We start from the raw sequence: 47,762 nt of genomic DNA, 5'->3' as shown, positions 1-47,762 counted from the left end.
CCCCGCAGGCTTGAGGCTGATGCAGTACCTGGGGAAACAACTGGCTTGCTCAATTTCTAGAATCCAGCGCGATCCCTGTGGGAGCGGGTTTACCCGCGAACACCGGCGGAGCCGGTGCCATGCACCGGGTTGGATGCTTCGCGGGACAAGCCCGCTCCCACAGGTACCCCCGTAGGCTTGAGGCTGATGCAGTACCTGGGGAAACAACTGGCTTGCTCAATTTTTAGAATCTAGTGCAATCCCTGTGGGAGCGGGTAAGACACAAGCGGGTTTACCCACGAAGGCTGCTACGCGGTCGCTGGCATTGCGTCCGTTCAGGAAGCGAGTGCCTGCGAACGCTGGCACGCGGGCATTTCGTAGCGGTGTGGTTGCTGCCAGGCCAGCCGTGCCTGCACATCTACCACCGCGTCCTTCACCTTCTGCGCCCAGTGCTCATCCTTCGGGCACACCACCACCACGCGGAAACCGTGGTCGACACCTTCCAGGCGCACACCTTCGGAATCATCTACGTGCAGGTCGATATCAAAAGCCGAAGGCAGCTTGGACGGTGAGTTTTCCAGCCCGTTCTGGGCCAGGATCCGCTGGTGCCGATCACTGTTGACCACACCATCGACATGAATGCCGTAAAGCATCAGCCACCGGCGGATGTAAGCCGGGGTGCGCCCCGACGAGGTATAGATCCAGATGCTGCAGCCTTGGCGACGCAGGTCGCGGATCAGTTCGCGGGTGCCGCTGCGCAGCGGCTCGCCCAGCCAGCGATGGACGAAACCCGGCAGCTTGCTCTGCTCCGCGGCGGCGTGCTCGGCCAGGCAGGCCAGCGTGTCGTCGATATCGAACGAGACGCGTACCTGACCGCGATTGAGCTTGCGTTCAATGGCTTGCCGCCCGCGCTCGAACAGGGATGCCTGTTGCATCAGCGGCCCCTCTCGCAGACCGACACCGGGGTGCCGCGCAGGAAGAACGTGTCGGCCGCAGGCGCCTTCGCTTCAAGGAAAGCGGCGTACTTTTTCTTGATCTTGGGTAGTTCGTACAAGGCCTTGACACCGTGTTTGGCGGAGTTGCGTATGACCGAGGACGGGTTGAAGTAACCCTCGGCGTTGTCCAGTGACAGCACAAATGGCGGTAGCCCGGCCCGCATCAGCAAATAGCTGACAATGAGCGAACCCGTGCGGTTGTTGCCTTCGATGAACAGCTGCGGCTTGCTGAGAATCCGTACATACACACCGGCTGCCCGCTTCCAGATCGAATCGCTGCGGTACGAGCAATACCAGTTGTACAAATCCTTGATGCCGCCTTCAACGTTGTTGAAAAAGTGTGCTTCGGTTGCCGCAAGGTGCGGGGCGAATTCCACACGGCGGGCTGGGTCGCTGCCACACAGCACAGTGGCATTGATCTCCAGCATCAGGTTCAGCTGTTGCAGGTCGAACAGGTCGATACCGCGAGCGACATAGTCGTCAATCAGCGCGTAGCCTTCAACCACATTCAGCAACACCTCGTCGGTAAACGGGTCCCGCGGTTCGGTGAAATGCTGGCTGAGTTCGGCAAAACGGCTCTGCACCTCGCGCAGTGCGCGCTCTACCGCTGACAGATCTAGACGACGCGTCGCTCGCATTGGAAATCCCGGGTAACACTTTAACGGAAGGTAACGCGACCGGGTCTTGCAACCTTCCTGGTCGCAACACCCAGCCACCTTGTGCAGGAGTGACTCAGCTGAACTTGCCGCTGATGTAGTCACTGGTCAGTTGCTCGCGCGGGTTTTGGAAGATTTGCGCGGTCGGCCCCATCTCCACCAGGTAGCCGGTGCGGGTACCCTGGGAGATATCGACCGAGAAGAACGCCGTGGTGTCAGCCACACGAATCGCCTGCTGCATGTTGTGGGTCACCAGGGCGATGGTGTAGTCCTTCTTCAGCTCGACCATCAGCTCTTCCACGCGGCGGGTGGCGATCGGGTCGAGTGCCGAGCACGGCTCATCCAGCAGCAGCACTTCCGGCTCGGTGGCAATGGCGCGGGCGATGCACAGGCGCTGCTGCTGCCCGCCGGACAGCGACAGGCCGCTGACCTTGAGCTTGTCCTTCACTTCGTCCCACAGCGCCGCGCCTTGCAGGGCGTGCTTGACGCGGTCGCCCAGGTCACCCTTGTAGCGGTTCAGGCGCAGGCCGAAGGCGACGTTGTCAAAGATGCTCATCGAGAACGGGTTGGGCTGCTGGAACACCATGCCGATGTACCGGCGCACCACCACCGGATCGACGCCCTTGCCGTAAACATCCTGGCCAAGGAAGTGCACGTGGCCTTCGAAACGGAAGCCCTTCACCAGGTCGTTCATGCGGTTCAGGCTGCGCAGCACGGTACTCTTGCCGCAGCCCGACGGGCCGATGAAGCCGGTAATTTCGTTCTTGCGAATTGGCACATGGCTGTCACGCACGGCCATGAAGTTGCCGTAGAAGATCTTGTCCAGCTTGCAGTCCATGACAATGGGGGTGGCTTCGCTGGCCACGGGAGCGGCTCGTTGCACAGTGGATACGTTCAAGTGGATGCTCCCTTTCTCAGTACTTGGGCTTGCCGAATACACGGCTAAGAATGTTGATGACCAGCACGATCATGACCAGCACCAGCGAGGCCGCCCAGGCGAGTTCCAGCTGGTTGTCGAACGGCATGCCGGAGAAGTTGTAGATCAGTACCGCAAGCGAGGCTGTGGGGTTCATCACCGCCAGGTCGCCGTCGTGGTAGATCCAGTAGTTGCTGAACAACGCGGTGAACAGCAGTGGCGCGGTTTCGCCAGCGGCACGAGCCACGGCCAGCATCACCCCGGTAAGGATGGCCGGCAGGCCGGTGGGCAGGACGATCTTCCAAATTACCTGGGCACGGGTGCAGCCCATGCCGTAGGCGGCATCCTTCATGATCTTGGGCACCATCTTCATCGACTCTTCAGCGGTGAGCACCACGATCGGCAGCATCAATACCGCCAGCGCCACGCCGCCTGCCGGTGCCGAGTAGGTACCGGTGGTCATCACCACCAGGGCGTAGGCAAACACCCCGGCCAGGATCGACGGCAGGCCGGTGAGCATCTTGGCAGCAAAGCGCGCGGCATTGGCCAGTTTGCTGTCCGGGCCGAGCTCGGCGAGGAACACCGCGGCCAAAATACCGACCGGCACGGCGATGGCGGCTGCAATGCCGACCATGACGAAGGTACCGGCCATGGCGTTGCCGAAGCCGCCGCCCATTTCGAAACCGGTAGGTGGCAATTCGGTGAACACTTCCAGGTTGAGCCGTGCGCCACCGCGGGTGATCAGCATGTACAGCACGGAAATCAACGGCACGCTGGCCACCAGCGCCGCGAACCAGGCCAGCGTGGTCAGGATCAGGCTGCGCAGGGCACGGCCTTCAAGCTTGCGCTGCAGGCTGGGCAGCGCGGCTACAGGGGTCGTCAGGTCAGTCATTGTTTGTTACCCCGCTGGGCGTAGAGCATGATCATCGAACCGAGCACGTTCACCAGCAGGGTGATGAACATCAGTACCAGTGCTGCATACATCAGCACCTCGACCTCGTTCGGGCCGGCTTCCGGGAAGTTCAGCGCCAGCAGCGCCGCCAGGGTATTGGCCGGGGCGAACAAGGACACGGAAATGGTGTTGGCGTTGCCGACCAGCATGGCCAGCGCCATGGTTTCACCGAGTGCACGGCCCAGGCCCAGCACCAGCGAACCGAAGATGCCGGTGGCGGCGGAAGGCACCATCACCTTGAGGATGGCTTCCCAGTGGGTGGTACCCATGCCGTAGGCCGCCTGCTTGGTTTTCATCGGCACGCTGGTCAGCGCATCCTGGGAAACGGCAGCGATGGTCGGCAGGATCATGATTGCCAGGACCAGTGCCGCAGGCAGCAGGCCAGGCCCGCTGAGGGAGGTGCCGAAAAACGGGATCCAGCCCAGCTCGCTGTTCAACCAGGTAGTCACTGGCCGAATCGCCGGGATGACCACATAGATGCCCCACAGGCCGTAGACCACGCTGGGGATGGCGGCGAGCAGCTCGACGATGGTGCGAAACACCGCGGCAAGCCTGGCCGGAAGGAAATCCTGGGTCAGGAAAATGGCCATGCTGACGCCGAAGAAACCGGCGATCAACAGGGCGATCAAGGCGCTGTACAGCGTACCCCAGATCGCCGGCAGAATACCGTACTTGCCTTGGTTAACGTCCCAGACGCTGCCGAACAACACATCAAAACCGTGCTTTTCAATGCCGGGCAGTGCCTTACGGCCGACTTCGTAAACCAGCGCGAAGACCAGCGCCAGCACCAGCACCACACCAATGCGCGCAAGCGCACGGAAGGTGCGATCGACCAGAAAGTCTTTCGCAGACGGTGGCTGGCACGCGGAATCGGGGTTATCCGGTATGGCAAAGGGTGTGTTCATGGGCAAGTTCCGGGACAAGGGACAAACACCCCCGGCATGGCTTCATGCCAATACCGGGGGCGCCTGGGTATTACTGGATGTTGGCAGAGGCTTTACGCACCTGGTCGACAACCGACGGAGGCAGCGGGATGTAACCCATCGAGTCGGCGATGGTCTGGCCTTTGGTCAGGCTGTACTCGACCATTTCACGCATGGCCTTGGCTTTTTCCGGGTTGCCGTTGTTCTTGCGGAAAATCATCCAGGTATAGGAAGTGATCGGGTAGGACTTGGCACCGTCCGGGTCAGGCAGCCAGGCCACCAGGTTTTCCGGCATGTTCACCGCAGCCAGTGCTTCAGCACCGCTCTCGGCATTCGGCACGACGTATTGGCCAGCCTTGTTCTGCAACATGGCGAAGTCGACCTTGGCCAGCTTGGCGAAACCGTATTCGATGTAGCCGATGGCGCCCGGGGTCTGGCGGACGGTGGCGGTTACGCCGTCGTTCTTCGGCGACTTGATGAACTTGTCGGTGGCCGGCCAGTTGACGGTGTTGCCTTCGCCCAGCCCTTGCTTGAAGTCAGCGTTAATGGCCGACAGGTGCTTGGTGAAGACGGCAGTGGTGCCGCTGGAGTCGGCACGCACGACCACGGTGATCGGGGTGGCAGGCAGCTTCAGGTCAGGGTTGGCCGCAGCGATTTGCGGGTCGTTCCACTGGGTGATCTTGCCGAGGAAGATGTTGGAGTAGACGTCGCGCGGCAGCTTCAGCCCTTTAGGGTTACCCGGCAGGTTGTAAGCCAGGACGATTTCACCGGCGGTCATTGGCAGCAACTGCACGCCTTCGCCAACCTTGGCGATGTCTGCTTCGCTCATGGCCGAGTCGCTGGCGGCGAAGTCGACGGTCTTGTTCAGAAAGTCCTGAACACCCGCCCCGCTCCCTTTGGACTGGTAGTCGACAGTGACGCCAGCAGTGTTCTTGCTGAAGTCCTTGAACCAGGTCAGGTAGATAGGCGCCGGGAAGCTCGCACCGGAACCGGTCAGGCGAACGTTCTCCGCGGCGAAAGCCCCGGAAGTGGCGCAAAGCGAAACGGCAACGGCGAGTGCAGCAGACTTCATCAGGCGAATCATCGAAAAGCGCTCCTTGTGATGGCCGGCACACTTTGCATCAGCTGTGTTACAGCTTTGTGACTATTAAGTGGCAGAGCCTGCGGTAGAGCTTTTCAGCCGTGCCATGACGGCAGGTTGATGTCATGCCTGGGTGAAACGAACGGCTCACGCACAACGCCTGGCAAGCACCTGCGCGCTCCGAACGGGTAGCGGATAACACTCGCGGACTTCTGGCAACTCACGGGCACGTCAGAGCAAGCAAAGCCAGATGATGGGAGCGCGCAGTGAAGGCATCAAAGGACGCTTAAGCATTGCCAAGGCTCAGCGGGCAGCGGCGCTAGGCAGCCACAGTTGAAGAGGCGTGGAGTGCTGCGCGTTCACATCCACTGTCAACCATTCCCGGCGATACCGGCGTCATCGGCACCCCGGCAGCGGTTGCGGCAGGCACATTCGAACTCCGCTTGGGCACGGGTAGGGAAATTCACGCTCAGGCGGACCTTTTCCAACGTGTCGTAGAGGTCATAGCCCTCCCCCAATGCGGCGGGAAAGCCAAGCCGCCGAGGATAAACCTCTTTCTGCAGTGGCACTGCGGGAACCACAACGAAGCGTGTCTGCATGATCATCCCTCTTCGGCAGTGCTTAAGTATTAGTACTGCTATGTGAAAGCATCAAGATGACTCATGCAATATTTTGGGTCAGCAGCACGTCTCGAGGGGTTGTAAGGGCGCAGGGTGCTAACGTGGCGTCATTTGTTTTCGGGCGCCAAAGAAAGGTGCGACCGATAGCGGCCGCTCTGCGCAAGGCGTTTCATCGATTGCAATGATGATTACTATCACGCGGGCGGCCTGTCGAGCTGACAGGCCTGCCCCCTATAATCGCCGGCAAATCTCCCCTCTTGCGCCTGTTTCAGGCGACACCCCTCCTTGGAATTCGACACCATGCCAAGCGCCAGCCAGGCCCCTCGGGGCGTTCCCGAACACAATCAACAAAGCGTCGCCCAGCAGTGGCTGGCGATTCTCTCGGTCGCCGTCGGTGCCTTCGCCCTGGTCACCAGCGAGTTCCTGCCGGTGGGGGTACTGAACGACGTGGCCAGCGACCTCGGCATCAGTGCTGGCCTTGCCGGCCTGATGGTCACCCTGCCCGGCATCATGGCCGCGCTGGCCGCCCCGATCATTTCCGTGGGCGTTGGCGGGCTGGACCGGCGTTACCTGCTGATCGGCCTGACGCTGATCATGATCATCGCCAATGCCATCGTTGCCTACGCGGGTGACTTCAACCTGCTGCTGGTCGGCCGCGTGCTGCTAGGGGTAAGCATCGGCGGCTTCTGGGCCACCGCCATCGCCCTCAGCGGGCGCCTGGCACCTGATGGCATGGGCGTGGCCAAAGCCAACTCGATCATCATGGCCGGGGTTACCCTGGCAACGGTGGTCGGCGTGCCAGTGGGCACCTGGCTGAGTGGCCTGATGGGCTGGCGCATGACCTTCCTGGTTACCGCCCTGGTGGGTGTCCCTGTGTTGCTGGCACAAGTGTTCCTGCTGCCACGCCTGATGCCGGAAAAGGCCATTCGCATCAGCGACCTTCCCGCCCTGTTCATCAACCCGCAAGCGCGAGTCGGCCTGATTGCCGTATTGCTGATCGGCCTGGCGCACTTTGCCGCGTACACCTATGTTGCGCCGTTCTTCAAGCAGAATGCCGGCTTTGATGGGCCTGCCATTGGTTCGTTGTTGCTGCTGTATGGCGTGGCCGGCTTCATGGGTAACATTTTTGCCGGCTTTGCTGCCAACCGCAGCGTGCGGCACACCTTGATGCTGGTCGCACTCATGATCGCCGCCAGTACCGCCCTGTTCCCGTACTTCGCCACCGGCATGACGGGCGCTGCGATGCTGATCGCACTGTGGGGCTTTGCCTTCGGCGCGTTCCCAGCGTGCGCCAATATCTGGATGTTCGTCGTCGCGCCCAAGGATGTCGAGCGCGGCATGCCGCTGTTCGTGGCCTTGTTCCAGGTGATCATTGCCGTGGGCTCGTTCTTCGGTGGGCAAGTGGTCGACCACATGGGCACGGCGGTGCTGCTGAGCCTGGCCACAGCACTGGTGGGCTGTGGGTTTGTCACGGTGCTGGTGCTGGGGCGCAATGTCAGCAACAGCCTGGCGGCGCAGCCGGGCTAAGGTTGCCCAGCAGACTCCGATACCCGGCAAGACTCATCGACCAAGGAAGTCAGTAACCGCACCGGTGAACGCCCGCGGCTGGTCCAGCATGACGAAGTGGAAGCTGCCATCGATACGCGTGAAGCTGATATGCGGCGTTCCCGCATAGGCGTTACGGAAGGTCGCATCAACGCTGGCAGCGGGCATGCCATACAAGGGGTCATAGGCATACACGACCTCGACCGGTACCTGGATACGGCCAAGCTCAGGGCGCAGGTCGGTAGTCATCAGCTCATAGGTGGCATCGGCTACGGTTTGGCGGTCGGAGCGCAGCGCTGCGTCAATCAGCGCAGGCCTGGCCGCCGGAGTCTTCGCCAACCGTTCAATGGCTGTGCGTTGCATCGCTTCGGCCTGTGGCGCCGGGGCGCCCAACTGCGCATCACGTAATCGCGCAGCGTGTGGTGCAGCGGTTGCGGCGGTCGCAGCAGGGTCGATCAGCAGCGTATAGAAGGGCAGCGCATCGACCACCATCAGCCGCCCTACCCGCTCGGGATGGCGTGCGCCAAGCATCAGTGCCACCTCGCCACCCAGCGAATGGCCAATGATGGCTGGCGCCTCAAGCTGTTGGCTATGGATGTACTCTGCGACTGCTTCGGCTACTGGGGCAACTACGCGCCCGTCTACAGGAGGCACGCCAGGGGCACCGGCAAAACCTGCAACCTGCACCCGATGCAGGCGATACTGCTGGCGCAGGTTGCTGGTGAGCCCTGCCCATACTTCGGATGACGAGGCCAGCCCCGGGATCAGGATAACGTCCGGCCCGGCACCTTCGACCGTTACCGAAATGCGTTCCCCCCCCACAGACGTCGGCTGGCTTGGTGCGGCCAAGGCCGCAGTCAGCGACACGCTGGTACCGATTGCCGCAAGCAAAGTGCGGACACGCATGTTTGCCACTCCTTTGACTTCAACCTTCAGTTCACCATCACGTCTTCCAGTGCCTGCTGAAGTGTACTGACCGTGCGCTCGATATTGTGCAGTTTTTCCAGCCCGAACAGGCCGATGCGGAAGGTCTGGAAGTCGGCCGGCTCGTCACATTGCAACGGCACCCCGGCGGCAATCTGCAGGCCGTGGTCGGCAAACTTCCGACCGTTCCTGATATCGGCATCATCGGTGTAACTCACCACTACACCCGGGGCCTGGAAGCCGGTTGCCGCTACGCTCCTGATGCCTTTACCGGTCAACAGGGCGCGCACCCGTTCACCCAGTGTCTGCTGTTCGTTGCGCAGCTTGTCGAAGCCGTAAGCCTGCATCTCGTTCATCACATCGTTGAACCGTGCGAGGGAGTCGCTAGGCATGGTCGCATGGTAGGCATGGCCGCCCTGCTCATAGGCCTGCATGATTTGCAGCCACTTTTTCAGGTCGCAGGCAAAGCTGCTGCTTTGCGTCTGCTCGATGCGTGCGAGCGCCAACGCACTGAACATCACCAAGGCACAGCAAGGAGAAGCGCTCCAACCCTTCTGCGGCGCACTGATCAACACGTCGACCGCGCACGCCTCCATGTCCACCCAAAGCGTGCCGGAGGCGATGCAGTCCAGCACGAACAGGCCCCCCACCGCATGCACGGCGTCACCGACCGCCCGCAGGTAATCGTCGGGCAGGATGATCCCGGATGATGTTTCGACATGGGGGGCGAAGACGATCTGCGGCTTGTGCGCCTCGATGGCTGCCAACACTTCGTCCAGAGGGGGTGGCGCGTATGCTGCCTGGCGACCGGTTTCGACCGGTCGAGCTTTCAGCACCGTGGTAGCCGCCGGGATGTTGCCCATCTCGAGGATCTGGCTCCAGCGGTAACTGAACCATCCGTTGCGGATAACCAGGCAACGCTGGCCGGTGGCAAACTGCCGGGCTACCGCCTCCATGCCGAACGTACCGCTGCCCGGTACTACCGCGACAGCCTGGGCGTGGTAGACCTGCTTCAGGGTGCTGGAAATATTCTTCATCACCCCTTGAAACACCTGCGACATGTGGTTGAGCGAGCGGTCGGTGTACACCACCGAATATTCGATCAGCCCCTCAGGATCAATACCGGGATAGAGCTTTGACATGCGGTGATTCCTTCGGCAGAGGTGTCAGTGGTATCGACCCTGCCTCAAGCGTTGGCAAATGACAAGGTCGATTGGCCAGTTGTAGCCCCTGCTCGAGGTCACCGCCACCCAGCCCGAACGCCTAAGTGGCGGGAAACTGCATGAACATTGAGGCCTGGTCACTGTAGATTTCTTGCAACGCGTATTTCTTTACCAGCGTAGTAGCACATTCACTCGCGGTGCTGTTCGGGTTGCGCTGGGCCCGCAAGCTTTCGAAGGTTGCTTGAACCGCTGCAAAGTAAGCCATGTGTCCGTCCACGACGATGCGAGTGCCAAGGTCCGCCAGGCCGGGGGCATCTCGCAACTCGCTGTTACCGTAGGTGATGAGCATGATCGGCGTGCTGAGCCCATCCGCAATAGCGGCGAGGCTTTCAAAATGCTTCACGCCCACGAGGCAAATGGCATCAGCGCCGGATTGTTCAAATGCCCTGGTTCGTTTGATGACATCCGTCAATGACTGGGCCCCCGCATGCGTGCGGGCGACTATCGCCAGCGACGTATCGGCCCTCGCTTCTTTGGCCGCGCGTAGTTTACCGACCGCCTCATCAAGACCGATAAGTTCGACCGCTCGCCCGCCAAAGCGCGCAGGCAGTAATGTGTCTTCGATGGTGATCGCTGCAACGCCCGCCCGCTCGAGTTCGGTAACGGTACGCATCACGTTCAGCGCGTTGCCATAACCGTGATCAGCATCGGCAATAATGGGCAGACGGGCGACTCTACCAATGCGTGCGGCCTGCTCTGCAAACTCGCTCAGCGTGATTAAAGTCACGTCTGGGGCACCTAATACCTGCAGCGAAGCAACGGACCCACCTAAAATTCCCACTTCGAAACCTAGGTCCGCAGCGATGCGAGCCGACAAAGGGTCGAACACTGAAGCCGTACTGATACAAGTTTGACTTTGGAGTATTCTGCGAAAGTCATTACGCAATTCATGGTGGCAGTGGTTTCGCATGGCGATCTCTTGAAATGATCCAGTCAGCCGTGAAGTGAGGCTGTGCCAGGATCCAGAGGTGTCGTAAGGAAATTGAGAGAGGGGGCAGTTCAGGCCTGTTCGCTGAACTGCCCAGGCTCATCACTTGATGAATCGAACTTGGCTGTTGATCTTCTCGATGACCGCACCTTTGCGTTCGTTGAAGCGTGCCTTGTTCTGCTCGAACAGGTTGTTGCCCTTGGTGTCGATAGAGATGATCAGAGGCCCGAACTCACGCACCCGGTTGACCCAGAGCGTCTCCGGCATGCCCAGATCCTGCCATTCAGCCCGCTCGATTTCCTCGACCTGGGTGGCGGCCAGCACTGCGCACCCACCAGGGAACACGGCGTGCACCGCTTTGTTCTCCAGGCACCCGGTGGTGGTCTCAGGGCCCATGCCGCCCTTGCCTACGATCAGCTTGACACCAGTCTGCTCGATGAACTGCTTTTCGAACTTTTCCATGCGCATGCTGGTGGTCGGGCCGATGGAGACCATCTCGAAGGTGCCATCTTCTTTCTTCTTGACGATGGGGCCAGCGTGGAAAATAGCGCCACCCCGCAGGTCAACCGGCAGCTCCCGGCCCAGCTCGATCAGCCGGCGGTGAGCGACGTCACGGCAGGTCACCAGCTGGCCGGTCAGGTAGACCACATCACCGACGTTCAGGTTAGCCAGGTCTTCATCACTGATCGGGGTATTGATGATTTTTTTCACAGTACTACCCCTTCGTGGGAGAGGATGTCGTAGGTCAGGTCAGCGTTGATGCGGATCTTGCCGCGGCGGTGCGCCCAGCAACCGGTGGACACCGCCACCCCAATGGTCGAGGGGTGGCGCGCCGAAGACTCGATGTTCACGCCCATCACGCTGCTGTTGCCGGTCAGGCCCTGCGGGCCGATGCCGATTTCATTGAGGCCTTCTTCCAGCAGTTTTTCCATCATTGCCGCGCTTTCGTTCGGGTGGCTGGAGTCCACTTCGCGCAGGATGGCCTTCTTCGACAGGCGTGCTGCGGTCTCCACCGAGGTAGAGACACCCACACCTACCAGCAATGGGGGGCAGGCGTTGACACCCCGCGAAGTGATGACATCGAAGACAAATTCTGTCACCCCTTCATAGCCTTGGCCTGGCATCAATACCTTGGCCGAACCCGGCAGCGTGCAACCGCCACCGGCCATGTACACGTCGACGATGGCGTAGTCGGCATCGGGGATAATTTCCCAGTCCAGCCACGGGATCTTCGAGCCGGTGTTGGTGCCCGTGTTCTTCTCGATGAAGGTTTCCACCGCATTGTGGCGCAGCGGCCCGCGGATGGTGGCTTCCTTGGTTGCGTTTTCGAGGATGCCTTCCATTTCACCGAGCAGCGGGAAGCGTGCACCGGCCGAGATGAAGTACTGAATCACCCCGGTGTCCTGGCAGCTGGGCCGGTTGAGCTTGTCGGCGTATTCCTGGTTGTCGGCCATCGAGTCGTACACCGCAATGGCCAGCGGATTGGTTTCTGCGGCACGCAGCTTGGCGGTTTTTTCTTTGACGTCCTTGGGCAGGCGTTTGCCAATGTAGGCAGTAAACTTGGCCAACGTGTCAGTCAATGATGAGACGGCTGCTTCTTTCTCTGTGGTATCCACGGTTATTTCCTCAGTGCATCACAAGGTGTTTTTTTTCAGGGCTGTCGGCGGGTTGTGTCGCCGTAGCCGGTAACTCTGTCTTTTCTTGCTCCCCGAAGGCTTTGCCATCCAGCACCTGGTTCATCCGATCGCTATCGAGTGCACCCACCCATTTCGCAATGGCCATGGTTCCGACCGCGTTGCCGATGGTGTTGGTGATGGCGCGGGCCTCGGACATGAAACGGTCGACGCCGAGCAGCAGCACCATGCCGGCGACCGGAATGTTGTCCATGGTTGCCAGGGTCGCGGCGAGCGTGATGAAGCCTGAGCCAGTTACCCCGGCCGAGCCCTTCGAGGTGAGCAGCAGCACGCCCAGTACGATCAGTTGATCCATGAGGGACAATGGCGTGTTGGTGGCTTGGGCGATGAAGATCGCGGCCATGGTGTAGTAGATGCACTGGCCGTCAGGGTTGAAGGTAAGCCCGGACGGGATAACCAGGCCGACGACGGGTTTGGACACCCCAACCTTTTCCAGCTTGTTCATCAATTGCGGCACTACCGACTCGGATGAACTGGTGCCGAGCACGGTGAACAGCTCTTCGCGCAGGTACTTGAGAAACTTCCACAGGCTGAAGCCCGACATCCGCGCGATGCTGCCCAGGATGATCACCACGAACAGGAAGCACGTGAGGTACATGGTCGCCATCAACTTGCCTAGCGACACGATTGACCCCAAGCCGTACTTGCCTACGGTGAACGCCATTGCCCCACAGGCTGCCAACGGCGCGACGCGCATGACCAGGCCAACGATGTAGAACATGCCGTGGGAGAAGGCTTCCAGCACGTCAACGACCGGCTTGCCGCGTTCGCCCAAATTGGCCAGGGCAATGCCCAGCAACGTGGAAAACAGCAGGATCGGCAGGATCTCATTCTTGGCGAAGGCGTCGACTACGCTGCCTGGAATCAGGTGCAGCATGAAGTCGGTAAAACCGCCCGCGCCCGTGGCTGCGGCTGAGGTGTAAGTGGAGATTGCCTGGGTATCCAAGGTGGCAGGGTCGACGTTCATCCCCTGCCCCGGTTGCACCAGGTTCACAACAATCAGGCCCAGTACGAGCGCAAAGGTTGACAGTACCTCGAAGTAGATCAGGGCTCGCGCACCTACCCGGCCCAGTTCCTTCATGTTTTCCATCTTGGCAATGCCCAGCACCACCGTCGCAAAGATGATGGGCGCGAACACCATCTTGATCAGCTTGATGAATGCATCACCCAACGGCTTCATGTCCGCGCCGACCTGCGGCCAGAACACGCCCAACAGGATGCCGATCGTGACCCCGATCAGAACCTGCACGTACAACTTGCTTACCAATCGCTTGGCCATTGCCGTCTCCGAATTATTGTTGTGAGTCGGATTTATGTGGCGACTGGGCTACACAGCGCGAGGCAAGCTCGCGCACAGGCTGGCAGCTAATAGCCCAGATTTTTTGTGGTTAATCACGCAGGGCTTAAGTTAATGGTTTTTTCAGAATGGTGTAATACAATGAAATTAAACTCATTGTTTACCTGGAGTTAATTATGAACCCCGTGTCTGAGCTTGCTTTCTTCAGTCAGCTCGTCGGGGCAGGTAGCCTGGCGGCCACGGCTCGCGAACTGAACCTCACGCCACCTGCAGTGACGAAGCGTCTTGCGCAATTGGAAAAGCGCCTTGGGGTTCGATTGCTGAACCGGACCACACGCAGCATCAGCCTCACGGCAGAGGGTGAGACCTATCTGGTCAATGCCAAGCGGATCCTGGAGGAAATCGAGGAGATGGAGCGTCAGGTCTCAAGTAGCCGCGCTGAACCAAAGGGATTGCTCCGTGTGAACGCGCCTCTTGGCTTTGGGCGTACCCATGTAGCGCCAGCCATCTCATCCTTCGCCAAGCGTTACCCCGAGGTGGAAGTCCAGCTGCACCTGAGCGACCGTCCGATCAATCTCCCGGATGACGCGATCGACGTGGCTATCCGTTTCGGTGACCTGCCGGACTCGAGACTGATTGCTCGAAAGATTGCCAGCAACCGCCGACGTCTCTGTGCCACACCGGGCTACCTGGACGCCTTCGGAAGACCCGAGTCTCCACGCGATCTGATGAAACATAACTGCATCGTATTGCGGCAGAACGATGCGGCATTCGGAACTTGGCGATTGAGTCGGGGGAAGCAAATCGAGTCGATAAAGGTTCATGGTGGCTTGAGCACCAATGACGGTGAGGTCGCACTGTGCTGGGCTTTGGAAGGGCATGGGATACTCATGCGCGCAGAATGGAACCTGGCTGATCACTTACGATCCGGAAGGCTCGAAGAGGTGCTAGGGGACTACGAAACGCCTCCGGCGGACATCTATGCGGTTTATCTGGAGCGCCTGAATCTTTCTGCGAAGGTGTCATTTTTCATTGAGCACCTCAGGGAATGCTTCAAGAGCAAGGCGGATCAGCAGGCAAACAGCCTTGCGGCCTGGGCGCGTTGACACGGCTTTCCAGCAGATAATCCACCATGAAGACCTCAGTCATCACCTTCACACGCGGCAACATCGGCCACCATGTACTGGTGATGTCGTCGACAAGTGCTATCGCCCTGCTCGCCACGTTTCTCACGGATATCCTTACGCTTACCTATATCGCCCTGCTACACGACGAACCCTTGGTGGCCGCCGTCGGCATCGCCAAGACCCTGGCGTTTTTCAACGCTAGCCTGGTGACCGGCATCATCGTCGCCGCAGGCACCATGATTTCCCGCCGCATAGGCCAAGGAACCTGTGCTGCGCTACCGGCACTGATCAGCCACATGTTGCTCCTGTCGACATTGGCCGCGACCGTGATAGCGCTCATCCAGTGGCGCTATCTGGACTTTTTCGCCGACTTGCTGGGGGCAAATCTTCCGGCCTCCGCCGTTGCCCGCCCGTTCATCGCCATGACCTTGCTGGCCGCGCCACTCATGACCATCACCCAGGCGGCGGCCCAGGCGTTGCGTGCCAGCGGACACAGTGGCCGGGCCTTGGCCGTGGTGCTGACCGCGGCCCTGTGCCTGGCGCTCGTCGACCCGATACTGATTTTCGTGCTCGATCTAAAGCTGTGGGGCGCCGGACTGTCCTGCTTGTTCTCAGGCATCGTCGGGAGCGTTGTCGGCCTGGTTCAACTGCGCCGGCATGTGGGGCTGACCATGAACATACGCTGGCGCCTGGTACGCCTATATGGTGTGCGGATCAATCGAGTCGCCCTGCCCTTTACCCTGGCAAGCCTGGCCATGCCGCTGGCGCTTACCTACGCCATGGCGCAATTGGCCAAGTACGGCGTCTCGGCGATGGCCGGCATGGCGCTTATGGATCGGATATTGCAGATCACATACTGCCTTTATTTCGCCCTGCCGAGCGCGCTGGTACCGATCCTTGCGCAGAACCTGGGCGCCGGTGCCAGCCTGCGGGTACAGGCAACACTGCGCAGCGCCTGCAAGCTGGTGATCGGCCATGGCCTGGCAGTTTGGGCACTGTTGCTGGTAGCGGCGCCGTGGCTGGGGCCGCTGTTCGGGCTGTCCGGGCCTGGGCAACACCTGGTCGAACAGCTGTGCCGCTTCGGCCCCGGGTTGTGGCTGCTCATCGGCCTGGACTTCATTGCACTTTCGCTGTTCATCAGCAGTGGTCGGGTGTGGTGGGTACCCGCCTTTGCCTGGCTGCGCGCCACCGTGGGCAGCGTGCCGTTCGTATGGGCAGGTGCGCAGGCCTACGGGGCCAGCGGGGTCATGCTCGGGCTATGGTGTGGCAACGCACTGATCGCGGTCATTTCAATCGTTACCGCCGTTACCATCAATCGCCGGGCACGTATTGGCCGCACCGACACTGGATGTTTGCCATAATCAGAGCCCTGCACACCTCAACACCGTTCCCAGTGGGTTTATGTCAGAACAGGATCACAACGAGTCGGCCGTCGCACCGGCCACCAAACGCCGCCGCGCGCCGAAGGGCGAGATGCGCCGCGCTGCGCTACTGGATGCTGCAACCCTGGTCTTTGCCAAGGATGGATATGGCGCCGCGTCCATGCGGGATATCGCCGAGCTTGCCGGCATCACCACGGTCGGCCTACTGCACCACTTTCCCAACAAGGTCTCGCTGCTGCGAGCACTGATCGACCGCCGTGATCAGCGGATCACGGACCAATTCGCCACGCTTGAGATCGCGCCGACGCTGGACAGTTTCCTGGCCTTCGTGCGCATGAGCATGACGTTCAGTGTCCAGAGCCTGCCGGAATGCCAGGCAGCGATGATGATCGGAGTCGAGAGCCTATCGGAGCGGCACCCGGCCTGGCCTTGGTACATGGAAAAGTTCGAACTCACCCATGCCCACGCCCGAACGCACCTGGCCACGCTGATCGAGCATGGCCAGGTGCGGCCGGATGTGGATGTGAAAGCGCTGGCCACTGAAATCTTCGCCGTCATGGACGGCCTGCAGCTCCAGTGGCTGCGCGCCCCCGAACAGGTCGACGTGGGCGCGACGTTCGATGCCTACCTGCAGCGCCTGGCGGATACCATCCGCCCCTGAGCGACCGGTCCGTCCATGAACCGGCGGGCCGCTTCAGTAGGCCTGCGAAGCGCTGACCTGCACAGCCGCACGCAGCGGTGTCGGAAGCGGGTTGCTGTCGCGGGTGGTCAGGTGCTGTGGGATCAGGGTCAGCAAGGTGCGTTGCAGGGTCAGGTGCTCGGAATCCGGGCCCACCCAAACCTTGAACTTACCGGCATCGACATCCCAGCTGTCGGTGTTCTGCACGAAGTACGCCAGCGAGCGCGAATCGATCGGCAGGCTTACAGTCTTGCTCTCACCGGGTTGCAGATAGACCTTGGTGAAGCCCTTGAGCTCCTTCTTCGGACGGTCGACTTGCGGGTCGATCGGCTGAATATAAAGCTGGGCGACTTCAAAGCCTGCCTTGTCCCCGCTGTTGGTCAGGGTGAACTGGGCATTGATGGTATTGCCCGGTGTCATCACGTTGCTCGACAGCTTCAGGTCCGAATAGTCAAACGTGGTGTACGACAAGCCGAAGCCGAACGGATACAGCGGTTTGGCGTGGGTTTTGTCATAGCCTCGATAGCCCAGGTACAAACCCTCGCTGTAGTCGATCTCGGTCAGCGGGTTGTCGCCGCGGTAGGCCGCCGGGTCCGGATACGAGGCATAGCTCGGGTTGTCTTCGATGTGCTTGTCGATGGTCACCGGCAGCTTGCCCGACGGGTTGACCTTGCCGTACAAGATCTCTGCCAGCGCCTGGCCACCCTGCTGGCCCGGGAACCAGGCGTGCAGTGTCGCGCCCACCGTGTTGGCCCAAGGCTGCATGTTGGCAACGCCACCGCCGTGCATGACCACGATGGTGTTGGGGTTGGCCTTGGTGACGAACTTGATCAGGTCAGCCTGCTGGTCCGGCAAGTCGTAGCCGTGATCGGAGCCTTCGCCTTCGTTTTCGTAGTTGGTGCCGGCGGCGACCACCACGGCATCGTATTGCGCCAGGTCCTGCGGCGGACGCAGGGACGCCCAGCTCATCTGCACGCCGGCCAAACCGCCCAGCGCAGGGGTGAAGTTGCCTTGCACGCGGCGGTACTCGAGCTTGACAGTGTACGACTTGCCCGCCACCAGGGCTGCGCTCTGGCCGGAGGTGACCAAGGCGTTGACCACGTCGGAGGAGTACGGCACACCGTCGCTTTCCACCACCAGCTTGCCGTCGACCCAAAGCTTGTACGGGCCATCAGCACGCACCTTGAACACATGCTTGCCGGAAATGGTTGGCTTGATGGTCGCGGTGAAGCGCGCTGAGAACGCGCCGGCGGCCGGGCTGAAGCCGCTCACTGCGGTCGTGCCGTTGTCGGTCTCGTTAGTGCTGGTGGTCCAGTTCAGGTTCACCCCAGGCTCGACCCGGGTAAGTACAGGCGAGCCGCTCAGGGTGGCATTGCTGAAATACTCGGCTTTGACACCGGCATTGCTGACCTTGCCACTGCCCGGCTGATACCACACCGCCGTTTTCGGATTCAGGCTCAGCGCCGACAGATAGGTGACGTTGCTGCTGCTCGAGGCCAGCTGCTGCAGGCCGCTCAGTTCGGTGACATAGCTGTTGGGCGGCGAATTCGCAGTGCCGAACGGCGAAGCGGGTGCCTGGGCGGCCCAATCACCAATCACCGCGATTTTGGCCGTGCGCGCCAGTGGCAGCAAGGGCTTTCCGGCCGCCGTCTGAGCGTTGCGCAGCAGCACGATGGATTCACGCGCGAGGTTCAGCGAGGCACGCTGACCGTACTCGGTGTGCTCCAGGGGCTGCGCGCTATTCATATGTTCCTGCAGGTCGTAGCTGACGATGCCCCGCAGGTTGCGCTTGACCTTGTCATCGATCACATTCTGGGTGAGCTGGCCGCTCCAGAGGTACGGCAGCAGGTTGGCTTCGGTAAACTGCAAGCCCGACGGCATATCGATGTCGGTGCCGGCCCAGGCCCCTTTGAACGGGTCGTGGATAGCGTTGAAGTCACTGATCACCATGCCCTGGTAGCCCCACTCACCCTTGAGTACCTCGGTGATCAGGTGATGATTTTCACAGGCGTAGTCACCATTGACCTTGTTGAAACCGCACATGATCGAGGCGACGTTAGCGTTCTTCACCATGGACTCAAAGCCCGGCAGATACAGCTCGCGCAGGGTGCGCTCGTCGGCAACGACATTGACCGCCTGGCGGTTGGCCTCCTGCTCGTTAGCCAGGAAGTGCTTGCCGCTGGCCTGAATACCCTGAGCCTGGATGCCGTTGACCACGGCCGGCGCCAGCACAGCGCCGAGGAACGGGTCTTCGCCGCTGAGGTATTCGGCCGAGCGGCCGTTGTAGGGCGTGCGGTACAGGTTGACCCCTGGCGAAAGCATCTGTTGCCCGCCCGAAATGCGCGTCTCATAGGCAATGGCCAGGCCGAACTCCTTGGCCCGATTGATGCTCCAGCTCGCAGCAAGTGCAGACTGTGAAGGGTACTGAGCGCCGAAGGTAGCATTGTTGACGTGCACACCCATCGACGAGTCGTAGGCTACGGTGCCCTGGATGCCCCACTTGAGCAGCGGCGGGATCATGTGGCCATCATTGACCCGGGTGAAGTTGATCTTCTCGGCGGTGTTCATATTGTCGAGGATTGAGCTGACCCGCGCCTCGACTTCGTTGCCGCTGGCCGGTGCTGCGGCCAGTGCGCTGGATGCCTGGATCACGCCAAGCGCCAACAGGCTCAGGCCCAGGGTGTGTTTCAGGGGATTCACGCGGCGGTTCCTTGTAGGGCTCATGGCTGGCTGACCTGGGTCGGGGCGTCGCTGGTGTCGACAGGGGCATCGATCACGGCGTTCGAGGCTGCGGCCTCCTGGCTGACCCGATCGACGCCGGTGATGCGGTCGCGCTGAGCATCGAGCTGTTCGCGCGCGCTCTGGGTGGTCGCCTGTTGGCGAGTAGTCGAAGTGTCTGCAAAAGCATTGATATGCGTGGCCAGCAGTGCGGAACAGGCGAGCGGCAGCAATAGTCTATTCATCGAATAGTTCTCGATTGAAAGGTTTGAAATGAACGACATGGCCCGGGCCCAGGCATGCAGCGGGCATAAGTCTGGGCACTGTGAGGAAAAGTTCAAGCCGCCAGAAACATTCGGGCGAAGCGCAAGCCGAATAGACGCGAAAAAGAGGACTAATAGTGCTTTATTTCATATGTTATTAACGCTTCAAATCATAGAATTAACGGAGTGATTGGTTTTCTGTTGCCAAAATATTCACAAGAAAAGGATTTTTGGTCTTTTTTCACCAGATTATAGCAATAACAACCCCATCACAAAACCTAGTTGCAGTTAGGTTTAACAGTCTGATAAGCTCTCCCAGCAAACAGTAAAGTCCACACTCATTAGCGGGAATTTATCTCGACATACACTCTATTGCGCCTTTAAACACAACGACGTATTCTCCGGCCGTCTTTGAATTAGCAACTAATTGAATGCCTGCATATAGCCAGTACACTGCATAAAGCCATCATCATGAACTTGGAAATCCCTACCGCCGACGCGCTATGTGAGTGGCTGCAAAGTGCAGGCGCACTGCACGCGGCCGATATACAGCGCGCCGCCCGCCTGGGCGTGGCTCAGGGCATTTCCGAGGATGAAAAACTGCACACACTGTTGCGCCTTGGCGCCGTCAAGGCCGACCAACTGGCCGCCGCCTACGTTCACTTGACCGGCGCCGCGCGGCTGGGTGACGAGTTGGTCGAAGGGATGCCCACCGCGACAGAACGGTTTGCCCGTCACCATGGCGTTGTCACCTTGAGCGAGACGGCCACCCATGTACGGGTGGCGACAGCCGTTCCCGTTTCCGCCTATGCCCTGTCGGCATTAGGCTATCTCGCCGACAAGGCCGTCGAGCCAGTCATCGGCACTGCCGAACAGGTGGGCGGTTTGATCGAACAGGCTTACGGGGCCGGCCGCTCAGCGATGGGCGCACTGGTCGAGGCACTGGACGACGACAGCGTCAGCGAAGGCGACATCGAGCACCTCAAGGACATGGCGTCCGAGGCGCCAGTGGTGCGCATGGTCAACCTGATGCTGCAGCATGCCGTCGACCAACGCGCCTCGGACATCCATGTCGAACCCTTCGAAAACCAGTTGAAGGTGCGTTACCGGGTCGATGGCGTGCTGCTGGAGGGCGAAGCGCCCCCCAGTGGCTATGCCCCAGCGATCATCTCTCGCCTGAAGATAATGGCCCGCCTCGACATCGCCGAGCGCCGCCTGCCCCAGGATGGCCGGATCATGCTGCGCATGCAGGGGCGCGAACTCGACCTGCGGGTATCCACCGTACCCACCAGCTTCGGCGAATCGGTAGTGATGCGCCTGCTCGACCGACAGACCGTCCGCTTCGACTTCGCCAGCCTCGGCATCAGCGGCCCCGTCTTGCGCCGCATCGAGCACCTGCTGGCACGCCCGCACGGAATTTTCCTGGTCACCGGCCCGACCGGCTCGGGCAAGACCACCACGCTTTACACCGCGCTCTCCGGCCTGAACAGTGCAGAACGCAAGATCATCACCGTCGAAGACCCGGTCGAGTACCAACTCACCGGCATCAACCAGATCCAGGTCAAGCCCGCCATCGGCCTGGGCTTCGCCACTGCCCTGCGCTCAATCGTGCGGCAGGACCCAGATGTGATCATGATCGGCGAAATGCGCGACCTGGAAACATGCAGCATCGCCATCCAATCGTCCCTCACGGGGCACCTGGTCTTGTCGTCGCTGCATACCAACAGCGCGGCAGCAAGCATCACCCGCCTTCTTGACATGGGCGTCGAAGGCTATCTGCTGGCCTCGACCCTGCAGGGCATCCTTGCCCAGCGCCTGGTACGCCGCCTCGACCCGCGCACCCGCATTGCCTTCGAAGCCCCGGCTGAACTGGTCGAGCGCCACCAGTTGCAGCGCTACACTGACCAGCGGCCGATTGTGCTGTACCGCCCCGACGAGGAAAGCCCGGGCGGCGGGTACCATGGCCGCAGCGCTATCACCGAGCTGCTGGTGATGGACGACGATCTGCGCAGCCTGCTGATGCGTCAAAGCGATGCCGCTAGCCTTGAGGCGGCGGCGCGTGACAAAGGCTTGGTCACACTTTACGAAGAAGGCCTGCGCCAGGCCCTGGCCGGCATCACCTCGCTGGAAGAAGTATTGCGCGTCACGGGTGGCGACTGACATGCCGGTCTATGCCTACAGCGCGCTGGACAGTGAAGGCCGCAAGCAACGAGGTGAAGTGCAGGCCGCCGACCAAGCCCTGGCTGCGCGCCAGTTGCATCAACGCGGCCTGCTCGTACTCAGCCTCAAGCCAGCCAATCGGCTGCTGCGCACCGGCACGCGAAGCAGCGTGCTCAAGCCTGCAGAACTGATCAGCTTCACCCAGCAGCTCACCACCCTGATCAGCGCCGGCCAGCCGTTGGACAAAGCCCTCGCTACCCTGTTGAAGAACCTGCGCAAGCCAGCTGCAAAGGCCCTGATCGAACGCGTGCGTGACCAAGTCAAGGCCGGCGAGCCGCTGTCCCTGGCGCTGGAAGAACACCCGGCTACCTTCACGCCCTTCTATACCAGCCTGGTGCGTGCAGGTGAAGCGGGCGGTGTCCTGGACGTCACCCTGACACAACTGGCCAATTACCTGGAGCGCAGCCACACACTGCGCGCCGAAGTGCTCAATGCCCTGATCTATCCCGCGTTCCTGGTGATTGGCGTGATCGGTTCGCTAGGATTGCTGCTGGCCTATGTGGTGCCGCAGTTCGTGCCGATCTTCCAGGACCTCGGCGTACCGATCCCCTGGGTGACCCGGGCGATTCTGGCGTTGGGCGACTTCGTCAACGCCTGGGGGCTGACCAGCCTGGGCACCTTGACCGCCGCCTTCTGGGCACTGCTGGCGATGCGCCGCAACGGACAACGGCGCATCGCCCAGGACCGCTGGTTATGGTGCAGTCGCCTGTTCGGCCCGCTGCTGCAAAAGCTCGAAACCGCGCGCCTGGCACGCACCCTTGGCACTTTGCTGAGCAACAGCGTCACCCTGCTGGCAGCACTGTCGATCAGCCGCGACGTCAGTGCCAACCATGCGCTGCGCGATCACGTTGGGCAGGTCGCCGAGGCAGTCCGCCAGGGCTGCAGCCTGCCCCACGCACTGTCCGCCGCCCCACTGTTGCCAGACTTGGCCCTGCAGATGATCGAGGTTGGCGAGCAGTCCGCCAGCCTCGGCGCCATGTTGCTCAAGGTTGCCGATGTCTACGACATAGAAAGCAAACGCACCATCGACCGCCTGCTGGCTGCACTGGTACCGACCCTGACCATCGTCATGGCGGTGCTGGTAGCAGCGATCATGCTCGCCATCATGCTGCCGCTCATGAGCCTCACCAGCACAATCTAGGAAACCACCCATGCGCTCCCGTACCCGTACCACCGCCCGTCAGGCGGGCTTCACCCTGCTCGAAATGCTCGCGGTCATCGTGCTGCTGGGTATCGTCGCGACCATCGTCGTGCGCCAGGTCGGCGGCAACGTCGACAAGGGCAAGTACGGTGCCGGCAAGGCGCAACTGGCGAGCCTGAGCATGAAGGTAGACAGCTACGCGCTGGACGTCGGTGCGCCGCCGGCCAACCTGGAGCAGTTGCTGCACAAACCGGCCAACGCCAGCCAATGGGCCGGCCCCTACGCCAAGCCGTCCGATCTGCTCGACCCGTTCGGGCATGCCTTCGCCTATCGCTATCCGGGCCAACACGGCAGCTTTGACCTGATCTTCCTTGGCCAGGACGGCGCTCCCGGTGGCGAAGGCTACAAGGCCGACCTGGGCAACTGGCAGTAACCATGGCCGCGCCGCTGCACCACCAGCGTGGTTTCACGCTGTTCGAACTGTTGCTGGTGATCGTACTGATTGGCGTAGCCACCCCATTGCTGGCAATCGGCATCAGCCGCGGCCTGCACAGCGCCCAGGAGCGAACGGCGCTGGCCAACATGGTCAGCGCCCTGCGCAGTGCGCGCATGCAGGCTATCGGCAGCGGCCAGCCGGTGCGTGCCGGCTTCGACCTGCAGCGGCGCGAGGTACACAGCGCCGGGCATGCGCCCGCCCGTTGGCCTGAAGATTTCAGCGTGCGCCTGCACACCGCAGAAGGCCTCGGCGCCGCCTTTGAGTTCTACCCCGATGGCGCAGCCAGTGGCGGTAACATCCAAATTGCCCGGGGCGAGCGGCACTGGCGTATCGATGTCGGCTGGCTGACCGGTCGCGTGACGCTGAAGTCCCTGCCATGAACCGACAACGCGGGTTCACCCTGCTGGAAATGCTCGCTGCCATCGCCCTACTGGTCATCGCCGCGTCGGTCCTGCTTGGCGCCTTTGCCCAGAGTGGCCGCTCGCTGCAACAAGTGGCGCGCGCCGACCGGCAACACAGTGCCGCACGCTCGCTGATCGATGACATCGACCTCGGCACGCTCGAACCGGGCCAGCAGCGCGGCCGTTGGCACGGCCTGCCTTGGACAGTGGATGTGAGCCTGGCAGCTGTTCCGCCAGGCCGGGTCACCCTGTACCGGCTCGACCTGACCGTGGGCGAAGGCCGCTATGCCTCGCACTACAGTACCTTGCGCGCCCGCACCTCAGAGGGCCCCAAATGAAGCGCCAGGGCGGCTTCACGTTGCTGGAGGTGTTGGTGGCGATCAGCTTGCTGGGCCTGCTACTGGGCCTGGTCGGCAGTGCCTTGGTGGCTTCCAGCCGCGCCGTGACCACGGCTCAGCGCTACAGCGACAACCTGGACGAACGCCGCGCCACGCAGCGCTTCTTGCGCCAGTCCCTGAGCCAAGTGCTACCGCTGACCGGGCGCACGGCCGAAGGCCGCCACACCAGCACTTTCGAAGGCGCTGGCGACAGTGTGCTGTTCTATGCGCCGCTGCCAAGTTCGGTGGGCGGTGGGCTTTACCGCCAGCGCCTGCGGGTGCACGGCCATCGTCTCGAAGTGCAGCTGGCCAGGCTCGATGGCCGACAGTTGCAGCCCTGGGGCGAGCCACAGCGGCTGCTAGATGGCGTCGAAGCGCTGTCCCTGCAGTACCGCGGCCACACCCCGCTGGGCAAGCCGACCGGCTGGCTAGCGCAATGGCCCTGGCCAGAGCGGGTGCCGCAGGCGGTGCGGGTCGACCTCCGTCTGCACGGCGGCCAGCAGGCCTGGCCAACGTTGCAGGTGAACCTGCTGCTGGACCTGTCCGGCGACGGAGGTCGGCCGTGAAGCGCCAGCGCGGTGCCGCACTGCTACTGGCGTTGTGGGTGATCGGGCTGCTGAGTTTACTGCTCGGTGGCCTGGCCGTCGCGGTGCACCTGCAACAGCGGCAGGCCCTCTGGCAAAGCCGACAGGCCCAGGCGGCGCTGGCCGCCCAGGCTGGCCTGGAGCTGGCCGTGGTCAACCTGCTGAGCCGTGATACTCAGCGCTGGCAACCCGATGGCCAGCTGCATGTCGAGCACTTTGCCGGCAGCACACTGCGCATCAGGGTGACCAGCGAGCGCGGCAAGCTCGACCTCAACGCGGCCCCGCCCGCACCGATCGAACGGCTGCTGCGCGCAAGTGGCGCCAGCGCCGAACAAGCCAAAACCATCACCCACGCTTTAAGGACGAGGCGCAACGAGGTACCCCTGCGAATGCTCGAAGAATTTCGTCAACTGCCCGGCATGAGCTACGCGCTATACGCGCACATGCTGCCGTCGATAACCGTGTGGTCGGGCAATGCCGAGCCCGACCCGAACCTGATCGAGCCGAAGCTGGCCCGCGCCCTTGGCCTGAGGCCGGGCAACAGCGTAGTCGCCGACGCCGGGCAGATCCTCAGCGCCAGCAGCGAGGCGACCCTGGCAGGTGGCTTTGCCGCACGCGTGCAGGCCACCTTTATCCTGCTGCCGGCCCACACCGGCGGCAAACCCTATCGCGTCCTGCGGTGGCAAGAGTGATGCCCTTGGCGAAACGCTGTGCGGCAGCCCTCGCTGCCTATCGGCAGGCCTGCGATGAATCGTGGCGGCACAGCATGGCCAGGCGCTGGCTGCTGGCCTGGCGCGCAGAACTGACAGGCCTGTTGCCGGCTGCGCTGGCCGAACGCCTCGGGCAGCGCAGTGCCCCGCAGGTACTCGGCTGGCCCTTGCCCATGGACCTACAGCCCGGTTGCCCCACCGTGCTGGTGCTGAACACCGGGCAAGTGCTGGCGCAGCGCATCTGCCTGCCGCAGGCAGCCACCCGCAACCTCAGGGAAGTGCTGACCTACGAGATCGACAAATACACCCCGTACACCGCCGAGCAGGTGTATTTCGTTGCCCGAGTGGTGCGCCAGCAGCCACCGAACGCCGAGGTCGAGCTGGTGGCCATCGCTCGCCAGCGTCTCGATATCCTGCTTGCCGCGTGCCGTGAACGTAGCCTGCCGTTGCTGGCCATTGACGTTCAGGGTAGCGATGGCCAGCGCCTGGCCGTTGACCTGCTGCCCGCCGGCAGCGACGCCGGCCTGCCCCGCCCGTCCCGCCTCGATCAAGCCTTGTGGCTGGGCCTGGCGGCCTGCTGCCTGCTGCTGATTGCTGTGTTCATCGCGCAGCGCCAGAGCCTGGTGACGACCATGCAGCAGCAAGTCACCCGCCAACGCATGGCCGTGCAGCACATCGAACAACTGCGCCAGGCCCTCGACAGCAGCGTCGGCGCCGCTTCGTACCTGGCCAGCCGCAAGGCTGGCCAGCCCACCGTGAGCGCGCTGCTGGCTGACCTCACCGATTGCCTGGGCAATGAAACCTGGATCGAGCAACTGGAGGTCCACGATGCTGGCGAGGTGACGTTCTCCGGCCAGAGTGCGCGCAGCAGCGCGATAATCGCCCAGCTCAAGACCTGCCAGACCCTGGAACATGCCCAGTTCCAGGGAGTTATCCAACCAGACAAGGCCACCGGCCAGGAGCGGTTTTCGATCAGCGCCCGGCTCAAGCGGGAGGTGCCCCATGCGCCCGCTCAACCCTAGGGAACGCAAGATCGTTGCGCTAGGCTTGCTCGGCCTGCTGCTCTGGGCCGGTTGGTCCCTGTTCGTCGACAGCCTGTTGCTGGCGCCGCTGCGTGATCTTGATGAGCAGGCGCAAACCTTGCGTGAACACCAACGCCGCTACGCCAGCCTGATGCTGCAACAGCCGCAGCTGGAAGCGCGACTGCGACAGGCGCGCAACGACCCGGCGCAGCGCGACAGCCTGCTGCCCGGTGACGACCCCAATGCCGTGGCCGCCGACCTCATGCAACACGCCGTCGAACAGGTACGCCGCCAGGCCTCGAACGGTGCCGGCTGCGAGGTGACCCAGCGCATGCCGATCGCTCCTGCGAACAGCGAAGATGGCCGGCCCGAGCCGTACCGCCCGCTCAAGGTCAGCTTGACCCTGGCCTGCGCCATCGAACCGCTGGCTGCACTGATGCATGCCTTGGAGTACGGCCAGCCCAGCCTGTTCATCGACCAGTTGAGCATCCGCCGCAGCACGGGGGCTCCAGCTCAAGGCCCGGCCGGGCGCCTGGAAGTGCATTTGCTGATTCGCGGCTATTTCCATGCTGCCAGTCCAGGAGCACAGCCATGAAGGCACAGACCCTGCGACTGACACTGCTGACCGCCAACGTGATGGTGCTGGCCAGCGCGGCTTGGGTATTCATGACTCCCGCCCAACCGCGTTGGCTCGAAGCCCACGCACGCGCCAGCGCCGCCCCCAGCCCTCCGCCCGTGCGCCCGGCCGAACCCGCCAAGGCGCAGTTGGCCGCGGTGTGGCTGCATCCGCTGTTCAGCCCAGGCCGCCAGCCGGATGCCCACGGCTCGCAAGCCCAGGCGCCGGCACTGGCGGGGATGACCCTGAGCGGCGTGCTGCTGGACGGCGAACGCCGTTTCGCCTATGTGCGCGACGGCAGTAGACCGGCCACCAAGGTCGCCTTGGGCGGCACACTCGCCAGTGGCTGGACCTTGAGCCAGCTCGGCGCCACCCATGCAACGTTCACCCGTGCCGGGCAGACCCATACGCTCAACATGCCCCTGCTGCGTCTGCCTGCCCCCTCCACCGCACCCGCCCTCACTCTTCCGCGTACGACGACACCATGACCATGCCGCTATCTTCCCTGTTCCCCCACCTCACACTGCGGGCGCCTTTGCTCGGACTGGGTGTCGCCATCAGCCTCGCGGGCTGCGCTCTGCCCGGGCAAGACCTGCACAGTGACCCTGCTCTGCTGCAGCAAGCACTTGAAGGTGCCGGTGCCCCGGCCCCGGCGAGCCAACCGAATGATACGCCTCCAGCACCAGCAGCGAGCGCTGCACCGAGTCGGCAGATCATCCAGGGCAACCAGCGCTTCACCCGTGCTGCGAGCCGGCCGGCCGCGACCGCTGGCAACGACCAAGGCGATATCGTCTTCAACTTCACCGATCAGCCGATCGAGGCGGTGATCAACAGCGTGATGGGCGACCTGCTGCATGAGAACTACAGCATCAGCCAGGGCGTGAAAGGCAGCGTCAGCTTCTCCACCTCTAAACCGGTGAACAAGCAGCAGGCGCTTTCGATTCTGGAGACCCTGCTGTCCTGGACGGACAACGCCATGATCCGCCAGGGCGAGCGCTACGTGATCCTGCCCGCCGACAAGGCCGTTGCCGGCAAGCTGGTCCCGGAAGCCGCTGTGGCGCAGCCACCCGTAGGCCTCGCTGCACGCCTGTTCACCTTGCGTTACATCGGTGCCAACGAAATGCAGAAGCTGCTGCAGCCGTTCGTGCGCGACAATGCCTTCCTGCTGGTGGACCCGGCACGCAACGTCATCAGCTTGGCCGGCACCCCGGAGGAGTTGGCCAACTATCAGGACACCATCGACACCTTCGACGTCGACTGGCTCAAAGGCATGTCGATAGGCGTGTACGGCCTGCAACGCGCCTCGGTGGCCGAACTGATGCCGCAGTTGCAGAAGCTGTTCGGCCCGGACAGCGGCATGCCGTTGTCCGACATGGTCAAGTTCATGCCCAACGAACGTACCAACTCGATCGTCGCCATCTCCTCGCAGCCGCAATACCTGCAGGAGGTCGGCGACTGGATCCGCACCATCGACGAAGGGGGCGGCAACGAGCCGCAACTCTTCGTTTACGACGTGCGGAACATGAAAGCCGCCGACCTGGCGCGCTACCTGCGCCAGATCTACGGCTCGGGAAAGGTCAGCGACGATACGCCGGCCAAGGTCGCCCCAGGTCTGAAGACCACCAGCTTGACCTCGCTGAACGGTACTGGCACCCAAGGCCTGAACGGTAGCGGCATGAGCGCCCGAGTGAGCCAGGCCGATGACGAACAGAGCGAAGCCTATGACGAGCCCGCGGAACAGGGCGGCGACAGCGAGACCGGCAACGTTGCCGCCGAAGCGGGCGAAAACGGTGCCAAGCGCCTGGAAGAAACCGTGCGTATCACCGCGCAGAAAAGCAGCAACCAACTGCTGGTGCGTACCCGCCCTGCCCAGTGGAAAGAGATCGAAGCCGCGATCAAGCGCCTGGACAGCCCCCCCATGCAGGTGCAGATAGAAACCCGCATCCTCGAGGTCAAGCTCACGGGGGATCTCGACCAGGGTGTGCAGTGGTATTTAGGCCGCCTGGCTGGCAACTCGTCCAGCACCACCGTGGCCAACGAAAGCGGCAGCCAGGGTGCGCTGGGCGCGGGTGGCGTGGCACTGGGCAGCAGTTCGATGTTCTACTCGTTCGTCAGCAGCAACCTTCAAGTGGCCCTGCGGGCCCTGGAGACCCGTGGCCTGACTCAAGTGCTGTCGGCACCATCGCTGGTGGTGCTGAACAACCAGCAGGCGCAGATCCAGGTCGGCGACAACATCCCGATCAGCCAGACCACCGTTAACACCAGCAACTCCGACACCACCCTGAGCAGCGTCGAGTACGTGCAGACCGGGGTCATTCTCGACGTGGTGCCACGAATCAACCCCGGCGGGCTGGTGTACATGGACATCCAGCAACAGGTAAGCGACGCCGATGACAGCGCGGTGACCACCACCCAGCCCAACCCGCGCATCTCCAGCCGCGCGGTGTCGACCCAGGTGGCGGTGCAGAGCGGCCAGACAGTGCTGCTCGGCGGCCTGATCAAGCAGGACAACACTCAGTCGGACACCCGCGTCCCGGGGCTGTCGCGCATTCCCGGCCTGGGCTGGCTGTTTGGCAGCAGCTCCAAGAGCCGTGACCGCACTGAGCTGATCGTGCTGATCACCCCGAAGGTCGTCAACAACCCGGAGCAAGCGCGCCAGGTCACAGCCGATTACCGTCAGCAGATGCAACTGCTGAAGGCCCAGGTGACCGGTTCATGATAGTGCAACTGCCAGAGCCGACGTTGACGCTCAGCGGGTCTTCGCTGCCGATCCGACGTATTGTGTTTCGCTCCCCCTTGGCAGGCACCCTCCTCCTCGGGGCAAGAGCGCCGCTGAACATGATCAGCCGCCTCTGCTTCGGCAGATCGTGGACATCCCGCTCATATCACTTTTACCGCACGGCCAATGAATTTCACCGGCCCCGTCGGCCGTCCGGTAGGTGAACCGCCAGATTTCTCAAGCGTCAGCTCGAACAACTGGTTGGCCTCCAGCGGTGGCAGGCTCTGAAGCGGAACACGGTAGGGTTCACCAGGGTTGACCAGGCCTAGCGAAACCGGTGCACCCCACTGCTCGCCCTTGGTCCAGAACTGCAAGGCCATGCCTTCGGGGACGGCATCCTTGCCAAGCGGGATCAACTCGATCGTGCGGCTATCGCTGGTCTGCACCACCCAGCCGGGCGCCTGGCTGCTCGGCGCCACCAGCACCACCACGAATTGAGTGGCTGGCGGGGGGGCGGTTAGCAAGGTAAACGCCAGCAACACGCTTGCAGCCAACCCCGCAGCACTTAACCCTTGCCACAGGCCGAGGCGCTGCCACCACTTGCCCGGCTGCAGCTGTTGTGCAGCCAGTTCATTCAGGCTGCGCTGGATTCGGCCCCATAGGCGGGCGCTCGGTGGCTGCGGCGCTGCCAGTGCGGTCAGCTCCAGCAAGCGTGCCTCCCAGGCATCCACCGCGGCGCGCAATGAAAGGTCGGTGCGCAGGCGTTCGGTTACTGCGGCGTGTTGCTCCGGCGACAATGACCCCAGTACGAACTCGCCAGCCAGGGTGTCCAGTGCTTCGGCAGTATCCGGCTTCATTCCAGGCACTCCCGCAGCGCCTTCAGGCTGCGCTTGATCCAGGCCTTGACGGTGCCCAATGGCGCGCCCAGCAGCCCAGCGATTTCGGCGTGGCTGCAGCCGTCCACATAGGCGTGCAGGATGCAACGCTGTGGTGCGGGTTGCAATTGTTCGAGGCAACGGTAGATTTTCGCCGAACCCGACCAGAGGTCAATGTCATCGAACGCCCCGTGCGGTGCTGGCGCGGTGTCGATGTCGGCGTCATCCAGCACGGTTTCGCGGCGAGTGTCGCGGATGGTATTCAGCGCCAGGTGGCGCGTGATGCTGTAGATCCAGCCTCGCGCCGAGCCGCGCGCCGGGTCGTAGCTGGCAGCGCGGGTCCATATGCGAATCATCGCATCGTGGACAATGTCTTCTGCGGTGGCGTCATCACGCGCGATGCGCCGGGCAACCCCCAGCAGGCGCGCGCCCTCATGATCGTAGAGCGCCTGCAGGGCCCGCCGGTCACCCTGTGCACAGGCCAGCAGGCAGCGATGGAAGTCGAAGGGGGCGACGGGCGAATTCAACGTGTGCGGCTTCCTTGTGTCATGCCAGGTACCCCGGCCATCCAGCCGGGGGGGCTTGCCGATGAGCGTAGATGAACGATTGCAAGACGTCTGCCCGAATGCGCTTTACCTGGTGGTCCAGAACACATAGTCGGCCTGGTACTGGACGACCTGCCTGGCCCCCTTGTTCTGCGCTGTGCAGTCGCTTGTTGGGGCCACGCCGCCGCGAGTGGCCAGGCGCTGAATATAGCTGACCCCCTGCATCGCGCCCTTGCCCTCTGCGGGGTTCGCCTTGACCAGTTGATAGGGTATGGCGCCTGTGCCTGCGGGTGCCACCGCCACCTGGGTGCCGGTGACTTTCGAGCCATCTTTCGCCTGCCAGGTGGCGGGTGGGCCAAAGTAATCACCCACCTGCTTGCCGGCGCGATCATTGAGTACTGCCTTGGGGCCGACAAACGTCCATTCAGTCTGCCCAGGGGCGTTGGCCTTGTCGCGGCACTCATAGGTAATCTCGCCAGCGCCAACGGTCTCGAGCATGACGCGATGGCCATCAGGGACCTTGACTGCCTCTGGCAGCGCGGACTGGGCGTGGGCAGGCTGCAGCGCCAGGGCGATGCTGCAGGCGAGCAGGCAAGCTGAGAGTTTTAGGTTCATGCGCAGAGCTCCTGAAAAGTCATTGGGCTGGGCAGTCACAGGCTACCCACTCTCAATACCCGCCAACCGACGTACTGGATGCACCCATTAGAAAAAATTCTGCGATGGCCATCCGCTCGGCCCATTCCGGAGGGTGTCCAAGAGGGTTGCGTCTAAGCACCCAGCGCCCGTTTCAACACTTCGTAAATTTTGGCATCGGCCGATTGGGCAACGTTGAAGCGCACGAAATCACCCGCAGCCATGGACTGGCTGAACGCATTCCCAGGCGCCAGCACCACACCCTCCTTCACGCAAGCCCTGGCCAAGGTTGCTGCATCCTTGCCTCGAGGGAGTTGGCACCAGACATACATGCCCGCCTGGGGGGTTATCCAGGGCTGGATACCCATGGCCCGAAGCCTCGCTACCGTGCTGTCCATTGCCTCGGCCAGCCTGAGGCGGACGCTTTCCATGTGTTTGCGGTACCCGCCATCAGTGATCACCTGATGGATGATGTCGGCGGCCAGGCGACCACCCCCGAATGTGGTGGCAATCTTGAGATCGGCCAGGCTCTCGATCCATTCACTGCGAGCAGCGATATAGCCGCATCGAATCGAAGCGGAAATCGTCTTGGAAAAGCTGCCTATCTGGATGACCCGAGACAGCCCATCGAAGGCCGACAGCCGTGGAGCCGGCGTATGTTCGAAATCCCCGAAGATGTCATCCTCTACAATCACCAGGCTGGAGCTGTCGGCCAGCTTCAGCAGCCTGTGTGCCGTAACCGGAGACAGGGCGGCCCCGGTCGGGTTATGGATGCCGGCATTGGTGATATACAACCGGGGAGCATGCTCCAGCAGGGCAGCGCCGAACGCATCGATGTCCGGGCCGGTCGCCGTGAAGGGAACGCCGACGATGTTCACCCTGTGTGCTTTGAGCAGTGCGTGAAAATTGAAATAACACGGGTCATCCACCAGCACGGTATCCCCAGGCTCCAGCAGAAAACGGCAGATCAGGTCGATGGCGTGGGTGCCGGACTCCGTGAGCATGATCTGTTCAAGCGGCGCTTCGATACCGATGCCTGCCAGCCTTCGCGACAAGAACTGCCTGAGGGGCGGGTGCCCAAGCGGTGACGCGTACTCGGTCAGTGCCAACATGTCCGCACGGGCAATGGTTCGCAGCGCTTTACGCATGCCCGTTTCGTACATCCAGGATGCCGGTAGCCATCCGCATCCCGGTTTCAACGCGTCGCTGGAGGTTGCCAGCGACTGGCGCGAGATCCACAAGGGGTCGACTTCACGATCGAGCCTGGGGCCGAGTTCGGTGAGTATCAATGGCGCCACCGGGCCGGCCACGTAAAAGCCCGAGCCCGGGCGAGAATTGAGCACGCCCTCTGCCATCAACCTTTCATAGGCCTCCAGAACGGTAGAAACCGAAACCTGCATGGTCTGAGCCATGGCGCGAACCGAGGGAACCCTCGCGCCAGGTGTGTAGGTTCGAGAAGCTATCCGCGACTGGATCTCAGCCATGACCGATCGAATTCGCGTTCCGTTGCCTTTCATCACACCCCCAACTGTGCTGGTTCCATATACATAACAGTTCGGCTGAACTGTATTGGATTGTACATGGCCTGCGTAAGCCTGTCGGTGATGTACTGAGCACTGGCTTAGCGAGGACATACCCATGGAAAAATCAACAAGCGGATGGATCAATGGCTTCATAGGTGTCGCCATTTTCGCGGGTTCGCTGCCGGCAACCCGTGTTGCAGTGGCGGCCTTCGAACCCACCTTCCTGACCTGCGCCAGGGCAACCATCGCCGCCCTTTTGGCTGCGCTTTTCCTGATCGTACTCCGGCAACCTCGGCCAGCGCGCGGGGATTTGTCGTCATTGGCGGTCACAGCACTTGGCGTGGTTATCGGCTTTCCGCTACTGACGGCACTGGCCCTTCAGCACGTCACCTCAGCCCATTCCATTGTCTTTGTCGGGCTTCTGCCACTCTGCACCGCAGCGTTTGCTGTCCTGCGGGGCGGCGAGCAACCTCGGCCACTGTTCTGGGTGTTCTCGCTGGCAGGTGCCGGGCTGGTCGCTGGCTACGCGTGGATGAACGGCGGAGAAGCGTCGGCACTGGGGGACGTGCTGATGATGGCTGCGGTGGTTGCCTGCGGGTTGGGCTATGCGGAAGGGGCGCGTCTGTCTCGGACACTGGGTGGCTGGCAGGTGATCAGTTGGGCATTGATCGTGGCGTTGCCGCTAATGCTGCTGCTGACCATCGCCAACCTTCCAACCCTCGATGCCCTCGCCAAGGTAACCGCCCCTGCCTGGTTCAGCTTCGGCTACGTGTCACTGTTCAGCATGCTGATCGGCTTTGTATTCTGGTACCGAGGGCTTGTGCAGGGTGGCATTGCGGCGGTGGGCCAACTGCAACTCGTTCAGCCGTTCATGGGGCTTGCCCTGGCCGCGTTGCTGCTGCACGAACAGGTGAGCTGGATGATGCTCGTGGTCACGCTGGGCGCTGTCATCTGTGTTGCCGGTGCAAGGAAATACGCCCGCTGAGCCGGCGGCAATAAAACTGAACCGGAAATCGCCTTTTTTGTCATCCGTCGGCATAGGCGCGCCGTCACACGGCGTCTGCTTCAACACGCCGAGCAATACTTGCCCGATACATGTCATTTACTATCTGTTCACGACACGGCCAAGTAGAACCTGATTTTCCGGAGACAAGCATGCTTCGTATCTTTGAGCGCTGGCTCGACCCCTTCCCTCCCGACGAGGTGCCACCGCCGCCCATGGGGTTGTTGCGCTTCATGTGGGCCTGCACCCGCGGCGCTCGTGGCTACATCCTGGCGCTGGCACTGCTCAGTGCCGGGGTGTCGGTGTATGAGGCCTGGTTGTTCGCCTTCCTCGGTCAAGTGGTCGACCTGCTCTCGGCCTGGCAGGCTGGGGGCACCGTTGGCCCGGAGGAAACCCGCGTGCTGTGGGGCATCGGCATCGTCCTGCTGGTCAGCGTCGGGCTGGTGGCGCTGCGCACCATGGTCCAGCACCAGGTACTGGCAATCAACCTGCCGCTGCGGCTGCGTTGGGACTTTCACCGGTTGATGCTGCGCCAGAGCCTTTCGTTTTTTTCTGACGAATTTTCCGGCCGCGTCACCACCAAGGTGATGCAGACAGCGCTGGCGGTACGCGATGTGCTGTTCACCCTGATTGAAATCCTGCCTGGCATTGGCGTGTACTTCATCGCGATCATTGCCTTGGCCGGTGGCTTTGCCCTGAAGTTGATGCTGCCCTTCATTGCCTGGGTGGTGCTGTTCGGCCTGGCCATGCTGTACTTCGTACCCCGCCTGGGCAAGGTCGGGCAGGAGCAGGCCAATGCCCGCTCGTCGATGACCGGGCGGGTATCCGACGCCTACACCAACATCACCACGGTGAAGCTGTTCTCGCACTCGAATCGCGAAGCGCACTTTGCCCGTGCTGCCATGGAGGATTTCAAGCAGACCGGTTTCCGCCAGATGCGCCTGGTCAGCCAGTTCGAAATCGTCAACCAGGCGCTGGTGGTGGGCCTGATCATGGCTGCCGGCGGCTATGCCCTGTGGCTGTGGCATCAGGGCCAGGTCGGTACCGGGGCCGTCGCAGCGATTACCGCCATGGCTTTGCGTATCAACGGTATGTCGCACTGGATCATGTGGGAAATCACCTCGCTGTTCGAGAACATCGGCACCGTGCAAGACGGCATGGCCACCCTCACCCGCGGCCCCCAGGTAAAAGATGCGCCAGATGCGGCACAGCTTGTGACCAAGGGGGGCGCGGTAAGCTTCGATAAGGTCAGCTTCAACTACAACGGCGAGCGCCAGGTACTGAATGACCTGAGCCTGCACATTCGCCCGGGCGAGAAAGTCGGCTTGGTCGGCCGCTCCGGCGCCGGCAAGTCCACCTTGATCAACCTCCTGCTGCGTTTCTACGACGTGGACAAGGGTGAAATCCGCATCGACGGGCAGAATGTGGCCAAGGTCACCCAGGACAGCCTGCGCAGTGCCATCGGCATGGTCACCCAGGACACCTCACTGCTGCACCGTTCGATTCGTGACAACATTGCCTACGGCCGCCCCGACGCGACCGACACGCAAATTCGCGCCGCGGCGGCCAATGCCCAGGCCGATGGTTTCATCAGCCAACTCAGCGACCGCCACGGCAACAGCGGTTACGACACCCTGGTGGGCGAGCGCGGCATCAAGCTGTCGGGCGGTCAACGCCAGCGCATCGCCATTGCCCGGGTGATGCTGAAGAACGCGCCAATCCTGTTGCTGGACGAAGCCACCAGTGCACTGGACTCGGAAGTGGAAGTGGCCATTCAGGAAAGCCTGGATGAAATGATGCAAGGCAAGACCGTCATTGCCATCGCCCACCGTTTGTCGACGATCGCCGCCATGGACCGGCTGATCGTGATGGACCAGGGGCACATCATCGAGCAAGGCACCCATGCCGAACTGCTGGCAAGGAAGGGTACCTATGCGCGCTTATGGCAGCACCAGAGTGGCGGGTTCCTGGGTGAAGACCAGGGCGTCGCCGAGCAGGTGGAATAGCGCGTTGACACTGCGCGGGCGCGGGCTTGCCCGCAATGCGGGCACGCGGTACCGGGGCTTGGCCAGCTCAGTCCAGCACCGGCCGCAACAACGCCTGCGCCTCATACAATGCCGGCAGATAGCGCAAACGTATTTCATCCATGCTCAACCGCGAAGCGTGAGTGGTGATGGTGAGCGTCGCTTTCAGCTGACCCGCTCGGTCCAGCAACGGCACGCCCAGCACCCGCATGCCGATTTCGTACTCCTGGTCGACAATGCAGAACCCCTGCCCCTTCACCCGCTGCAACTCTGCCTCCAGTGGGTCTCGGTCAGTCTGCGTATAAGGGGTCAACGCCCGCAGCGGATTACGCGCAAAGTATTCATCCCGCGCGCCCTCATCCAGCCAGGCCAGCCATACCCGCCCACCGGCCGTGCAATACATCGGCACCCGTGAGCCCGGCCTGATCGACAACGACGCCACATGGCTGTAGCGGCTGCGCACCAGGTGAATGATCTCGTCACCATCGCGGGTCCCTACCGACACATGTTCCTGGGTCTGCCGTGCCACCTGCTCGACGATCGGCCGTAGCATGCGCGGCAACTGAGCCGAGTCCACATAGGCCTGGCCAAGGCGCAAGGCCTTGGGCGTCAGCCAGTACTCACGGCTGTCCGTTTCGGCAAAGCCTTCGTGCACCAGAGTCAGCAAAAAGCGCCGCGCGGCGCTGGGTGTGAGGCCGGACAACCTGGCCGCTTGCGGCACGCTCAGGCGCGTCTGCTCGGCGCTGAACAACTGCATCAGCGCCAGCCCCTTCTGCAAGCCGGCGATCAGGTCACGGGGATGAACAGGGGGGGTGTGCATGCGTTGGCCTCATACGCTGGGAGCAAAAAACGTCGATTACTGCGATAACCGGATTATAGCTGCGATTATCGCATCAATCGCCCGATCAACGCATTGTCGCCTGACCTCACCTGCCTCACGCTTGCCTCCACAACAACGCCAATAAGGAGGTCAGCATGATTCGTGGTTCCAGTGAACTGGTTGCCATCGTCGGTTCGCCCATCGCCCAGGTGAAGTCCCCGGAAAACTTCAATACCTGGTTCGCCAACAACAACTGCAACGTCGCCATGCTGCCCATTGATTTGCATGAGGCAGCGCTGGACAGCTTTGCCGGGGCTTTGCGCGGCTGGCAAAACCTGCGCGGTTGCGTGGTCACCGTACCGTACAAGCAAGCCCTGGCCGGCCGCTTGGACGGCCTGAGCGAACGCGCAACAGCACTGGGCTCGGTCAATGTGATTCGCCGCGAGCGCGACGGGCGCCTGATGGGCGACAACGTGGACGGCGCGGGCTTTATCGGTGCCGCGCGCAAACACGGCTTCACGCCGGCGGGCAAGCGGGCGTTGGTCATCGGTTGCGGCGGTGTCGGCAGTGCCATCGCCTATGCGCTGGGTGAGGCCGGCATCACCAGCATCACCCTCAGCGACCCCAGCACCGCGCGCATGGGTGCGCTGTGCGAGCTGCTCGGCAAGGCCTTCCCAGGGCTGACGACAAGTACGCAGTTGAGTGGGCTGGAAGACTTCGACCTGGTGGCCAACGCGTCTCCCGTCGGCATGGGCACCTGCGCAGAGCTGCCTGTGTCAGCCGCCCTGCTGGCCACTCTGCAGCCCGACACGCTGGTTGCCGACGTGGTCACCTCGCCAGAAATCACCCCTCTGTTGAACCGTGCCCGACAGGTCGGTTGCGCAATCCAGACCGGGCCGGAAATGGCCTTCGCCCAACTGGGCCACCTTGGCGCCTTCATGGGCGTCACGCCGCTGGAGATCTGAAGCCATGGCGACTCATGAACCTACACCACACAATTTTGACCTGGTTGTACTGGGCAGCGGCGCTGGTGGCTTTGCCGCTGCCGCCACGGCGGCCCGCCACGGGCTGAAGGTGCTGGTGGTGGAGAAAGCCGGGCACTTTGGTGGAACCTCGGCTATTTCCGGTGGCGCGGTGTGGCTGTATGGCACCGATCAGGCTCGCGCGGCCGGGGCCGAGGACTCCGCCGAAGCCATGCGCACCTACCTCCAGCACGTGATCGGCGCTGGTTACGACCCTGCCCTGGCGGACGCCTTCATCGACCAAGGCCACAAGGCCCTGCGCTGGCTGGAGCAGCATACCGAGCTGCGCTATGCCCTGCGCCCGCACTCGCCGGACTATTACCCGGATGCTCCCGGCGCCACCCAGTTTGGTCGGGCGCTGGAAATGGTCGAATACGACGGCAAGCACCTCGGCCCGCGCTTCAAGGACCTGCAGATGCCTCCGCCCGGCATGCTGCTGTTCGGCGGCATGATGGTCAACCGCGTGGACATTCAGCACTTCCTTAGCATTCGCCAGTCGCCCAGGTCGCTGTGGCATTGCCTGAAACTGATGGCGCGCTATGCGCGAGACCGTCTGCAGCACCCGCGTGGCACCCGGCTGACCACCGGCAACGCCTTGATCGCCCGGCTTGCCACCAGCGCTTTCGGCTGCGGCGCCCATTTGTGGTTGCACAGCGAAGCCGTAGAACTGATCGTCGAACAGGGTGTGGTCACTGGCGTGCTGGTAGAGCGCGAAGGCCGCCGCGAGCGGGTGTTGGCCCGGGGCGGCGTGGTGTGCGCCATGGGCGGGTTCGCCGCCGGCGCGCTGGCCGCCGACTATCGCCCGGCTCAGGGCGCGCCACACCTGAGCATGTCCCCCCCTGGCAACGACGGTGCCGCCCTGCGCCTTGGCCAGGCGGTTGCAGCAGCGACCGGTGAAGGCTTGGCAGCCAATTTCTTCTGGGCACCGGTTTCCGAATTGCGCCATGCCAGTGGCCAGCGCGAGCGCTTCCCGCACCTGGTCACCGACCGCGCCAAACCGGGCGTGATTGCGGTAGACCCAACCGGGCGGCGCTTCGTCAACGAGTCCGACTCGTACCACCATTTTGTGCAAACCATGTTCGCCAAGGGCATTGCCAGCTGCTGGCTGGTCTGCGATGCCGAAGCGATGAACCGCTATGGGCTGGGCCTGGCGCGACCCAAGCCGGTAAACAACCAGGCGTTGATCGATGCCGGCTACTTGTACCAGGCCGCTACCCCGCAGGCCCTGGCCCAGGCCATAGGCGTCGACCCGCAAGTGTTTGCGCACACCTTGGAGCAGTTCAACCGTGATGCCGGCAATGGCATCGACCGTGTGTTCGGCAAAGGTGGCAACAGCTACAACCACTACATGGGCGACCCGCTGCACACGCCGAACCCCTGCCTGGCGCCACTGGCCAGCGGCCCGTTCTACGCCATCCGCATCCACACCGGCGACCTCGGTTCGGCCCGCGGCCTGGTTACCAACGCCAATGCCAATGTACTGAACCGCAACGGCCAGCCCATCCCCGGGCTGTACGCGGTCGGTAACGACATGAACTCACTGATGAAAGGCACCTACCCCGGCCCTGGCATCACTCTGGGCCCTGCCCTCACCTTCGGCTGGCTCGCTGCCAACCACATTACCGCGCGCCTGCAGGCGCCGACCACCCAAACGGAGACCCCAGCATGTACTACGAACTGAGAACCTACACCCTCGACCCACTGAAGATGGCCGACTGGCTGGCCCTCTACGAAAGCCACGCCCTGGAGGTGCAACGCGAACACCTGGGCGAGCTGGTGGGCTTTTTCACTACCGAGTTCGGCGACGTCAACCAGGTGGTGCACCTCTGGGGCTACACCAGCCTCGACGAGCGCATCGCACGCCGTGCTGCCATGGCAGCGGACCCACGCTGGACGGAATTCTCGCGGCGCAACCGCGAGCTGGGGGCGGTACTGCGCCTGCAATCCCGGCTGCTGCGGCCCACCGGCTTTTCGCCGCTGCAGTAAGCCATACGCCGTCTCTTTCAACACCCCTAGCGGAACACTGACATGCAATCCCTCGAATGTGACGTACTCGTCATTGGCTCCGGTGCCTCTGGCCTGGCTGCCGCCGTTACCGCCGCGCATCATGGCCTGCGCGTGATCGTCGCGGAAAAAGCCAGCCAGCTGGGTGGCACCAGCGCCTGGTCGGGGGGCTGGCTGTGGATACCGCGCAACCCGCTGGCCATCGCCGAAGGCATCGTTGAGGCTGACGATGCCCCGGAGCGCTACCTGCGTGGGCAAACCCACAGCAGCGCGCTGGATCCGCGCCAGCGCGCGTTCCTGCGTCATGGCCCAGAAATGGTGGCATTTTTCCAGCAGCACACTGCCGTGCAATTCCAAAGCGGCAGCCGCATGCCCGACATGCGTGAAGGGGACGGCAGTGCACGCGGTGGCCGTTCGCTGTGCGCCCTGCCCTACGACGGTCGTCTGCTTGGGCCATGGTTGCACACCTTGCGCCCACCGTTGGACATCGTCAGCCTGGCCGGCATGGGCATCGCTGGAGGCGCCGACATGGCCGCCTTTTTCAACGCCACCCGCTCGCCCAAGGCGGCGCTGCATGTCGGCAAGCGCCTGCTGCGTCATGGACGGGACCTGCTGCTGCACGGTCGCAGCCAGCAGCTGGTCAATGGCAACGCGCTGGTGGCACGCCTGCTGCGCAGCGCCCTCGATCTTGGAGTGACCTTGCTGACGGGCAAACCAGCCACTCGCCTGCTCGGCGAAGGCCGGGTCAGCGGCGCCCAGTTCGCCGATGGCCACGTGATCCATGCGCGCCGTGGCGTGGTGCTGGCTTGCGGTGGTTTCCCCCATGACCGCCAGCGCATCGCGCAACTGATGCCGCACGCACCCGATGGTGACCAACATTACTCGGCGGCACCCAAGGAAAACACCGGTGATGGCCTGCGCCTTGGCGAACACGCCGGGGGACGGGTCTCCACCGATGCGGCGCAGGGTGGTGCCTGGGCGCCGGTATCACGGGTGCCGCGACGCGATGGCAGTTTTGCTCACTTCCCGCACCTGATCGACCGCGCCAAACCCGGGTTCATCGCCGTGCGCCGCAATGGTCGGCGCTTCGTCAACGAAGCCGACTGCTATCACGACTTCATGAACGCACTGTTTGCCGCCACGCCGCAGGGTGAACCTGTGGAGGCCTGGCTGATCTGCGACCATGCCGCGCAACGCCGCTATGGCATTGGCTGGGCCAAGCCCTTCCCTTTCCCGGCCCGCTTCTACCAACGCAGTGGCTACCTGCACAGGGGCGCCAGCCTGGCGCAACTGGCGCAGCGCTGCGGCATTGATCATGCGCAGCTGCAACGCACAGTGGCGCGATTCAACCAACATGCGGCCCAGGGCCTAGACCCTGCTTTCCAGCGTGGCGTATCTGCCTACAACCGGGCCCAGGGCGAACCGTTGCATGGGCCCAATCCGTCGCTACGGCCACTGCTGAAGGGGCCGTTTTACGCGGTCAGGCTGTTACCGGGCAGCCTGGGTACCTTTGCCGGCCTGGCAACAGACGCTGCAGCCCGCGTGCTGGACCGCGCGGCACAGCCGATCCCCGGGCTGTATGCGGTAGGCAACGACATGCACAGCGTGATGGGCGGGCACTATCCGAGCGGCGGTATCACCTTGGGGCCGGGGATGACATTCGGCTACCTGGCTGGCAAATCGTTGAGCGGTCTGTAACCCCATTTTTTACAATGACCTCTCAGCCGACAGCACCACCTGCCCCCCACCGGCGGGCTGTTGCAACAAACCCCGAGGCAAGTGAAAACCCTTGAATGGTTGCTGGGTTATGGGATTGAAGGCTTTTTCCGCATTCAGCCGGTAGCGCATCATGCCATCGCCAGCCCTGAAGCTCAGGTCGACGCTGGTCGCCGTTCGCCCATTCAGCGAGCCACGGCTGAGCAAGCGGAACATCGACCAGGGACCCCGGTATTCCAGGCTGCTGCTATTGCCATTCTGCCTTAGCAGGGTCAGGTTGCTACGCACGTGCTGCCTCAGCGTGTTGGGCCAGACGATCCCAATGATCTGGCCCGGGCCGTGGGTGTAGGAAATCAACTGGCCATCCAGGTCCAGCAGGCTGGTACGTTGATTGGCGCTTAGCCCCAAGGGCTCGATGCTGAACTGCACACTCAGGCTACCGCGGTGATCGAAGAAGGTTTCGCGAATGCGGTCTGCCACCGCCAACTGCTCGATCACATCGCTGCGGATCAGCGACTGCCCCTGCTGGCCGGACTGCAAGGCTTCGAGGTTATCCGTCAAAAACACCTTCAAGTACTGGTCGTGGAACTGTTGCAGTCGCCCTTTTGGCCCGAAGAACGCCTCAAAGTCCTCCAGGGAAGCATCAGGCGCTTTCACCACAAAGGGATAACGCCCTGCCAGACGTTGCTGGAAGAAACTGTAGACCTCCGCGTCCCAGCGACGCTCCAGCTCGCGCAGTGCTTCAACATTCAATACCTGCGCAGTCTGGTCCGCCAGCTTTCTCACTTGCTGGTTGAGCGGTTCCGGCAAACCGGTGGCTACCCGCTGCAGAGTGCCAATCGGGTCATGCCCCGTGAGGGAAAAGCGATGATGCACCGCTTGCAATGCAGCCTTGCCGCGGTCCGGGCTATCCTGCACCGCCTTGGCATAGTCGTGAACAGCCGCCAAGGCACCGAGTGTTTCAGCGTAGTAGCTCGGTTTTTCCCCTGCTGGCTGCAACATGGCATTCAGCCCGGCAAACGCACGTTGGATAGCCAACACGTGCGGGTGGTCGGCGTTGCGCCTTGCCAATTGCTTAGCCGCTACCCCCTCCGGGGTTTCGGCGCCCACCGCCGGTAGCAGCTGGGTATTTTCCCGCACCGTATCCAGCAACCGCTGCAGCGGCGCCGCTGGCCCTGTCAGGTGCGCCAGTAGGGTCACGCCGTGGTCCAGGTCACCGAAGTCTGCAACCGTAAAGGCATTCAAGGCGCGCCGCCAGCTGTCGATGTAATCATCGCTGTAGAGGTTGCGCAAGCGTTCGGCCAAGGCATCCCGGTCGGCTGCCGAGTAATCGAGCTGGGCGCGTTCGCCCAGCGCCCATTGATCGATCATTGCCATTTCGGCGAGGCGTTGACTGCGCGGTTCGAAGAATTCACGGTAACCTTTGGCGGTGAGCATCGGAGCCAACAGGATGCCACTATCGCCTTGCCTGGCCCCCGAGGATGGCTGATACACCACATCGAAGGCTGGCCCCACCTGATGACGCAGGTCCAGGCCAGCCTGCAGCTGCTCTTCAGCTTGTTGCTTGAGCCCGGCATACACCCGCTGCGCCAACGGCACCTTGCGTAATGCCTGCTGCACATCGGTGACGGCTTGGCGGGATGGCGGCAAATCGGCATCGGCATAGGCCAGTGCGTATTGCAGGTGCAGCATGAGGTCGCGCTGCAGCTGGCCTTGCCCAGGGAAGGCCTGTTGCCACTGACGGGCCATCCACGCTTCGACCCACTCCACCCGGCGGTTCTGGCGATCTTCAAGCATTCTGTAGACCCTGAGTGCAGCCATCTGCTGCTCACTGCCCGGGGGGGCGCTGTTCATGGCATCGATCACACCGTTGGCCAATGCTGGCAGGAAGTGCCTGGCGAGCAAGTCCAGGTATGCCTCATCGATACGGGGGCCGATTGCACGCCCCTGGTACAGCCCGAAATCAGCAACACCCGGCCACGCGGCGCGATAGTCACCAAATACCGATACTGCATCACGGATCTGGTCCAATGGCTTCAAGAGATTGCGCCCGGTCGGATCCACTCGCTGCTCCACTTCGTAGTGGCTGAACTCGCGGCTCTTGGCAAGCACCGAGGTTGCCTTGGCGGCATTGACGGCAAAGTAGTACTGCCAACTGGCAACGACCACACAGAATGCCAGCACCCCCGTACCCGAACCGACCCAGAGTAGTTGGCGTTTGGTACGCGCCACCCTGGCGTTGTCCCCGGCAACGCCGACCTCCGGGTAAATGACGCGCTTGAATGCCTGCTGGACGAAGTCGGCCGACGCCCTGCCCTGTGCCTTGCCTTCCCACAGGGGTAGCTTTGTCGTGTAGGGCTGTGCCGCCTCACGGACGAAAGCATTGAGCATGTCACCCTGCTGGACGACCGAAGAGAAATACACACCCCGCACCAGTGCAGGTGTGGTGAAGCGGTCACTCGCCAGCGCCTCACGGAGGAAACCCAGCAGTATCGGCTGCAACCCAGCCAACTGCGCATGCAAGCTAAACAGACGCGCACTGGGCGGACCGTTATCCAGCCAACGGAGCTGGTCAAGCACCTGCTCAAACAGCATCCTGATCAATTTATCGTAGTGTTCACCAAACTCGACCAACCAGGCATCGAACGAGGCGACCGTATCCAGCGTGAACGTGAAACCCAGTAGGTTTTCCCGCCCGCGAGCCGTGAGTTTGCCGTAGAGCTGATCGAAGCCATCCAGCAGGTCAAACTTGGAGAGCACCACATAAAGCGGCAGACGCGAACCCAGTTGGCGACTCACCTCGTACAAACGCGTACGTAAAACGTGGGCCAGCGCAACACGGTCTTCAGGCGTTCCATGCAGCAGCACCGGCAGGTCAATGACCAGTACCACGCCATTGAGTGCTCTTTGACTGCGATTGCGCAGCAGCCAGTCCAGCAGGTGATGCCACAATCTGGCCGGGGTGCCGGGCGGTACTTCCTGGTCGGATTTCAGGGTGTTCTCGGCAGGCGCGCCAGCCGAGACTTCTTGGCTGATAAAGCTACCAGGCGGGTCGATCATCACGGCGTCATCGCCACCCCACCAGCCCACAGGATAGGCAAGCGCATCATCCTTACGACCAAGAGCAAGGGCCCTGCCCATGCGGTTCGAGCAGAAATTCTGCCCGGTGCGATCAATCAAACTGGTCTTGCCCGCGTGTTCGCCGCCCAGCACCAGATACCAAGGCATTCGGTACAGTGCCCTTCGCCCGCCAGCATGGTCCAGATAGCGTTCAAGCGCATGGTTCAACGCGTTCTCTTGCGCCTGCACAAACGGCAACGTGCGATCCAGCTCGGCTGACACTGCTTGCTGGCACTGCGCCTGAAGCCGGCGAAAACGCGTGCGTAACACAAGCAACCAGCACGACAGCATGGCCATCGCCAGCACAAGACTTGCCACAATACGATAAGCCCGGTTGGCCAAGGGTTGATGCTCTCGCCAGACCCAGTGCGGGCCAAACCACCAGATGGCAATCAGCAGTAGCACGGCACCTAGCGCCAGTAGCAGCGGCAGTGCCAGGCCAATACCGTTGGCAAAGGGCGAACCCCAGCGCTTGAGGTGTTTCCAAATTGGGTTCATCGCGGATCCGCGTCCTTGTTCTGATCGGCCAATGCCGTGGATATCGTGTAATGCTGAAGCCGCTGAAACAGCTCGGGCTCCCAGGCATCCGCTGTGGTGCGCTGCATCGTTCGTGCTATGGCGGCGCACAGGTCCTGGGCCAACCAGGACACGCCCTGCCCAGCCAACAAGTCAGCAGCGATAAGCGTGGTTCGAGAACGCTCCCGCGGTGAATGAAGCCCCGCCTGCATCCCTTGCAGCTTCAGCAGAGCCTGCTCGACACCCATGCCCTCCAGTTCAGCGCTGAGGTCCTCTCGCAAGCCCCGAAACGCCTGGAAGGCCGCGCCCTGCTCAGCCGTAGGCCGATTGCCCCTGAGCCACGCCAGGCATTGATCGTCGACAAACGCAGTGCCATCGCTGAAACACAGTTGCTGCAACGAGGGCAGCCGCTGGACAAACCGTGCGGTGGTACTGCGAATGGCTTCGCTGACCTCCGGCATTGCCAACTGCGACGCCACACCTGCCGCCAGGTAACTTCCGCGCATCCAGTAAGGGGCGGCCGTAATGCTTTTCTCGAGCCGATGCAACAAAGCAATGTCATGCGAGGCTCCAGCTGCGGCACTTTCGTAGCCGGCGACCACGTCCGCCGGCAACGCCAACAGCCCTGTGCAATTGCGCTGTTTTGCGGCTGGGGCAGCCTGGATATGGCTCCACAAGCCGAAACGACGTAACTGATAGCCCGTCGGGTCGTAAGGATCCTGCTGATTGATGAGCTCGGCCATGCTCAGTACGGTACCCCGCGTTTCCCGTTCGTTGCCGATCGCTAGACAGGGCGCGGGCCTGGTACTGACGTCCGCCAGCGGCGCAGTCTGGATGCTTGCGGCAGGCTCGGGAGCTTCGCCAATACCACTGGCCATGCTTGAGTATTTGCTCAGCAAGCGCGTCAATTCGCCCAGCGCAGCACCCTCCAGTCGGGCCTGCCCAAGTTGCTGTTCCAGACGTGTCAACGCGCCCTGGGCCGCCGCCGTGCAAGCTGGGGAATAGGTGAAACGGTCTAGGTGCGGCAATGCCTCGATCAGGCGATTGAGCGTGAGGGCAACCAGCTTGCGCTTGCCGAGCAAGCCTTTGGGGCCAGGGTTGGGATGAGCGGTTTCCCAATAGCCCTCAACCATCCCGGACAGTAACGCCAAGGTCATTCCCCAGCGCGCCCAGCAACGACTGCGCAACCACGCGGCACTCAAATGCGCAACGATACGCAAATGCTTGCAGTGCTGCCCCAGGTACTGACAGGACGCCTCCTCGATGTAGGCCCAGTCGATTGAAGCCTCCTGCAAGCCGCCCAGCTTGACCATCTCCTGGTCAATGGCCTGGTAGGTTTCATCCTCCATGTCGAACAGACCAGCGGGAGTTTCCGGATCGATCGGCGTGAGCAAGCAGGCGAGTTGCTCATCCAGCCCGCCCGTTACCAGCGACATGCGCTACGCACCCTGCCGATCAGAACGTCCAGGCCCTGAGCGTCGAACATCAGGCCATCCACCTCGGGGTGGTCGCTGAACAGCTGTATGCGCCGGGTGCCAAGCAGTTTCTTGATCTGCTCGATGGCTGGCAGCCCACGCCCTGCGTCGAGCACCCGGCCGTTCTCCATCACCTGCCAGGGTGTTGCAGCCGTGGACACTTCCATGCCTTGCAACTGAACCTGAACCCTTCTCGTATCCAGGGGGCGTGCAGTAATCAACTGCAGCCTGGAGATGCTCTGTATGCAACTGATCGCCAGGTATGCACGCGGTTCGGTCGACGCAATGGCTGGTGCTG

At 62.4% G+C, this 47,762-nt stretch carries 44 protein-coding genes (1 of these 44 cut by a window edge); 21 read left to right on the top strand and 23 right to left on the bottom strand.

Going from position 1 to position 47,762, the window contains the following annotated elements; all coding sequences use genetic code 11:
• Positions 1-314: 314 nt before the first annotated feature.
• The 7 genes from OO258_RS18430 to OO258_RS18400 form a co-directional block, all read right to left on the bottom strand.
• Positions 315-914: a hypothetical protein gene (locus OO258_RS18430; protein ID WP_110743088.1), complete on the bottom strand. Its 600-nt coding sequence runs from the start codon at positions 912-914 to the stop codon at positions 315-317.
• Positions 914-1,612: a hypothetical protein gene (locus OO258_RS18425; protein ID WP_110743089.1), complete on the bottom strand. Its 699-nt coding sequence runs from the start codon at positions 1,610-1,612 to the stop codon at positions 914-916. The genes OO258_RS18430 and OO258_RS18425 overlap by 1 nt, the downstream gene beginning before the upstream one ends.
• 94 nt (positions 1,613-1,706) lie before the next feature.
• Entirely contained in the window at positions 1,707-2,468 is a 762-nt protein-coding gene (pstB, locus tag OO258_RS18420) for a phosphate ABC transporter ATP-binding protein PstB (protein WP_017148287.1), read from the bottom strand.
• Between the two features lie 76 nt (positions 2,469-2,544).
• Positions 2,545-3,438: a phosphate ABC transporter permease PstA gene (gene pstA / locus OO258_RS18415; RefSeq protein ID WP_064491590.1), complete on the bottom strand. Its 894-nt coding sequence runs from the start codon at positions 3,436-3,438 to the stop codon at positions 2,545-2,547.
• Positions 3,435-4,403, bottom strand: a complete 969-nt coding sequence (pstC, locus tag OO258_RS18410; protein WP_266031983.1) for a phosphate ABC transporter permease subunit PstC — start codon at positions 4,401-4,403, stop codon at positions 3,435-3,437. Before pstC ends, pstA begins: the two co-directional genes overlap by 4 nt.
• A 70-nt stretch (positions 4,404-4,473) precedes the next feature.
• The gene (pstS, locus tag OO258_RS18405) at positions 4,474-5,505 is read right to left on the bottom strand and encodes a phosphate ABC transporter substrate-binding protein PstS (protein WP_266031982.1); all 1,032 of its coding nucleotides are present in this window, start codon (positions 5,503-5,505) and stop codon (positions 4,474-4,476) included.
• 368 nt (positions 5,506-5,873) lie between these two features.
• Positions 5,874-6,107, bottom strand: a complete 234-nt coding sequence (locus tag OO258_RS18400) for a hypothetical protein (protein ID WP_110743094.1) — start codon at positions 6,105-6,107, stop codon at positions 5,874-5,876.
• 315 nt (positions 6,108-6,422) lie between these two features.
• On the opposite strand from OO258_RS18400, the gene OO258_RS18395 reads away from it, so the two are divergent.
• Positions 6,423-7,649, top strand: a complete 1,227-nt coding sequence (locus tag OO258_RS18395; RefSeq protein ID WP_110743300.1) for an MFS transporter — start codon at positions 6,423-6,425, stop codon at positions 7,647-7,649.
• A 33-nt stretch (positions 7,650-7,682) separates the two neighbouring features.
• On the opposite strand, the gene OO258_RS18390 is transcribed toward OO258_RS18395, so the two are convergent.
• From OO258_RS18390 to OO258_RS18365, 6 genes are all read right to left on the bottom strand, one after another.
• The gene (locus tag OO258_RS18390; RefSeq protein ID WP_266031981.1) at positions 7,683-8,573 is read right to left on the bottom strand and encodes an alpha/beta fold hydrolase; all 891 of its coding nucleotides are present in this window, start codon (positions 8,571-8,573) and stop codon (positions 7,683-7,685) included.
• A 26-nt stretch (positions 8,574-8,599) separates the two neighbouring features.
• Positions 8,600-9,733 (bottom strand): aminotransferase class V-fold PLP-dependent enzyme, encoded by a 1,134-nt coding sequence (locus OO258_RS18385; protein WP_266031980.1) that lies wholly within the window; start codon positions 9,731-9,733, stop codon positions 8,600-8,602.
• 121 nt (positions 9,734-9,854) lie between these two features.
• Positions 9,855-10,724, bottom strand: a complete 870-nt coding sequence (locus OO258_RS18380) for an isocitrate lyase/PEP mutase family protein (RefSeq protein ID WP_266031979.1) — start codon at positions 10,722-10,724, stop codon at positions 9,855-9,857.
• Between the two features lie 120 nt (positions 10,725-10,844).
• Positions 10,845-11,453 (bottom strand): L(+)-tartrate dehydratase subunit beta, encoded by a 609-nt coding sequence (gene ttdB, locus OO258_RS18375; RefSeq protein WP_110743098.1) that lies wholly within the window; start codon positions 11,451-11,453, stop codon positions 10,845-10,847.
• Positions 11,450-12,358 carry a L(+)-tartrate dehydratase subunit alpha gene (gene ttdA, locus OO258_RS18370; RefSeq protein ID WP_110743099.1) on the bottom strand — a complete coding sequence of 303 codons (909 nt, stop codon included), beginning with the start codon at positions 12,356-12,358 and terminating at the stop codon, positions 11,450-11,452. The genes ttdB and ttdA overlap by 4 nt, the downstream gene beginning before the upstream one ends.
• Positions 12,359-12,368: 10 nt before the next feature.
• Positions 12,369-13,715 (bottom strand): dicarboxylate/amino acid:cation symporter, encoded by a 1,347-nt coding sequence (locus OO258_RS18365; RefSeq protein ID WP_266031978.1) that lies wholly within the window; start codon positions 13,713-13,715, stop codon positions 12,369-12,371.
• A 194-nt stretch (positions 13,716-13,909) separates the two neighbouring features.
• On the opposite strand from OO258_RS18365, the gene OO258_RS18360 reads away from it, so the two are divergent.
• Genes OO258_RS18360 through OO258_RS18350 form a run of 3 tightly spaced genes read left to right on the top strand, consistent with a single transcriptional unit; the run spans position 13,910 to position 16,903 of the window.
• Positions 13,910-14,839, top strand: coding sequence for a LysR substrate-binding domain-containing protein (locus OO258_RS18360; RefSeq protein ID WP_266031977.1), 930 nt, complete (start codon positions 13,910-13,912; stop codon positions 14,837-14,839).
• Positions 14,840-14,865: 26 nt separating this feature from the next.
• A complete protein-coding gene (locus OO258_RS18355; protein WP_266031976.1) occupies positions 14,866-16,221 on the top strand; it encodes an MATE family efflux transporter in 1,356 nt (451 codons plus the stop codon).
• Positions 16,222-16,261: 40 nt separating this feature from the next.
• The gene (locus OO258_RS18350; RefSeq protein ID WP_110743103.1) at positions 16,262-16,903 is read left to right on the top strand and encodes a TetR/AcrR family transcriptional regulator; all 642 of its coding nucleotides are present in this window, start codon (positions 16,262-16,264) and stop codon (positions 16,901-16,903) included.
• Between the two features lie 33 nt (positions 16,904-16,936).
• On the opposite strand, the gene OO258_RS18345 is transcribed toward OO258_RS18350, so the two are convergent.
• Entirely contained in the window at positions 16,937-19,645 is a 2,709-nt protein-coding gene (locus tag OO258_RS18345) for a glycoside hydrolase family 3 protein (RefSeq protein WP_266031975.1), read from the bottom strand.
• Positions 19,642-19,884, bottom strand: a complete 243-nt coding sequence (locus tag OO258_RS18340) for a hypothetical protein (RefSeq protein WP_266031974.1) — start codon at positions 19,882-19,884, stop codon at positions 19,642-19,644. Before OO258_RS18340 ends, OO258_RS18345 begins: the two co-directional genes overlap by 4 nt.
• Positions 19,885-20,373: 489 nt before the next feature.
• Here OO258_RS18340 and gspE point away from each other — a divergent pair, with 489 nt between their 5' ends.
• The 11 genes from gspE to gspD all read left to right on the top strand — a co-directional run bounded on the left by gspE (position 20,374) and on the right by gspD (position 30,188).
• Positions 20,374-22,062, top strand: coding sequence for a type II secretion system ATPase GspE (gene gspE / locus OO258_RS18335; RefSeq protein ID WP_266031973.1), 1,689 nt, complete (start codon positions 20,374-20,376; stop codon positions 22,060-22,062).
• 1 nt (position 22,063) lies between these two features.
• Positions 22,064-23,263 (top strand): type II secretion system F family protein, encoded by a 1,200-nt coding sequence (locus tag OO258_RS18330; RefSeq protein ID WP_266031972.1) that lies wholly within the window; start codon positions 22,064-22,066, stop codon positions 23,261-23,263.
• A gap of 10 nt (positions 23,264-23,273) precedes the next feature.
• Entirely contained in the window at positions 23,274-23,696 is a 423-nt protein-coding gene (gene gspG / locus OO258_RS18325) for a type II secretion system major pseudopilin GspG (protein WP_110743108.1), read from the top strand.
• A gap of 2 nt (positions 23,697-23,698) precedes the next feature.
• The gene (locus OO258_RS18320) at positions 23,699-24,139 is read left to right on the top strand and encodes a GspH/FimT family pseudopilin (RefSeq protein WP_110743109.1); all 441 of its coding nucleotides are present in this window, start codon (positions 23,699-23,701) and stop codon (positions 24,137-24,139) included.
• Positions 24,136-24,498, top strand: coding sequence for a prepilin-type N-terminal cleavage/methylation domain-containing protein (locus tag OO258_RS18315; RefSeq protein ID WP_266031971.1), 363 nt, complete (start codon positions 24,136-24,138; stop codon positions 24,496-24,498). Before OO258_RS18320 ends, OO258_RS18315 begins: the two co-directional genes overlap by 4 nt.
• Positions 24,495-25,103 carry a type II secretion system protein GspJ gene (locus tag OO258_RS18310; RefSeq protein ID WP_266031970.1) on the top strand — a complete coding sequence of 203 codons (609 nt, stop codon included), beginning with the start codon at positions 24,495-24,497 and terminating at the stop codon, positions 25,101-25,103. The genes OO258_RS18315 and OO258_RS18310 overlap by 4 nt, the downstream gene beginning before the upstream one ends.
• Positions 25,100-25,813, top strand: coding sequence for a type II secretion system protein GspK (locus OO258_RS18305; RefSeq protein WP_266031969.1), 714 nt, complete (start codon positions 25,100-25,102; stop codon positions 25,811-25,813). The genes OO258_RS18310 and OO258_RS18305 overlap by 4 nt, the downstream gene beginning before the upstream one ends.
• A gap of 74 nt (positions 25,814-25,887) precedes the next feature.
• On the top strand, positions 25,888-26,853 hold the full coding sequence (locus tag OO258_RS18300) for a PilN domain-containing protein (protein WP_266031968.1): 966 nt from the start codon (positions 25,888-25,890) through the stop codon (positions 26,851-26,853).
• Positions 26,834-27,448, top strand: coding sequence for a type II secretion system protein GspM (gene gspM / locus OO258_RS18295; RefSeq protein WP_266031967.1), 615 nt, complete (start codon positions 26,834-26,836; stop codon positions 27,446-27,448). Before OO258_RS18300 ends, gspM begins: the two co-directional genes overlap by 20 nt.
• Positions 27,445-27,957 carry a type II secretion system protein N gene (locus OO258_RS18290; protein WP_266031966.1) on the top strand — a complete coding sequence of 171 codons (513 nt, stop codon included), beginning with the start codon at positions 27,445-27,447 and terminating at the stop codon, positions 27,955-27,957. The genes gspM and OO258_RS18290 overlap by 4 nt, the downstream gene beginning before the upstream one ends.
• Positions 27,954-30,188: a type II secretion system secretin GspD gene (gene gspD, locus OO258_RS18285; RefSeq protein WP_266031965.1), complete on the top strand. Its 2,235-nt coding sequence runs from the start codon at positions 27,954-27,956 to the stop codon at positions 30,186-30,188. Before OO258_RS18290 ends, gspD begins: the two co-directional genes overlap by 4 nt.
• A gap of 161 nt (positions 30,189-30,349) precedes the next feature.
• Here the strand turns inward: gspD and OO258_RS18280 are convergent, their stop codons facing one another.
• The 4 genes from OO258_RS18280 to OO258_RS18265 all read right to left on the bottom strand — a co-directional run bounded on the left by OO258_RS18280 (position 30,350) and on the right by OO258_RS18265 (position 33,758).
• Positions 30,350-31,045 (bottom strand): anti-sigma factor domain-containing protein, encoded by a 696-nt coding sequence (locus OO258_RS18280; RefSeq protein ID WP_266031964.1) that lies wholly within the window; start codon positions 31,043-31,045, stop codon positions 30,350-30,352.
• The gene (locus OO258_RS18275; protein WP_266031963.1) at positions 31,042-31,590 is read right to left on the bottom strand and encodes a sigma-70 family RNA polymerase sigma factor; all 549 of its coding nucleotides are present in this window, start codon (positions 31,588-31,590) and stop codon (positions 31,042-31,044) included. The genes OO258_RS18280 and OO258_RS18275 overlap by 4 nt, the downstream gene beginning before the upstream one ends.
• 105 nt (positions 31,591-31,695) lie before the next feature.
• The gene (locus OO258_RS18270) at positions 31,696-32,223 is read right to left on the bottom strand and encodes a DUF3455 domain-containing protein (RefSeq protein WP_266031962.1); all 528 of its coding nucleotides are present in this window, start codon (positions 32,221-32,223) and stop codon (positions 31,696-31,698) included.
• Between the two features lie 152 nt (positions 32,224-32,375).
• Positions 32,376-33,758 (bottom strand): PLP-dependent aminotransferase family protein, encoded by a 1,383-nt coding sequence (locus tag OO258_RS18265; protein ID WP_266031961.1) that lies wholly within the window; start codon positions 33,756-33,758, stop codon positions 32,376-32,378.
• Positions 33,759-33,879: 121 nt separating this feature from the next.
• Between OO258_RS18265 and OO258_RS18260 the strand changes: the two genes are divergently transcribed.
• Both OO258_RS18260 and OO258_RS18255 read left to right on the top strand, forming a co-directional pair.
• Positions 33,880-34,749 (top strand): DMT family transporter, encoded by an 870-nt coding sequence (locus OO258_RS18260; protein WP_266031960.1) that lies wholly within the window; start codon positions 33,880-33,882, stop codon positions 34,747-34,749.
• A 170-nt stretch (positions 34,750-34,919) separates the two neighbouring features.
• Entirely contained in the window at positions 34,920-36,773 is a 1,854-nt protein-coding gene (locus tag OO258_RS18255; protein WP_266031959.1) for an ABC transporter ATP-binding protein, read from the top strand.
• Between the two features lie 67 nt (positions 36,774-36,840).
• Here the strand turns inward: OO258_RS18255 and OO258_RS18250 are convergent, their stop codons facing one another.
• The gene (locus tag OO258_RS18250; RefSeq protein WP_266031958.1) at positions 36,841-37,611 is read right to left on the bottom strand and encodes an IclR family transcriptional regulator; all 771 of its coding nucleotides are present in this window, start codon (positions 37,609-37,611) and stop codon (positions 36,841-36,843) included.
• 155 nt (positions 37,612-37,766) lie between these two features.
• Between OO258_RS18250 and OO258_RS18245 the strand changes: the two genes are divergently transcribed.
• From OO258_RS18245 to OO258_RS18230, 4 genes are read left to right on the top strand one after another with little or no spacing between them, the layout of a single operon-like run.
• Positions 37,767-38,576: a shikimate dehydrogenase family protein gene (locus OO258_RS18245; RefSeq protein WP_266031957.1), complete on the top strand. Its 810-nt coding sequence runs from the start codon at positions 37,767-37,769 to the stop codon at positions 38,574-38,576.
• Between the two features lie 4 nt (positions 38,577-38,580).
• Positions 38,581-40,314, top strand: a complete 1,734-nt coding sequence (locus tag OO258_RS18240) for an FAD-binding protein (protein WP_266031956.1) — start codon at positions 38,581-38,583, stop codon at positions 40,312-40,314.
• Entirely contained in the window at positions 40,299-40,619 is a 321-nt protein-coding gene (locus OO258_RS18235) for an NIPSNAP family protein (RefSeq protein WP_266031955.1), read from the top strand. The genes OO258_RS18240 and OO258_RS18235 overlap by 16 nt, the downstream gene beginning before the upstream one ends.
• 42 nt (positions 40,620-40,661) lie before the next feature.
• On the top strand, positions 40,662-42,335 hold the full coding sequence (locus tag OO258_RS18230) for an FAD-dependent oxidoreductase (RefSeq protein WP_266031954.1): 1,674 nt from the start codon (positions 40,662-40,664) through the stop codon (positions 42,333-42,335).
• Between the two features lie 9 nt (positions 42,336-42,344).
• Here OO258_RS18230 and tssM read toward each other — a convergent pair whose 3' ends face one another.
• The 3 genes in view from tssM to vasI are tightly spaced (each overlapping or abutting the next) and all read right to left on the bottom strand, a layout consistent with a single transcriptional unit that may run on beyond the window.
• Complete coding sequence (gene tssM, locus OO258_RS18225) at positions 42,345-45,971, bottom strand: type VI secretion system membrane subunit TssM (RefSeq protein ID WP_266031953.1); 3,627 nt, start codon at positions 45,969-45,971, stop codon at positions 42,345-42,347.
• Entirely contained in the window at positions 45,968-47,425 is a 1,458-nt protein-coding gene (gene tssA / locus OO258_RS18220; RefSeq protein WP_266031952.1) for a type VI secretion system protein TssA, read from the bottom strand. Before tssA ends, tssM begins: the two co-directional genes overlap by 4 nt.
• A protein-coding gene (vasI, locus tag OO258_RS18215; RefSeq protein ID WP_416309218.1) for a type VI secretion system-associated protein VasI crosses the window boundary here: on the bottom strand, positions 47,413-47,762 show its 3' portion. It continues 205 nt past the right edge of the window; only the last 350 of its 555 coding nucleotides appear in the window; the start codon falls outside the window, past its right edge; it ends in the stop codon at positions 47,413-47,415. Before vasI ends, tssA begins: the two co-directional genes overlap by 13 nt.

The organism is Pseudomonas sp. DCB_BI (genome assembly GCF_026240995.1).
Lineage (GTDB): Bacteria > Pseudomonadota > Gammaproteobacteria > Pseudomonadales > Pseudomonadaceae > Aquipseudomonas.
The sequence above is the reverse complement of the archived record's forward strand: the minus strand, read 5'-3'. Positions and strand labels throughout refer to the sequence as shown.

Excerpts from the sequence above, each read along its gene's own strand:
- pstS (WP_266031982.1), bottom strand. The coding sequence starts at position 5,505 with ATGATTCGCCTGATGAAGTCTGCTGCACTCGCCGTTGCCGTTTCGCTT.
- OO258_RS18425 (WP_110743089.1), bottom strand. The coding sequence starts at position 1,612 with ATGCGAGCGACGCGTCGTCTAGATCTGTCAGCGGTAGAGCGCGCACTG.
- gspG (WP_110743108.1), top strand. The coding sequence starts at position 23,274 with ATGCGCTCCCGTACCCGTACCACCGCCCGTCAGGCGGGCTTCACCCTG.
- OO258_RS18270 (WP_266031962.1), bottom strand. The coding sequence starts at position 32,223 with ATGAACCTAAAACTCTCAGCTTGCCTGCTCGCCTGCAGCATCGCCCTG.
- OO258_RS18390 (WP_266031981.1), bottom strand. The coding sequence starts at position 8,573 with ATGCGTGTCCGCACTTTGCTTGCGGCAATCGGTACCAGCGTGTCGCTG.
- gspM (WP_266031967.1), top strand. The coding sequence starts at position 26,834 with ATGCGCCCGCTCAACCCTAGGGAACGCAAGATCGTTGCGCTAGGCTTG.
- pstC (WP_266031983.1), bottom strand. The coding sequence starts at position 4,403 with ATGAACACACCCTTTGCCATACCGGATAACCCCGATTCCGCGTGCCAG.
- OO258_RS18290 (WP_266031966.1), top strand. The coding sequence starts at position 27,445 with ATGAAGGCACAGACCCTGCGACTGACACTGCTGACCGCCAACGTGATG.
- OO258_RS18400 (WP_110743094.1), bottom strand. The coding sequence starts at position 6,107 with ATGATCATGCAGACACGCTTCGTTGTGGTTCCCGCAGTGCCACTGCAG.
- OO258_RS18240 (WP_266031956.1), top strand. The coding sequence starts at position 38,581 with ATGGCGACTCATGAACCTACACCACACAATTTTGACCTGGTTGTACTG.
- OO258_RS18380 (WP_266031979.1), bottom strand. The coding sequence starts at position 10,724 with ATGCGAAACCACTGCCACCATGAATTGCGTAATGACTTTCGCAGAATA.
- OO258_RS18385 (WP_266031980.1), bottom strand. The coding sequence starts at position 9,733 with ATGTCAAAGCTCTATCCCGGTATTGATCCTGAGGGGCTGATCGAATAT.
- OO258_RS18350 (WP_110743103.1), top strand. The coding sequence starts at position 16,262 with ATGTCAGAACAGGATCACAACGAGTCGGCCGTCGCACCGGCCACCAAA.
- OO258_RS18365 (WP_266031978.1), bottom strand. The coding sequence starts at position 13,715 with ATGGCCAAGCGATTGGTAAGCAAGTTGTACGTGCAGGTTCTGATCGGG.
- pstB (WP_017148287.1), bottom strand. The coding sequence starts at position 2,468 with ATGGACTGCAAGCTGGACAAGATCTTCTACGGCAACTTCATGGCCGTG.
- OO258_RS18250 (WP_266031958.1), bottom strand. The coding sequence starts at position 37,611 with ATGCACACCCCCCCTGTTCATCCCCGTGACCTGATCGCCGGCTTGCAG.
- OO258_RS18315 (WP_266031971.1), top strand. The coding sequence starts at position 24,136 with ATGAACCGACAACGCGGGTTCACCCTGCTGGAAATGCTCGCTGCCATC.
- OO258_RS18430 (WP_110743088.1), bottom strand. The coding sequence starts at position 914 with ATGCAACAGGCATCCCTGTTCGAGCGCGGGCGGCAAGCCATTGAACGC.
- OO258_RS18360 (WP_266031977.1), top strand. The coding sequence starts at position 13,910 with ATGAACCCCGTGTCTGAGCTTGCTTTCTTCAGTCAGCTCGTCGGGGCA.
- OO258_RS18345 (WP_266031975.1), bottom strand. The coding sequence starts at position 19,645 with ATGAGCCCTACAAGGAACCGCCGCGTGAATCCCCTGAAACACACCCTG.
- OO258_RS18230 (WP_266031954.1), top strand. The coding sequence starts at position 40,662 with ATGCAATCCCTCGAATGTGACGTACTCGTCATTGGCTCCGGTGCCTCT.
- OO258_RS18310 (WP_266031970.1), top strand. The coding sequence starts at position 24,495 with ATGAAGCGCCAGGGCGGCTTCACGTTGCTGGAGGTGTTGGTGGCGATC.
- OO258_RS18355 (WP_266031976.1), top strand. The coding sequence starts at position 14,866 with ATGAAGACCTCAGTCATCACCTTCACACGCGGCAACATCGGCCACCAT.
- OO258_RS18260 (WP_266031960.1), top strand. The coding sequence starts at position 33,880 with ATGGAAAAATCAACAAGCGGATGGATCAATGGCTTCATAGGTGTCGCC.
- OO258_RS18245 (WP_266031957.1), top strand. The coding sequence starts at position 37,767 with ATGATTCGTGGTTCCAGTGAACTGGTTGCCATCGTCGGTTCGCCCATC.
- OO258_RS18280 (WP_266031964.1), bottom strand. The coding sequence starts at position 31,045 with ATGAAGCCGGATACTGCCGAAGCACTGGACACCCTGGCTGGCGAGTTC.
- OO258_RS18320 (WP_110743109.1), top strand. The coding sequence starts at position 23,699 with ATGGCCGCGCCGCTGCACCACCAGCGTGGTTTCACGCTGTTCGAACTG.
- tssM (WP_266031953.1), bottom strand. The coding sequence starts at position 45,971 with ATGAACCCAATTTGGAAACACCTCAAGCGCTGGGGTTCGCCCTTTGCC.
- gspD (WP_266031965.1), top strand. The coding sequence starts at position 27,954 with ATGACCATGCCGCTATCTTCCCTGTTCCCCCACCTCACACTGCGGGCG.
- OO258_RS18340 (WP_266031974.1), bottom strand. The coding sequence starts at position 19,884 with ATGAATAGACTATTGCTGCCGCTCGCCTGTTCCGCACTGCTGGCCACG.
- OO258_RS18265 (WP_266031961.1), bottom strand. The coding sequence starts at position 33,758 with ATGAAAGGCAACGGAACGCGAATTCGATCGGTCATGGCTGAGATCCAG.
- OO258_RS18255 (WP_266031959.1), top strand. The coding sequence starts at position 34,920 with ATGCTTCGTATCTTTGAGCGCTGGCTCGACCCCTTCCCTCCCGACGAG.
- pstA (WP_064491590.1), bottom strand. The coding sequence starts at position 3,438 with ATGACTGACCTGACGACCCCTGTAGCCGCGCTGCCCAGCCTGCAGCGC.
- OO258_RS18300 (WP_266031968.1), top strand. The coding sequence starts at position 25,888 with ATGGCCAGGCGCTGGCTGCTGGCCTGGCGCGCAGAACTGACAGGCCTG.
- gspE (WP_266031973.1), top strand. The coding sequence starts at position 20,374 with ATGAACTTGGAAATCCCTACCGCCGACGCGCTATGTGAGTGGCTGCAA.
- OO258_RS18395 (WP_110743300.1), top strand. The coding sequence starts at position 6,423 with ATGCCAAGCGCCAGCCAGGCCCCTCGGGGCGTTCCCGAACACAATCAA.
- OO258_RS18235 (WP_266031955.1), top strand. The coding sequence starts at position 40,299 with ATGTACTACGAACTGAGAACCTACACCCTCGACCCACTGAAGATGGCC.
- tssA (WP_266031952.1), bottom strand. The coding sequence starts at position 47,425 with ATGTCGCTGGTAACGGGCGGGCTGGATGAGCAACTCGCCTGCTTGCTC.
- OO258_RS18330 (WP_266031972.1), top strand. The coding sequence starts at position 22,064 with ATGCCGGTCTATGCCTACAGCGCGCTGGACAGTGAAGGCCGCAAGCAA.